The sequence below is a fragment of the Reyranella sp. genome (assembly GCF_044224635.1).
GTDB lineage: Bacteria > Pseudomonadota > Alphaproteobacteria > Reyranellales > Reyranellaceae > Reyranella.
This window is the reverse complement of record NZ_JBGAKA010000033.1, coordinates 1-57,671: the sequence shown is the minus strand read 5'-3', so window position 1 is coordinate 57,671 and position 57,671 is coordinate 1. Positions and strand designations below refer to the sequence as shown.

Here is a 57,671-nt window from a genome sequence, read left to right as displayed (position 1 = left end):
CAGCCGCGTCGCCGCGCGTGGGCTTCCATGCCGCGCCATGCCTCGATCCAGCCCTGCCAAAGCTCTCGCATTGCCGTCCTCGCCGACGATCTCGGCGGCAGCGGCGACAATGGCGGCGCGAGTCTTCTACCGGTCACTCCGGCTTGATGTTGCCTTCGCGGATCACCTTGCCCCAGCGCTCGCGATCGCCGGCGACGAGCGTCGCGACGTCCTGCGGCGGGCCGATCAGGGGCTCGGCACCGAGCGTTGCAAGCTTCTCCGCCGTGGCGGGTGCCGCCAGCACCTTGTTGATCGCGCCGTTCAACCGCTGCACGACGGCATCGGGCACGCCCGCGGGACCGAGCACGATGAACCAGCCTTCGATCTCGGCGGCGGCGAGGTCGAGCTCGCGCAAGGTGGGAAGGTCGGGCACCAGGGCGCTGCGCTTGGGGCTGGTGACGGCAAGCCCGCGCAGCTCGCCACGCTGCACGTAGGGCAGCATGACGGCGACGTTGTCGAACATCATCTGGATGCGGCCGGCCAGCAGGTCAGCGCGCACCGCGCCGCTGCCCTTGTAGGGAACGTGAAGGATGTCGGTGTTGGAGGTGCGTCGCAGCACCTCTCCCGCCAGGTGCTGCGCGGTGCCCATGCCGGTCGAGGCATAGGCCACGGAGCCGGCCTTGGCGCGCGCCATGGCCAGCAAGTCCGCCACGGTCTTCACTGCGAGGCCGGGATGCACCACCAGGATGTAGGGCGTGCGCGCCACCGTGGCGACCGGCGTGAAGTCGCGCAACGGGTCGAACGGCATGGCAGGATAGAGCTCCTTCAGCGTGGCGTGCGAGCTCGGCGCGAACAGGAGCGTATAGCCGTCGGGCGGCGACTTCACGACCATCTCCGAGCCGATCATGCCGCTCGCGCCGCCCTTGTTCTCGACCAGCACGGTCTGACCGAGCTCGCTCGTCAGGCCCTGCGCCAGCACGCGCGCGATGACGTCGGTCGCGCCGCCTGGCGGGAAGGCCACGACGAGACGGATCGACCGGTCGGGGAACGAGGGCGTCTGCGCCATGCCAGGCACGGCCAGGGCCACGAGGCTGCAGGCAAGCAGCCACGCGAATTTCAGCACATTCATCTCGTCTCTTCCCTGCACTGATTGTTCTTGAGTTCGAGCGCGTCCGCTCAGGAAACCGCGGCGACGGCCTGCAGCATGGACTGGCGGTCGCTGCCGGCGGTATCCACGGCCAGGTGCCCGGTCTCGACCTCGCCTTCCAGGGAGCAGCGGAACATCACGCGCGGCCTGGTCTGGTCGAAGTCGCCCAGCGCCACGTGGCAGCTGCAACGATTGTCCCACATGACGACGTCGCCCAGGCTCCAGCGATGCCGGTACACGAACTCCGGCGAGGTCGCGTGCGTGTTCAGCATCGCAAGCAGGCTCTGGCTCTCCTCGTCGGACATGCCGATGAAGCGGCGGATGCGCTCGTTGACGAACAGCGACTTGCGGCCGGTCTCGGGATGCGTGCGCACCACCGGATGGATGACCGGCGGATTGCGCGTCTTCATCTCGGCGATGACGGTGGCGTCGCGCTGCTCGATGCCGCGGATCAGCGTGACGTCATGCAGTGCCTCCAGGTCGTCGATCAGCCGGCGGATGCCGGGCGAGAGGGTCTCGAGCGCGAGGTAGAGATTGGCCCACATCGTGTCGCCACCGACCGGCGGCTTCTCCTTGCAATGCAGGATGGCGCCCTTGGCCGGCCGCGACGTGTAGCTGAGGTCGGTGTGCCAGTTGCGGCCCGAATTGTGGGTGCCGGACTTCTTGCCGCCGATCACCTTGTTGGAGAGCACGAGGATCTCGCGATGGTCGGGATGCAAGGTCGAGGGTGCTTGCGACCCGTGCTGGTCGAGGACGCCGAAGCGGCGGGAGAAGGCGATCTGCTGCTCGGGCGTCAAGTCCTGGCCGGGGAAGACGAGCACGATGTGCTTCAGCCACGCATCGTAGATCTGCTGGTGCTGGGCGTTGCTGAGCGGCTCACGCAGGTCGATCCCCGCGATCTGGGCGCCGGCGGCGAAACCCAGGGGCGTGACGGTGATGGTGTTCATGTCTTTGGTTTTCCAACAAACGGGTTTGCCTGTCTGACATGCCCAATAATATATTGTCTTTTGTCAGACAAGATAGAGTGCCTCATGGACGCCGCTTCGTCGACGGAAACTCCCCTCGGCAGGCTCGTGAAGCCGCTTTCCGAGCGCTTGGCGGAGCGGATCCTGGAAGACGTCATGTCGGGTCGCCTGATGCCGGGGGAGCGCCTGAAGGAGGAGCTGCTCGCCCGGACCCACGCTGTCAGTCGCGCGACGGTCCGCGAGGCCCTGATCGCGCTGGCGCGGCAGGGCTACGTCGTGCGGATCCCGCGCTTCGGCGCGCGCATCGCCGAGCTGTCGCGGCACGACCTCGACGATCTGTTCGAGCTGCGGGCGGCGCTGCTCGCGGTGGCCGCCGGCCGGTTCGCCAGGGTCTCCGGCGACGCAGACCGCCGGATGCTCGAAGCCCTGGTCGCCGAGCTGGAGGAAGCGGCCGCCGACGAGGCGGTGTCACCGCCGGCGTTCGCCACGCTGTCGATCCGCCTCCAGACGCTGCTGACCGAGCGCTGCGGCAACGATCATCTCCCCGACATCTACAAGCGCCTGGCCAGCATGGGAACGTGGCAGCTGATCCGCGGCCAGGCGAGCAGCTTCCTCACCCTGCGCGGTCGCCAGGAGTCGGCAGCCGACTGGCGGCACGTCGCCCGTTGCATTGCGGCGCAGGATATCGAGGGCGCGGAGCGCGCTGGCCGTCGCCTGCTCGAGCATTCGGCCGCGCGCGTGCGGCAGCACTATGATGACGCGGGGGCTGAGCCGGCCTGATACAGCGGGGCCGTGCCCTGCCTCCCCTAGGCCTAGGGGACGGGTCGCGCAGCAGAGAGGCCGCAACTAGAGCATGATCGGTTGGCTTGGAACCAATCGGACGTCTCTTCTGTCATCCTGAGCGAAGCGAAGGATCTCATCGCCAGAAGTCTCAAAGTGCGCTCGTGGCAGGCGGCGATTAGGTCCTTCGCTGCGCTCAGGACGACTGGAAAGCTCGCCGACCTGATCGCCTTCTTTGGTGCTTTAACAGCTCTAGCAGAATCGATTTCTTGCGGGGACGCGACGAAGGCGGGCGCCTGGGTGTGATCTACCGCTGAACCATTGGCGCCCTCGGCTACGGCTTCAGGTTCGCGCGTCGCTCACGGCTTGAGCAACACGCGTGGCCTGGGAAATGCTGCCGATGCGGGCTCGCGAGATGACGGTGCGCTTGCGCAGGCTTGGCAGGGGCCGTGCCCCTTCGTAGGCAGTGTAGCCCGCGTCGGGTCGCGGCGGGAACTGGGCCGCTCGGCGCATCTCCAGGGCGCGCGTCGCAGCGTCCATATGAGCTGCGCGCCTTTCCAGATGCATACGACGCGTCACTTCCTTGTTCACGCGCTTTACCGCCGCGCCGAAAATCTGCTTCCGCTGAAACGAACGCTCGGCGGTGCCAGGAAAGCTTGCGCCGCGTGGCTCTCCTTTCCCGCGCTGCTCGCGCCGCTTGGTCCTCGCCAGAGTGCTCTCTTTGCCTTGCAGATCGCGCAATCGTTGACGAAGCGCCTTCAGGTCGTCGAATGACACATCGTAGATTGCCGGGTGGTGACTGGCGAATACGGGCTGCTGCTCATCGTACGTGAGAAGACTTTTCTCGAACTTGCAGGGCACGGACATGGATATCCCCTCACTTCATCTGGCCGATTCGCATCGCGTGGCCGCAGGAATTGTAGGCCTGTCCGCGGATCGGTCAATTTCCAACCGTCTCATCAGAAACCGGCCTTGGTCGCAGCGACAAACTGGGGACGAAAGCCCTCCCCTTCCGGCTCGACCGACGCCACGTGCGGCGCGGCGAAGTGCGTGGGGAACAGCAGGGCATGGGTCTCGCAACAGTGCTCGAGCACCTTGCGCCGCGTCGCCCGGGCCTGATCGGGCAGTTCGCAGAACCGGGTATTCCAGCCCGGTTCCCAGACCTGCACCGGATGATGCAGGACGTCGCCGCAGAAGAGGCCGCGCTCACCGCCATCATCCAGCTTGAGAATGACATGACCGGGCGTGTGTCCTGGAGAGGGTTCGACCAGTAGCCGGTCATCGATGGCGTGCCGGTCGTCCAGCAGCACGGCTTGGCCCGACTGGATCACCGGCAGGACGCTGTCGTCGTAGACGCCGGCGCGGGCGGGTGCCTTGGCCCGGCGGTCGCCGACATTGGGATCCCAGTAATCGTGCTCGACGCGCGAAAACAGATAACGGGCCCTGGGAAAGGTGGGCACCCATCGGCCATTGTCGAGGCGGGTGTTCCAGCCGACGTGATCGGCGTGCAGATGGGTGCACAGCACGATGTCGATTTCCTCCGGCGCGACCCCCGCGGCCCGCAATCGGTCGAGGAACGGCACGTTCAACTGGTGAAAGCGCGGCAGCCAGGGTCGCTCCTTGTGATTGCCTGCGCAGCTGTCGAGAAGGATCGTGTGACGATCGGTCCGGATCAGCCATGAATGATTGCTGGTGATCAGCTTGTCGGCGGCCGCATCGAAATGGACGGGCACCATCCAGGGCAGATGGCGGTCGAAGCGCTCACGAACCACATCGGCGAGGAACGTCTCGACCGTCGAATCGTTGGGACCGACCTGCTCCTCGATGCGGGTGACCGTCGTGCTGCCGATTGTCCAGGTCTGCACTCGCCTCCTCCTTCCGGCATCCAGCCACGGCCTCCCTGGCCCGGCTCAGGCACGGTGGCGAAGCACCGTGCCTGCGCGGGCGCCGGTCAGCTCGCCGTCGAGGACATTGACCACGCCATTGACCAACGTCGCCTTGTAGCCAAGGGAGCGCTGGATGAAGCGCGCCGCGCCGCCCGGGAAATCATTGACCAGCTCGGGGTGCAGCTCGGCCACCCGCTCGACGTCGAGCACGTTGACGTCGGCACGCTTGCCGACGGCGAGCGTGCCGCGGTCCTCCAGCCCCATGATGCGCGCCGGCACGGCGGCGATGCGGCGCACCGCCTCCTCGAGGGTGAAGAAGCTCGTCTGGCGTACCCAATGGGACAGCACGAAGGTCGCCCAGCCCGCGTCCATGACCTGCGTGACATGCGCGCCGGCGTCGCCCAGGCTGGGATAGCAACAGTCGCTCTTGAACATGTGGGCGAGCGCGTCGAGGTCGGCGTTGAACATGCGCAGCGTGAACAGCGCCTTGCCCCCGGTCTCGCGGCCGAGCCGCAGGAACGTCTCGGCCCAGTGCTCGCCGCTTCTCTGCGCGATGGCCACGAGGTTCATCTCCTCGCCGGCCGTATAGGCCGGGGTCGGACCATCGCCGAGATAGAAGACCTTCTCGACCGGCGTGCCGAGATTCTGCTTGAACCCGTTGGCCCTCGCCTCGGCCATCAGCTGGCCATGGAACTCGACGTCCCCCAGGGCCGCAACCCGCTCGGCCAGAGTGGGCAGGCGGCGCAGCCGTGACCACGCCGCACCGCGCACGGGCAGGCCGGCCTGCAGGCCGTAGATCATGCCTGACGCCCTCACCTGGGTGATCGCCGTCATGTCGCGGCCGGCGCACAGCGCCTCGAGCGACGCGCGACGCTGCCGCGCCAAGGCGAGATCGCCGCCGCCCGAGCCGTAGCTGAACAGGACACGTCCGTTGGCGGCGTCGGCAATGGTCCGCAAGACCTCGTTGTCGGCGCCGACCGCCTGCATCAGCGCGCCGCGCGACGCCACCACCTTGGCGATGTCCGTGAGCTCGACGGGATCGGCAAAGGTGCCGGGGATCGAGCGGCCGTCGGGCAGCTTGTGCGGCGCGAAACGGTTGGTCGAGAAGCCGGCGGCGCCGCGCTCGATCGAACGCGCGACGACATCGGCCATCTGCCGCCGCTCGGCGGCGGTCGCCTGCTCCTCCACCGCACGCTCGCCCATGACGTAGAAGCGAACGGCACTGTGGCCGACGAGCCCGGCAATATTGATGCCGGGCTGCAGCCGCTCGAGGGCGTCGAGGTAGCCGCCATAGTCCTCCCATGACCACGGCAGGCCGCTCAAGATGGCCTGACGCGGAATGTCCTCGACCGTCTCCATCATGCCGGCGAGCAGCTCCTTGTCCTGCGGGCGGCACGGCGCGAAGGTCACGCCGCAATTGCCCAGCAGCGCGGTGGTGACGCCATGCCAGCTCACGGGCGTGCAATCGGGATCCCAGCCGATCTGGGCATCGAGATGCGTGTGGATGTCGACGAAGCCGGGGGTCACGGCGAGACCGTCGGCGTCGATCTCACGCGCGCCACGCTCGGCGATCTTGCCGATAGCGGCAATCGCACCGTCCTTGATCGCAAGGTCGCCGGAATAGGCGGCAACGCCGGTGCCGTCGACGATGCGGCCACCGCGGATCACGACCTCGTAGCCCATGCGCTTCTCTCCCACCTCGATGCTCCGATCATAAGGGACGATGCGCGCGTTTCGAGCCTCTCCGGCTCACGTTGTTTCGGTCATCGATATCAGCTCGACGCCGAGTGCCGCGTGCCGACATCGCTGCAGTCCTCGCGAGCCACGGCGGGGCCTTGGAGCCCGTCACGAAGTGAGTGCTCCAGAGCTGCTGTCATCCCGAGCGCAACGAGGGGACCTTTGAGGCCGCAAACAAAGTCCCTCGCTGCGCTCGGGATGACAGCAGTATCGTCACAACTGAAGCCACTTATCTCGCTGCAGGCGCTCTAGGGATACTGAGCCGAGTATTGAGCCCAATTGCACGAGGTTGGCCGATGGAGGATATTTCGGGGAGCGCCGGGAACAGCACGGGCGACGATACTGGTGGTAGGGGTGGTGACATGCTGACAGACCGCTACGGCTTGGCCGTATCCACCACCGTCGCCACCGCGTGCGATGCCTACGTCGACGGCGTCGATCTCCTGCTGACCGTCTACCCCGGTGCCGGCTCGTCTTTCGACCGCTCCATCGCCGCCGATCCAGGCTTCGCCTTGGCCCATGTCGGCAAGGCCCGTGCCTTTCAGCTGGCGGGCAATCCTGCGGCCATGCGCGAGTCCCTCGCCACCGCATTGTCCCTCGGTGACGCAGCCTCGGCGCGCGAGCGCAGCCACATCGACGTCTTTCGTCACCTGTTTGCCGGCCAGGCTGTCGCAGCGCTGGCCGCGATCCGCGTCCATGTAAATACGTGGCCGCGCGACGCCTTCGTGCTGAGCCTCGCCGCCAATCAGGGTGGCTTGATCGGGATGTCTGGCCTGCCTGGTCGCGAACAGGGCCTTGTCGATTTTCTCGACCAGCTCGCCCCGCACTACGGCGAGGATTGGTGGTTCGAGGCCCATCACGGCATGGCCCTATCGGAAATCGGTCTGCACGGCGCGGCGCGCCCCAAGATAGAGCGGTCCCTGGCCCGGATGCGGCGCAACGCCTATGGCGCGCACGCCTTCGCCCATCTCTGTTATGAATCCGGAGAGCGGGACAGCGGCATCGCTTTCATGCGCGACTGGCTGCCGTCCTACGATCGCAATGGCGGGCTGTTCGGCCACCTGAACTGGCACCTCGGCTTGTTCGAATTGCACGCCGGCAATCTGGAAGCGGGGCTTCGGCTCTATAGCGACGCCTTCTCGGCGGACGATCATCGCGGCGCCGTGCATCAGAAGCTCTCGGATTCGTCCTCGTTTCTGTGGCGCGCGGAACTGGCGGGCCATCCCCGCGATCACGCGCGCTGGGCGAAGCTGCGGGAGTACGCACGAGAGAAGATTCCACGGCCGGGTTTTTCCCTCGCCGATTGGCATGCCGCGCTCGCCTATGCCGTCGACAGTGATGGCGCGGCGCTGGAAGCCTGGATCCAGGCCATCGAGGAGCTGGTGAAAGCCGGCCGGTATCCTTCTGGTTCGACCATTCCCGCCGTGGCTCGGGCCTTCGCGGCCTTCCAGCGCGGTGATCATGCAGCGGCCATCGACCTGATCGTGCCCATGCTGCCCGAACGGGAACGCATGGGCGGCAGCCGGGCGCAGGTCGATCTGGTGGAAGCAACGTTGTTGCGGGCCTATCTGAATTCCGGACGCGACGCGGAGGCCAGGCGTCTGGTCGCGGCGCGGCGACCGGGCCCGGCGAGGCTTCCGGTCGCGGGACCAGAACAGGCTATGGGTGGCATCACAGCCACTCCCTCGGTCAGGCATGAGGCGCAAGAGGCAAATGCAGTTCGATGACGTCATTCTCGGTCGCCGGAGCATCCGCGGCTACAAGCCCGATCCAGTCCCCAGGGCGCTGATCGAGGAGATCATCGGGCTGGCGATGCGCTCTCCGTCGTCCATGAACACCCAGCCGTGGAATTTCTACGTCATCACCGGCGAACCGCTGGATCGGATCCGGGCCGGCAACACGGAGCGGATGGTGGCGGGCATCGCGCAGTCGCGCGAGTTCCGCACCGGCCAGCCCTTTGCAGGCCAGCATCGAGACAGGCAGGTTGGTGTCGCCAAGCAATTGTTCTCCGCCATGGGGATTGCGCGCGATGACAAGGATGGACGCCAGGACTGGGTCTTGCGCGGCTTCCGCCAATTCGACGCGCCCGTGTGCGTGATCGTGACCTACGACCGCGTGCTGGACGGCAGCGACGATACGCCGTTCGATTGCGGCGCCGTGACCACGGCCCTGGTCAATGCCGCCTGGTCGCGCGGGCTGGGCGCCGTGATCAACAGCCAGGGCATCATGCAATCGCCCGTGGTGCGCGAGCACGCCGGGATAGCAGACGACCAGGTCATCATGAAAAGCATTGCGCTGGGCTGGCCGGACGACAGCTTTCCGGCAAATGCGGTCGTGTCCCAACGGAAGTCCGTCGCCGAAGCCACGGTGTTCGTCGGTTTCGACGGTTAGGGATTGCGATGACGGCTGGCCTCGGACATCCCGGGATCATCCTCCTCCCCAGCTTCGCTGGGGAGGTGTCCGCGTCTTCGCGGACGGAGGAGTCAAGAGTCACGGGAGACGGCGGGGCCCATGACTCATGACCCCTCCGTCGCCGTAAGACGGCGACACCTCCCCAGCGAAGCTGGGGAGGAGAATGAAGAACCCTCGGAGGACAGGGTCCTCGGGGCCGTGGTCGTCGGCGCCGGGTTCGGCGGACTCTATGCCCTGCACCGGCTGCGTGCGCTCGGCCTGTCGGTGGTTGGCATCGAAGCGGCGCCCGATGTCGGCGGGACCTGGTACTGGAACCGCTATCCGGGCGTGCGGTGCGACGTGCCGAGCCTGCTCTACTCCTACACCTGGTCACCCGAGCTGCGCGCCGAGTGGCGCTGGTCGGAACGCTATGCCGCCCAGGCCGAGATCCTGCGCTACATCGGCCATGCCGCCGACCGCTTCGGCTTGCGGCAGCTCATCCGCTTCGAGACGCGCGTCATCAGCGCCCTCTACGACGACGACGCCGGCGTCTGGACGGTGCGCACGAACCGCGGCGATTGCTTCCGCGCCCGCTTCTGCATCATGGCGACCGGCTGCCTGTCGGTGCCCAACACGCCCGACATTCCCGGCCTCGCCGACTTCGCCGGCGCCATCCATCACACCGCCCAGTGGCCGCACGAGCCTGTCGACTTCAGCGGCAAGCGGGTCGGAGTGGTGGGGACCGGCTCCTCCGGCATCCAGGCCATTCCGGTGATCGCCGAGACCGCCCGGCACCTCACCGTGTTCCAGCGCACGCCGAACTTCTCCCTTCCGTCGCGCAATCGCCCGCTGACCGAGCAGGATCATGAACAGTTCGAGGCCGGGTTCGAGGCCTATCTGGAAAGCCTGCAGCACTCCGACTTCGGCCGCGTGCCGCCCACCGCCGCGACCGCCCCCATCCCCGCGCGCGATGTCCAATGGACGCGCTACGAGGCGCTCTGGCAGGAGGGCGGCGGCGCCATCCTCTATGCGTTCCCCAACATCCTGACGCACCACGGCGTGAACGACGTCGCCTGCGACTTCGTGCGCGCCAAGATCCGCGAGGCCGTGCACGATCCGCAGACCGCCGATGATCTCTGCCCGACCAACCATCCGCTGGGCGTGAAGCGCATCTGCGTCGACAGCGGCTACTTCGAGACCTTCAACCGACCCAACGTCACGCTGGTCAACCTGCGCCGCGAACCAATCGAGCGCTTCACGCCGGCCGGCGTGCAGACGTCCGAACGCACGTTCGAGCTCGACATGCTGGTGCTCGCCACCGGCTTCGACGCCATCACCGGCGCGCTGCTGGCGATGGACATCCGAGGCCGCGACGGCAGGACACTGAAGGAGGCGTGGGCAGACGGGCCGCGGACCTATCTCGGCCTCGGCGTGGCGGGCTTCCCGAACCTGTTCACCATCACCGGTCCGGGCAGCCCCTCGGTCATCGGCAACGTGATCGCCAATTGCGAGCATCATGTCGACTGGCTGGTCGACTGCATCGAGCACATGCGCCGAGGCAAGCTGCAGACGGTCGAGCCCGAGGAGACGGCGCAGCACCAATGGATGGACCACGTGGCGGACGTGGCGTCGCGCACGCTCTATCCGGAAGCCAACTCCTGGTATCTCGGCGTGAACATCCCGGGCAAGCCGAAAGTCTTCATGCCTTATGTCGGCGCCGGCTACCGTCATACCTGCAGCCAGATCGCGGCGGACAGCTACAGAGGGTTCCGGTTCGAAGGCGGGACTGCGGAGCGTCATCGGCCTGGCCTGCACCGCGACGGGAGCCAGACGTGCGAGCCCGACCTCGAGGGAAACTGAGATGGCCAGTCGCGTCGAAGGAAAGATCGCCGTCGTCGTCGGCGCCGGACAGACCGAAGGAGAGACCATCGGCAACGGCCGGGCCACCGCGCTGCTGCTGGCACGTGAAGGCGCGACCGTGCTCTGCGTCGACCGGATCGGCGAGCGGGCACGCGAGACGGCCGACATGATTGCCGGCGAGCGGGGCGCTGCGGCCGCCGCCTCCTCGATGGCCAGCGACGTCACGGTCGCGGCCGACTGCGCCCGCATCATCGCCGAGGCGCAACGGCGTTACGGCCGGCTCGACATCCTGGTCAACAATGTCGGCATCGGCGGCGGCGGCGATGCGCCGGCGCACCGGCTGGAGGAGCATGTCTTCGACCGCATCATGGCGGTCAACCTGAAGGGCATGTGGCTGACGATCAAGGCGGCCATCCCGGCGATGCGCGAGCAGAAGGGCGGTGCGATCGTCAACATCTCCTCGCTTGCGGCGCTGACCGGGGCGACGCAGATGGCGTACGAGGTGTCCAAGGCAGCCGTCAATCGCCTGACGACGAGCGTCGCCCAGTCGAACGCGCGGTACGGCATCCGCGCCAATGCCATCATGATGGGCTTCATGGACACGCCCATGGCGGTCGCGGGCATCGCCCGCGCGACCGGCCGTCCGGCCGCCGACGTTCGTGCCGAGCGAGATGCCCAGGTCCCCCTGCGGAGCAAGATGGGCACGGGTTGGGACACCGCCTACGCGGCCCTGTTCCTGGCCTCCGACGAGGCCCGTTTCATCACCGGCGAGACTCTGCGCGTCGATGGCGGCATGGGCAACGGCCTGCGGTGACGCGGAGGGTCGGATCGCTCGCGGGGAAACGAATTCGAACTGTCGCTGAGGCTATGCGGCCCTCTCCGCGAGCAACCTCCGCATGACCTCTGGATCGCGCTCGATAGCCAACAGCAAGGCGCGAGCCGGCGCGTCTGGCGAGCTCCGATGCTGTTCCCAATCACGCAAGGTCGTGATGGGCAAGTGGAACGCCTCGGCGAACTCCGCTTGCGTCATCTCGAGACGCTGCCGCAGCACTTTGACCCGCGACACCCGGCGCATCTTCGCCAGCTGCTCAGGCGTGAGGGGCCGCGCATCGGGATCCGACAACGCCGCTGCCATGACTTCCTCGTCGGTCATGACATTGATGCGAGCCCAGTTGGACCTGTCAGGGGGAAGCTTGTCAAAGGGAAGCCTATTGCCAGACCTGCCACCACTGCTTCGGCGGTTTCGCCGGACCAGGCGGCGGGATCGCCGGCTGCGGCGTCTGGTCGATGCCGCCGATCGGTGTCGGCGCCGGCAAGTCGGAGTCGCGCCAGCCGCCGCCCAGCGCCTTCACCAGGTTGGCGCTGGCGGTCAGCCGGTTGAGGCGCACGGTGAGCAGCGTCTGCTCGGCGGCGAGCGCGGCGGTCTGGGTCTGCACCACCGTCGTGTAGGGCACGGTGCCGATGCGGTACTGGTTGAGCGACAGCCGCTCGGCCTCGCGCGCGGCGGCGACGGCGGCGCGCTGGACCTGCTCCTGCTGCACCAGGATGCGCTGCTGGACCAGCGCGTCCTCGACCTGCTGGAAGGCGACCAGGATGGTCTGGCGATAGGCCGCGACCTGGCCGTCGTAGGCGGCGCGGGCGCCTTCGACCTGGGCCTTCAGCGCGCCGCCGTCGAGCAGGGTGCCGGCGAGCTGCGGGCCGACCGACCACACCGCGCTGCCGATCTGCAGCAGGTTGGCGAGGCCGGCATTGAGGAAGCTGACGGCGGCGTTGAGCGAGATCGTCGGATAGAAGGCGGCCCGGGCGACGCCGATCTGGGCGTTGGCCGACGCCATGCGGCGCTCGGCGCCGGCGATGTCGGGCCGCCGCTCGAGCAGCGCCGACGGCACGCCGGCATCGACGGTCGGCACCTGCTGGGGCAACGGCGCCGGCGCCAGGCTGAGCTCGGCCGGGGCGCGCCCCATCAGCACGGCGATGGCGTGCTCGAACTGGGCGCGCGTGATGCCCTCGGCGACCAGCTGCGAGCGCGTCTGCTCGAGCTGGGTCTGCGCCTGCACCAGATCGACCTTGCTGACGATGCCGGCATCGACCTGGTTCTGCACGATCTCGACGGCGCGCGTGTAGGCCGCCACCGTCGCCTGGAAGATCCTGATGCGCTCGTCGGAGATGCGCAGCGAATAGTAATTGATCACCAGGTCGGCCTGGGCCGACAGCCGCGCCGAGGCGAGGTCGGAGTAGCTCGCCTGGGCGGCCGCCGAATCGCTCTCGATCTGGCGGCGGATGCGGCCCCACACGTCGATCTCCCAGCTCAGCGAGGCACCGGTCGAGAACTGGCCGACGCTCGAGGTGAACTGGCCGGTGTTGGTGTTGACCAGCACGGTGCCGCCGCCGCTGCGCTGGTTGCCGGTGCCGGTCTGCTGGGCGCTGCCCGTGCCGGTGAGCGTGGGATAGAGTCCGGAGATGTCCTGCCGCACCAGGGCGCGCGCCTGGCGATAGGCCGCCTCCGACTGCTTCAGCGTCTGGTTGGAGATGTCGATCTGCGCGGTCAGGCGATCGAGCTCGCGATCGCCGTACATCGTCCACCACGCGCCGCGGTCGACGTCGTCGCGCGGCATGGCCGGGCGGAACGGGATGTCGGTGCCGGGCGCCATCTCGGCGACGGCCTCCTTGAACTGCGCCGGCGGCGGGCTGGCCGGCGGCGGCCGCTGGTAGTCCGGCCCGACCACCGTGCATCCCGACACCAGCGCGAGGCAGAGAACCGGCGCCAGCTGCCTCATGCCGGCAACCCGGCGCTGCCCATGGCGCGCGCCACGCGGCTTGGCCGGTCGCGATCACGCCGGCGGAAGCGGTCGAGATAGAGGTAGATCACCGGGGTCGTGTAGAGCGTCAGGATCTGGCTGACGGCGAGCCCGCCGATGATCGAGATGCCGAGCGGCCGGCGCATCTCGGCGCCGTCGCCAAAGCCCAGCGCCAGCGGCAGAGCGCCCAGGATGGCCGCCATGGTGGTCATCAGGATCGGCCGGAAGCGCAGCACCGCCGCCTGGTGGATCGCCTCGCGCGGGTCGAGCCCCTCGTTGCGCTCGCGCTCGAGCGCCACGTCGATCATCATGATGGCGTTCTTCTTGACGATGCCGATCAGCAGCAGCACGCCGATCATGGCGATCAGGCTGAACTCGACATTGGAATATTTCAGCGCCAGCAGCGCGCCGACGCCGGCCGACGGCAGGGTCGACAGGATGGTGATCGGATGGATGTAGCTCTCGTACAGCACGCCCAGCACGATATACACCGCGGCCAGCGCCGCCAGCACCAGCAGAAGCTGGTTGCCGAGGCTCTGCTGGAAAGCCCGCGCGGTGCCCTGGAAGGAGCCATGGATGGTCGACGGCAGGCCGATCTCGCGCATCGTGTCGTTCACGTAGGTGACGGCATCGCTCAAGGTCTTGCCGGGCACCAGGTTGAACGAGACGGTGCTGGCGACGAACAGGCTCTGGTGGTTGACGGAGAGCGGCGTGGTGCCGAACTCGTAGCGCGTCAGCTGCGAGAGCGGGATCATGGTCTCGGCCGTCGTGCTGACAGCCGCGCCGGTCGATGCCGAGCCGCGGCCGCTGACGGCGATCTGGTTGGTGCGTTGGTTGCGCACCGCCGCCGCGGGATCGACGGCGCCGGCCTTCACCGGCGCGGTCGAGACGATCGCCCCGGTCGCCTGGGCGCCGCTGATCGCGCCGCCCGAGGTGCTGACATAGATGTCCTTCAGCGCCTCGGGATTCTGCCAGTGCTCGGGCGCCACCTCCATGACGACGCGGTACTGGTTCAACGCGTTGTAGATGGTCGAGACCTGGCGCTGGCCGAACGCATCGTAGAGCGTCGCCGAGATGCTGCGCGTCGACACGCCCAGCCTGGCCGCCGCATCGCGGTCGATCGTCAGGTTGACCTGCAGGCCGCGCTGCTGCTGGTCGGAATCGACATCGGTGATCACCGACTGGTCGGCGCGCAGCGCCTCGACCAGCTTGGGTCCCCAGACATAGAGGTCGGGCAGCGAATCGGCCTGAAGCGTGAACTGGTATTGCGCGTTGCCCTGGCGGCCGCCGACCCGGATGTCCTGCACCGCCGCCAGGAACAGGTTGGCGCCCGGCACCTGGGCAAGCTTGGGACGCAGGCGGGCGATCACCTGGTCGGCCGAGATCTTGCGCTCGCCGAGCGGCTTCAGGGTGGCGAACATGAAGCCTGAGTTGGTCGAATAGCCGCCGGTGAAGCCGGCGACGCTCTCGATGTCGGGATCGGCGCGCACGATCTCCATGAACTGGCGGAACTTCCGCCGCATCGCCTGGAAGGAGATGCTCTGGTCGGCGCGGATGCCGCCGACCAGGCGGCCGGTGTCCTGCTGCGGGAAGAAGCCCTTGGGGATGGTGACATAGAGGTCGATGTTGAGGATCACCGTCGCCAGGAAGATCATCATGGTGATCAGCGGATGGCGCAGCACCAGGCCGAGGCTGCGGCCATAGAGCCACTGCAGGCAGCCGAAGCCGCGCTCGCTCAGGCGGAAGAACAAGCCCGGCCGCCGCGCCTCGCCCTGCTGCGCGGCGCCCTGATGCGCGCGCAGCACGTAGGCGCACATCATCGGCGTCGTGGTGAGCGACACCACCATCGAGATCAGGATGGCGATGGTCAGCGTGACAGCGAACTCGCGGAACAGGCGGCCGACGATGCCGGGCATGAACAGGATGGGAATGAACACCGCGATCAGCGACAGGCTCATCGAGACCACGGTGAAGCCGACCTCGCGCGCGCCGAGCAGCGCCGCGGAGAGGCGCGACATGCCCTCCTCGATGTGGCGCGAGACGTTCTCCAGCACGATGATGGCGTCGTCGACCACGAAGCCGGCGGCGATCGCCATCGCCATCAGCGACAGGTTGTTGAGGCTGTAGCCCAGCAGGTACATGCCGCCGAACGTGCCGATCAGCGACACCGGCACGGCGACCGCGGCGACGAAGCCGGCGCGCGCCGAGCGCAGGAAGGCAAAGGTCACCAGCACGACCAGGATGATGCTGGCGATCAGCGCGGTCTCGACCTCCTTGAGCGAGGCGCGGATGGTGGTGGTGCGGTCGCTGACGACCTGCAGGTCGACGTCGTTGGGCAGCGACGCCTGCAGCTCGGGCAGCAACGAGCGCACCTCGTCGACCGTCTCGATGACGTTGGCGTTGGGCTGCAGGTAGACGATCACCAGCACCGAGCGCTTGCCGTTGGCCTGGCCCTCGTTGCGGATGTTCTCGGTCGAGTCGATCACCTCGGCGACGTCGCTCAGGCGGACCGGCGAGCCGTTGCGCCAGGCGATGATCAGGGGCCGGTACTCCTCGGCCGTGCGCGCCTGGTCGTTGGAGTAGATCTGGTAGCGCTGCTCGCCGACCTCGAGCGCGCCCTTGGGCGCGTTGGCGTTGGCCGCCGCCAGCGCCGCCCGCACGCTTTCGAGGCCGATGCGGTATTTCGACAGGCTGGTCGGGTTGATCTCGGCCCGCACCGCCGGCAGCGAGGCACCGCCCAGCACGACCTGGCCGACTCCGTTCACCTGGCTCAGCCGCTGCTGCAGGATGTTGGAGGCGGCGTCGAACAGGCGCCCCTGGCCGATGATGTCCGAGGTCAGGGCCAGCACCACGACCGGCGCGTCGGCCGGGTTGACCTTGCGGTATTGCGGATTGGAGGGCAGGTCGCCCGGCATCTCCATGCGGGCGGCATTGATCGCCGCCTGCACGTCGCGCGCCGCGCCGTCGATGCTGCGCGACAGGTCGAACTGCAGGACGATGCGGGCATTGCCGACCGTGCTCACCGACGTGATCTCGGTGACGCCGGCGATGGCGCCGAGCGCCCGCTCGAGCGGCGTGGTCAGGCTGGTGGCGACGGTCTCGGGCGAGGCGCCGGGCAGGCTCGCCGTCACCTGGATGGTCGGATAGTCGACCCTGGGCAAGGGCGCGACCGGCAGCTTGAAGAATGCCACCAGGCCGGCCAGCGCCAGCCCGATCGTCAGCAGGGTCGTGGCGACCGGCCGGGCGATGAAGGGCGCCGAGATGTTCACGGCGCCGGCCTCATGGCCTCGACCTCACCCTGAGGAGCGGCCCAGAGGGCCGCGTCTCGAAGGGTGGGCAACGCAAAGAACGATGCAAACCGGCTTGCTCCGCGATCTTCTGTGCGGCCCATCCTTCGAGACGGCCGCTACGCGGCCTCCTCAGGATGAGGACTTTGTTGGTCCGGCCCAAGTCAACGCCCATGGTCGGGAGCCCCCGCGACATCCGTACGCCCCTCCACCTGTAGCGGATGGCGCGGCGTATCGAGCGGCACGCCGCGCAGGCGGCGGCCGAGCCGGTCGAAGGCGAGGTAGATCACCGGCGTGGTGAACAGGGTCAGCACCTGGCTGACGATCAGGCCGCCGACGATGGTGAGGCCGAGCGGATGGCGCAGCTCCGAGCCGGTGCCGCTGCCCAGCATCAGCGGCAGCGCGCCGACCAGGGCGGCGACGGTGGTCATCAGGATCGGCCGGAAGCGCAGCAGGCAGGCCTGGTGGATTGCCTCCCGCGGCGTCTTGCCGTCGTTGCGCTCGGCGTCGAGGGCGAAGTCGATCATCATGATCGCGTTCTTCTTGACGATGCCGATCAGCAGCACGATGCCGATGATGGCGACGACGCTGAGATCGTCACCCGACAGCATCAGCGCCAGCAGCGCGCCGATGCCGGCCGACGGCAGGGTCGACAGGATGGTGATTGGATGGATGTAGCTCTCGTAGAGCACGCCCAGCACGATGTAGACAGTGACGATGGCGGCCAGGATCAGCAGCAGCTGGCTGTCGAGCGACTTCTGGAAGGCAAGCGCGGCGCCCTGGAAATGCGTCGTGAGCGACGCCGGCATGCCGATCTCGCGCTGGGCGGCGACGATGGCTTCGACCGCCTGGCCGAGCGAGGCGCCGGGCGCCAGGTTGAACGAGATGGCGGTGGCCGGGAACTGGCCGAGCCGGTCGAGGCGCAAGGGAGCCGAGCGCTCCTCGATGGTGGCGATGGCCGACAGCGGCACCTGCTTGCCGCCCGAGCCGGGCAGATAGAGGTCCGACAGGGACGCCAGCGAGCGGCCGAACGCCGGGTCGACCTCGTAGATCACGCGATACTGGTTCGACTGGGTGTAGACGGTCGACACGATGCGCTGGCCGAAGGCGTCGTACAGCACGTTGTCAACCGAGGCGGCGGTGATGCCGAAGCGGGCGGCAGCATCGCGGTCGATCCTGATGAACAACGACAGACCCTTGGCCTGCAGGTCGCTGGTGACGTCGACGATCTCGGGCACGCGCTGCAGGCGGTCGAGCAGGCGCGGCACCCAGGTGTCGAAATCCCCCGGCTTCACGCTCTGCAGCACGAATTGGTACTGGGTGCGGCTCACCGTCGAATCGACGGTCAGATCCTGGGACGGCTGCATGTAGAGCGAGATGCCCGGCACGCTTGCGGCCTCGTGCTGGATGCGGCGGATGATCTGGCTCGCCGTGGCGGTGCGCCCCTCGCGCGGCTTGAGGTTGATCAGCATGCGGCCGGAATTGAGCGTCGGATTGCTGCCGTCGACGCCGATGAAGGACGTCAGGCTCTCGACATCGGGATCATTGAGGATGGCCTCGGCCATGGCACGCTGGCGTTCGGCCATGGCCGGGAAGGAGATGCTCTGCGGCGCCTCGGTGACCGCCTGGATCAGGCCGGTATCCTGGACCGGGAAGAAGCCCTTGGGGATCACGACGTACATCCAGACCGTCAGCACGACGGTGGCGACCGCGATCAGCAGGGTGAACGGCTGATGGCGGAACACCACGACCAGGCAGCGCTCGTAGGCATCGATCAGCCAGCCGAACCAGCCGGCGCCCAGGGCCTCCGCCTCGGCATGCCGCCGCACCGTCTCGCCGTGCCCGCCGGCGACGTGACTGGCGCGCTGGCGCAGCAGCAGGGCGCACATCATCGGCACCAGGGTGAGCGACACCACCGCCGAGATCAGGATGGTGACGGCAAGCGTGACGGCGAACTCGCTGAACAGCCGGCCGACGACGTCGCTCATGAACAGCAGCGGGATCAGCACGGCGATCAGCGACACCGTGAGCGACACCACCGTGAAGGCGATCTGCTGCGAGCCTTCGAGCGCCGCCTGCCTGGGCGGATCGCCGCGCTCGATGTAGCGGGCGATGTTCTCGATCATGACGATGGCGTCGTCGACCACGAAGCCCGTGGCGATGGTGAGCGCCATGATCGACAGGTTGTTGAGGCTGTAGCCCGCCAGGTACATGACCGCGAGCGTGCCGACGAGCGACAGCGGCACCGACAGGCTGGGGATCAGGGTCGCCCGGGCATCGCCCAGGAACAGGAAGATCACGACGACCACCAGGACGACCGCGAAGGCCAGCTCGATCTGCACGTCACGCACCGAGGCGCGGATGGTGATGGTGCGATCGGTCAGGATCTGCAGGTCGACCGAGCCCGGCAGGGTCTCGCGCAGCTGCGGCAGCTGCGCCTTGATGCTGTCGACGACGGCGATGACGTTGGCGCCGGGCTGGCGGCGGACATTGATGATCACCGCCTGCGTCGAGTTCATCCACGCCGCGAGGCGGTCGTTCTCCTGGCCCTCGAGCACGGTCGCCACGTCGGAGATGCGCACCGGCGCGCCGTTGCGATAGGCCACGACGATGTCGCGGAAGACCTTCGGATCGGTCACCTGGTCGTTGGCGTTGATCGTGTAGGCGCGCGACGGACCGTCGAAATTGCCCTTGGGCGTATTGACGTTGGCGTTGGTGATGGTGGTGCGCAGATCGTCGATGTTGAGGCCGTAGGCGGCGAGCGCGGTCGGGTTGGCGCGGATGCGCACGCCGGGCTTCTGGCCGCCTTCCAGGCTGACCAGGCCGACGCCGGGCAGCTGGGCGATCTTCTGCGCCACCCGCGTGTCGACCAGGTCGTAGACCTTGGTCAGAGGCTCCGACTTGGAGGTGACGCCGAGCGTCAGCACCGGCGCGTCGGCCGGGTTGATCTTGGCGTAGACCGGCGGCGAGGGCAGATCGGACGGCAAGAGGTTGCCGGCGGCGTTGATAGCCGCCTGAACCTGCTGCTCGGCGACGTCGAGGCCGAGCTTCAGATCGAACTGCAGCACGATCGACGAGGCGCCGGCCGAGCTGGTCGACGTCATCTGATTGAGGCCCGGCATCTGGCCGAACTGGCGTTCCAGCGGCGCCGTGATGGCCGAGGTCATGACCTCGGGGCTGGCGCCCGGGTACAGCGTCTGCACGCGGATGGTCGGGTAGTCGACCTGCGGCAGCGCCGACAGCGGCAGGAACCGATAGGCGATCATGCCGACCAGCATGACCGCGACCATCAGCAGCGAGGTTCCGACCGGGCGCTCGATGAAGATCCGCGACGGGTTCATGTCGCGGCCCTCATCGCCGACGCAATCATCACTGGCTCGGCCGGACGGGCTGCTCGGCGCGCGCGCCGCCTCCGCCGCCCTCGCCGTTGGCCGCCCGCCGTCTCGGCCGCTCGCCACCCGGCTGTTGCGACGCAGGCGCCGGGCCGGCCGGCGCGGCCTGGCCATCGGCCGGCGCGGCGGCGACCGGCGGACCGGAGGTCGCGCGCGGCGCGCTGCCCGGCCGGCGGATCTTGGCACCGTCGCGCAGGCGGTCGGTGCCGTCGATCACCACCTGGTCGCCGAGCTGCAGGCCGCTGGTGATCTGCACCTTCTCGCCGTCGGTCGCACCGAGCTCGACGACGCGGATCTCGACCGTGTCGTCGGCCTTGGCGAGATAGACGAAGATGCCGGCCGGGCCGCGCTGGATGGCGGCGACCGGCACGACGACGGCGTCCTTCACCGTGTCGACCAGCATGCGCACGTTCACGAACTGGTTGGGGAACAGGGCCTCGTCCTTGTTGTCGAAGATCGCGCGCAGCTTGACCATGCCGGTCGTGATGTCGATCAGGTTGTCGTGGCTGTCGAGCGTGCCGACGCCCAGCTCGTTCTTCTGCGCCCGGTCGAGCACCCGCACCTCGAGCTTGGCACCGTCCTTCACGCGCTTGCGCACCTGCGGCAGCGAATCTTCCGGGATGGTGAAGATCACCGTGATCGGCTGGATCTGGATGATGACGCAGATGCTGGTGGCGTCGCCCATGGTCACGTAGTTGCCCTGGTCGACGTTGCGCAAGCCGATGCGGCCGGTCAGCGGCGCCACGATCTTGGTGTAGGTGACGTTGAGCTTGGCGGCGTCGACCTGCGCCTGGTCGATCACCAGGGCCGCCTCGTACTGCCGCACCAGCGCGACCTGGGTGTCGTATTGCTGGCGGGCGATCGAATCCTGGGCGACCAGCTTCTTGTAGCGCTCGAGGTCGGTCTGGGCGTTCTTGAGCAGCGCCTCGTCCTTCTGCATCTGGCCGATCGCCTGCTGCAGCGCAACATCGTACGGCCTGGGATCGACCACCGCGAGAAGGTCGCCCGCCCTGACCATCTGGCCTTCCTTGAACTCGACCTTGACGAGCTGGCCTGTGATCTGGGTCTTCACGTTGACGGTATTGAGCGGCGTGACGGTGCCGAGCCCGCGGATGACGATCGGGATGTCGCCCCTGGCCGCCGTGGCGAGACCGACGGGCGCAGCCAGGTTCGCCCCGAAACGGCCGCCCTGGCGCGTCGGGGCCTGGGTGGTTTGATACTTGGTGATGTACCAGCCGGCGCCGGCCACAATGGCCAACCCGACGGCGATCCCAAATAGGGTTCGCAGCCTTTTCATAACGCGTCCTGCCCCCGCATCCCCGGTTCAGGTACCAGTACGGACCAATTCGCCGAAATCTCCCCTGCTGACACCGGCTCTGCAAGGATCGCAAGGCAGATTTCAGGCACAATACCAGAAAGGGCCCGATGGTTCCGGAGCGAGCCCGTGGCAGTGATGTAGTCACGTCGGACCCGAATGACACCAAGAGGAAGGGCCAGGGCGGATGGCATGGGCAAAATCTCCACGCTAAAGAGCGCAATATTGCGGCGCCTCCCGCCGGTAGCGGCAGCCGCGGCCCTCTACGCCATGTCCCAGCCTGCCGCCGCCCAGGCCCCTGCCTCGTCGGCCGGGCCTGTCGCGCCTGTCGCGCAAGAACCGGACGGCACGTCGCCGGAATACGGCTTGCGCCGCGAATTGAAACGCTTCCTCTACGACGAGACCCGGGCAACGGTGCGTTTCCGCAGCTACTTCTTCGACCGGATCGGGCCGCGCCCGCCATTCAGCGTGGCGCTCGCCGGCGGCGGTTGGGTGGGGCTGGAGAGCGGCTGGCTCTACGACACGTTTCAGATCGGCGCCGTGGGTTACACCACGCAGCCGATCTGGGCACCCAACAATGCCTATGAGACCTCGAACGGGACCCGGCTGCTGAAGCCCAACGGCTACGGGTTCTTCACCCTTGGCCAGGCTTTCGCGTCGGTCCGCTGGATGGGCCAGACCTTCACCGGCTTCCGCCAGATCGTCGACGAGCTCGAAGTCAATCCACGCGACAACCGAATGATCCCGCAGACCTTCGAAGCCTATGCGCTGCGCGGGTGGCTGGGGGCCGTCAACTACTTCGCGGGCTATGTCGCGGCCATCAAGACGCGCGACGATTCGGAGTTCATCAACATGGCGGAGCGCGCCGGCGCGCCCAACGTCAACGCCGGCATGGGGCTGGTCAGCCTGCGATACGGCGACCCCGGCGATTTTGCCTTCCGCACCTCCAGCTACTACGTGCCCGACATCCTGTGGTCGAGCTATACCGACGCCATCAAGGTGATCCCTCTCACCGATGACCTGACGGTGCGGCTGTTCGGCCAGTTCATGGTCCAAGGCAGCAATGGCCGCGATCTTCTGACCGGCAAGCCGTTCGGGACGTTCGTTGCCGGCGGCAGGGTCGATACCACCTGGGGGCCGTTCGGCCTCTACGGCACCTTCATGCAGGTCGGCAGCGCCGCCGAGTACCGCACCCCCTACGGCGTCTTCATCGGCGTCAACAAGCAGCAGGTGCGCGATTTCGACCGGGCCGGAGAGAGGTCCTATCAGCTCGGCGCGCGCTACGATTTCGGCACGATCGGCCTGCCCGGCACGTTCTTCCTGGCCAACGTCACCTATGGCGGCAATGCCATCAATGCAAACACCGGCGCCTCTCTGCCCGACGTCTACGAATACGATCTCGAGCTCAATTTTCGCGCCGAGAGGCTCGAGGTCCCCGAGTGGCTGAAACCGCTCCAGCTCCGCGCCCGCCTCGCCTTCATCGACCAGTACGCGCCCAGCACCCTTGTCCAGTCGACCACGGAATACCGCGTCATCCTGAATTACGAGGTGAGCTGGCAGGGCCCGCGGCGGCGCTAACCATTGTCGTCCTGAGCAAGGCGCTTGGCGTCGCAAGCGCCGTAAGCGAACGACCTCATCGCCGCTTGCCAAGAGTGTGCCCTGACACCCCTGGCGATGAGAGTTGCCTCGCGGCGTGGGCCCGTCGAAGGGGAGGCGCGCCACTCCAGTGGCGCTCATGGGGTGTGCGATCAGCAGGAAGAGCGCCGCTGGAGCGGCGCGGTCCCAGCGAAGAACGGGCGTCTCGCCGGCTCCTGCTCATGCTCATGGTGATGAGCAGACGGGACGCCCGCGGTCCAAGAAGATCTCCCGGCCCGACGATGGACTACTTGGCCGGTTCCGACCCCGGCACGTAGAGGGCATTGCCGCCGGCTTTGAACCGGGCGCTCATCTCGTCCATGCCCTTGCGGGCATAGTCGCGGATGTCCTGGGTGATGCGCATGGAGCAGAATTTCGGGCCGCACATCGAGCAGAAATGCGCCGTCTTGTGCGCCTCCTTGGGCATCGTCTCGTCGTGGAACTTCTCGGCCGTCGCCGGATCGAGCGACAGGTTGAACTGGTCGCGCCAGCGGAACTCGAAGCGGGCGCGCGACAGCGCATCGTCGCGCAACCGGGCCGCCGGATGGCCCTTGGCGAGATCGGCGGCATGGGCGGCGATCTTGTAGGTGATGACGCCCACCTTGACGTCGTCGCGGTCGGGCAGGCCGAGATGCTCCTTGGGCGTCACGTAGCAGAGCATCGCCGTGCCGAACCAGCCGATCAGGGCGGCACCGATGCCCGAGGTGATGTGGTCGTAGCCCGGCGCGATGTCGGTGACGAGCGGCCCCAGCGTGTAGAACGGCGCCTCGCCGCATTCGCGCAGCTGCTTGTCCATGTTGGCCTTGATCTTGTGCATGGGCACGTGGCCCGGCCCTTCGATCATGACCTGGCAGCCCTTGTCCCAGGCGACCTTGGTGAGCTCGCCAAGGGTCTCGAGCTCGGCGAACTGGGCGGCGTCGTTGGCGTCGGCGTTGCAGCCTGGCCGCAGCCCGTCGCCCAGCGAGAACGACACGTCGTACTTGCGCATGATGTCGCAGATGTCGCCGAAATGCTCGTACAGGAAGCTCTCGCGATGCTCGGTCAGGCACCATTGCGCCATCATCGAGCCGCCGCGGCTGACGATGCCGGTGATCCGGCTCGCGGTCAGCGGCACGTGCGCCAGCCGCACGCCGGCATGGATGGTGAAGTAGTCGACGCCCTGCTCGCACTGCTCGATCAGCGTGTCGCGATAGACTTCCCAACCGAGCTTCGTCGGGTCGCCGCCGACCTTCTCCAGCGCCTGGTAGATCGGCACCGTGCCGATCGGCACCGGTGCGTTGCGCACGATCCATTCGCGCGTGTCGTGGATGTTGCGGCCGGTCGACAGGTCCATGACGGTGTCGGCGCCCCAGCGGATCGCCCATACCATCTTGTCGACCTCCTCCTCCATCGACGACGACACCGCCGAGTTGCCGATGTTGGCGTTGATCTTCACCAGGAAGCTCCGGCCGATGATCATCGGCTCGACCTCGCCATGGTTGACGTTGGCCGGGATGATGGCGCGGCCGGCCGCCACCTCGCTACGCACGAACTCGGGCGTGATGAACTCGGGCAGCGCGGCGCCGAAGCTCTCGCCGTCGGCCAGCCGTTCGCGTGCGACGTCGAGCACCCGCTTGCGGCCGAGATTCTCGCGTGCCGCGACGTAGACCATCTCCTTGGTGATGATGCCGGCGCGCGCCCATTCGAATTGGGTGATCGGCTTGCCGGCGAGCCCGCGCAGCGGACGGGGCGTGTTCGGGAACGGCCGCAGGGCCGAGGCCTTGGCGTTGCCGTTGTCGATCGCCTGGATCGGCCGGCCGTCATATTCCTCGACGCCGCCGCGCTGCAGCACCCAGGCGCGCCGTGCGCGGGCGAGGCCCTGGCGAACGTCGATCCTCGCATCAGGGTCTGAATAGGGTCCGGTCGTGTCGTAAACCCGCACCGGCGGTTCGGTCGGTGCTGACAGCGCGATCTCGCGCAGGGGCACGCTGAGATCGGGCGCCCCATCGGGAGTGACGTAGATCTTGCGCGACGCCGGCAAGGGGCCGGTCGTCACCTGCGGTGTCGAAGTGGAGACGATGGTGTCCATGACGAGGATCTTCCGAAGCAAGAGGCAGACGGAGATCCGGTTTTGTCGTGCAAAGGAGGCATCCAGTCCCTTCGCCGGCATGACCCGGATCAGGTTCAAAGGGTCACCGCGCTGCCTCCGGTCTATGAACCAGACTGGCCGTCGGTATCTCAGCCCCCTGCGGGACCCCCCTTGGACGAGGCGGACTCTAGACCGTCCGCCCTCTTGCGCAAGCAGGAACGGTTTCACTGCCTGTGCGAAGCTTCGCGAAGGATCATGTTCAAACTCTTCCGGACCGCGAGAGTCCCTCTCGCTCAGAGTCATGAGCGAGCGGGACGCTCGCGGTCTGGAAGAGCCTGATCGAGACGAGGAAGTACCACTCTAGCGTGAGCACACCGGGGTCGGCTGATGCATGAGGCACAATGCCTCAGATCAAGGCCTGGCGATCTCGACGTTCCAGAACGCCGTCGTCGACGGCGGCCGGATCCAACCCTTGGTGCGATTGCTGACAGCCGATGCGGCGTACCATTCGCCGAGCGGATAGTGGGTGCCGAGTTCCATGGCGCGCGCCTGGATCTGCTCGGCGATCGCCTTGCGCTTGGCGGCGTCAGGCTCGAGGGCAAAGGCGTCGCGCAGCTTCTCGACCTCGGCATCGCAAGGCCAGCCGGCCGTCGCCTTGTCGCAGGCCGAGTTGAGGAACAGCGACGTCACCGGATTGACCACGTCGAGCACACCAGTGCTGGAGAGGGTGACATTCCAGCCACGATCCTCCGGCGGCTCCTTGCGCAGCACGCGCGCCAGATGCGTCTGCCAATCGGCCGGCCGCATGTCGACCTTGAAGCCGACGCGCTCCAGCTGAGCCTTGGCGACCGGCGCCAGGTTGGCCAGCGATGCGATGTCGCTCACCTGCAGCAGCACGATCGGCCGGCCGTCATAGCCTGCCTCCTTGAGCAGGACGCGCGCCTTGTCGGCATCGCCCTCGAGCAGGCCCGCAGTGCCCGAGTCGCCGGCGAGCGGCGTGCCGCAGCCGTAGTAGGTCTTGCACAGGCGCCAGAACTTCGGATCGCCGACGGTCGCCTCGAGATAGGCCTTCTGGTCGATGGCGTAGCCCAGGGCGCGGCGCATCCGCGGATCGTTGAACGGCGGATGCAGCCAGTTTGGCCGCAGCGTGTACTGGTTGGCGTAGCTGCCGCGCTCGACGGTGATGCCGCGGCGCTTCTCGATCAGCGGCAGCAGGTCGTGCGCCACCGTCTCGAGCGCATCGACCTCGCCGTTCTCGAGGGCATTCACCGCCGTCTGCGGATCGGCAATGGTGATCCATTCGACCCTGCCGACCTTCACCCCCTTGGCCCCGGCGAAGTTGGCAGGCGGCTCGCGGCGCGCCACGTAGTTTGGGTTCCTGACATAGACGATCTTCTCGCCGGCCCGCCATTCGTCGGCCTTGAAGATGAAGGGGCCGGAACCCACCGGATCCTTGATCTGCTGCGTGGCCGGAGTCTCGGCGATGCGCTTGGGCATCATGAACGGAACGATGCCGGCCGGCTTGGCAAGCGATTCCAGCACCAGCCCGTAGGGCTTGGAAAGCTCCAGGCGGATGGTCCTGGCATCGGGCGCCGTCAGCTCCTTCACATACGCCATCAGCTTGATGCCCATGACGTCGCGGCTGCCCCAGCGCTTCAGCGAAGCCACGCAGTCCTCGCCGGTGACCGGCGCACCATCGTGCCAGGCCAGCCCGTCGCGCAGCACGAAGGTGTAGACCAGGCCGGCGGGATCGACGGTCCACGTCTCCACCATCTGCGGCTGCGGCTTCAGCTCGCCATCGAGGCCGAACAGCGTGTCATAAACCAGATAGCCATGCGTGCGGCTGATCTGTGCCGACGCCCAGATCGGATCGAGGATCTTAAGATCCGAGTGCATGACGATCCGCAGCGTGCCCTGGGCGACGCAGGGCGTCGCCAGCACGAGGCTGCCGAGAACGGCGAGGAGGGTGCGAAGGTTCATCGGGCTTCTCCGGAGTCGAGAGCTCCTCCCCAGCTTCGCTGGGGAGGGAAAAGGAAGGCGTCGTCGCATCACACGCACTCGCCCGCCAACCCCTTGATCGTCTGCAACGCGAAGGCGCGGAACTGGCCCAGCACCATGCCCTTCCAGTCGTCGGCATCGACGTAGAAGGCGTCACGCACCGCGCGACGGATTTCGGCGGCGAGTTCCGGCAGCGCGTCGGGATGACCGGCCAGCCAAGCCTCGCCGCGCAGCGCGCGGCGCACCTCGGATGAGGGCAGCGTGCCGTACTCGAGCGTGCTCGGCGTGATCGCCGCCTCAGGACATTCCTGCGGTGCCAGGCTTGTGATGTGGCCGGTGGTGCGCGGCGAGATCGTGTCGGCTGCCGTGCTGGCAATCAGGTCGCGGCCCCACCACGACAGGGCCCGCCGCAATGTCGCCTCGGGATGACGGCCGAAGATCTTCTCGCCGTGGCCATAGGGGCCGAGCCCGGTATGGATGTCGATCCAGGCGATGTGGCGGCGTCCGGCGCCATGATGGCGGACGATCTCGCGCACCGTGCGGTTGCTCCAGGCCGGCGCCGCACCACTGTAGAACAGTCCGTCGGGATGACGCGCCTGCCCGCTCGACACGCCGGGCGCGCGCTGGCCGGCGAGGCGGACCATGGCGGCCGCGAGCCTCTCCTCGTTGGCCGCAGAGGGCGGCCACGCGGCCGGCACGAGCAGAGCATGGACCTCCTCGTAGACCGGATTGTCCGGGTAAGACGCCGCGAAATCGTTGAAGTTGCGGTTGAGGTCGACGTTGTCCTCGTTGGTCCGCCGGAGGTGGGAGAACCCGAACGGATTGACGGCATGGATCAGCAGCAGCGCGATGCCGCGGTCGGCCGCACGGCGTGCAAGCGCGTCTCCCAGCAGCCCCAGCTGACAGGCCGATCCGGCGAACCCTTCGGGGCCGTGCGTGCCGGAGCTCACGATGAAGAGCTTCGCCGCATCCGCCGCGCCGAGCAGCGCCACATCGGTGGCGATCTCCTCGTCCGCCATCCCTTCGAGCGAATGAACATGGGACGAGACGCCGGCACCGATCGCCGCGGCCGCTTGGAGGAAGCGGGCGCGGGCCTCGTCATAGGTCACGCTGAACAGGCGCGCGCTCATCTGATCCTCTCGTCGATGAAATCGAGCGTGCGGAAGGCGCCACCGATCAACGGCAGAAACCAGGGCTTGCCCGAATAGAACGGAATGGCCGGCAGCGCCGCATCGGCAAACGGCAGCCGGCCGTGCAGGCGGCCGGCGATCGAACGGCCCAACGCGTCGCCGAGATGGGGCATCATCGACACGCCCGATCCGTTGCAACCCAGAACGAAATGCAGGCCGTCGATCTCGCCGGCATGCGGCAGGGCATCCTGCGTGAAGGCGACATTGCCCTGCCAGGCGTGCGTGACCTTCACACCCGCGAGCTGCGGGAAACGCTGGACCAGGGCGCGATGCAGGAGCTCGGCGCGCCGCTGCGCGGCAATCTCGGTGAAGCGGGCCCGCCCACCGAAGATCACGCGCCGTCCATCGGGCGAGATCCGGTAGTAGTGCAGCACGCGCCGCGTCTCCGAGAAGGTGCGGCCTTTCGGGCACAGCTCGCGCACCAGCGAATCGGGCAGCTCCTCGGTGGCGATGATGTGACTGGCAATCGGCACCAGGCGACGCTGCAGGCTTGGCGTGAGGTCGCCGGTGTAGCCGTTTGTGGCGACGACGACATGGCGAGCGACGATCTCGCCCATGCTGGTCGTCACGCGCCAGCCATCGCCATTGCGCGCGAGCTGTCGCGCCCGGCACTGGCCCGCGAGCACGATCGAATTGCGCCGCCGCGCCGCCGCCAGCAGGCCAGCGTAGAACAGCGCCGGATGCAGCTTGCCCGCGGTCTCGAACACCATGCCGCCGTGATAGAAGTCGCTGCCGATCTCCTCGCGTTGCTCGGCCCGGCTGATCAGCCGGCAATCGGTTGCCCCGCCATCGCGCAACTTGTCGAAGCGGTCGCGCAAGCCGTCGAAGTGCGAGGCTGCACAGGCGCCGAGAAACCGGCCGCGCTGTTCGAGATGACAGTCGATGCTCTCCTGCCCGACCAGATCCGCCAGGGCACGGTAGGCATCGATGGCGCGACCGACGGCCTCGCGCACCAGCGCCGGCGAATAGTCGAGCGTGCGTCCCGTAAAGCTCTTGCCGATCGACAGGCCGGCACTCAGCGCGCCGCCGCTGCGCGTCGAGGCGCCGCAGCCGAACGCGCCGGCCTCCAGCACGACGCTCGCCACGCCGCCGTCGGCCAGCGCACGCGCGGTCGCCAGGCCGGCATAGCCGCCGCCGATGACGACGACGTCGGTCCGCCGCGGCAGGGACGGCGCAATCAGCTGAAGCGGCCGAAACGCTTCCCACCAGTACGGCTCGTCCTTGAAGTTGCTGGCGAGGATCGAATGGCTATCTGCGGGCATGATCTGAAAACAAGCGAAACATCGGCCGGCCGCAGTCTTGGCTTGAGCCCCGGTGCGGTCAAAGTCATTGTCCGCACCAGATCATTCCCTGGAGTTATGATGATCACGTCGCGCCAGCTCGAAGCGTTCCGCGCGGTCATGGAGCACGGCACGGTCACGGCAGCGGCCGACCGGCTGGGGGTCTCGCAGCCTGCGGTCTCCAAGATTCTGGCCGGCCTCGAGCACGATATCGGCTACCCGCTCTTCACCCGCCTCAAGCGCCGGCTGGCGCCCACCAGCGAGGCCCGCCTGCTGGCGGCGGAAGTGGCGCGGCTCTATCACAGCCTCGACCAGGTAAGCGCCGTGGCGCGCGAGATCGGCGAGCGCCAGATCGGCGATCTTCATGTCTATGCCACGCCGGCGCTTGGTCGCAGCGTGCTGCCCGACGTGCTGGCAGCGTTCGTCGAGCGCCACGCCAAGGCGCACATCGTCTTTCACGCGCGCAGCTCGGCCTTCATCAACCGCAAGATGGTCGACCAGCAGATCGACCTCGGATTCTCGATGGTGCCGTTCGAGCATCCGTCGGTCGTGGTCGAGGAGGTGAGCCGCGCCGCGGCGGTCTGCGTGCTGCCGGAAGGTCATCGGCTGACGCGACGCAAGGTGGTCCGGCCCGCCGATCTTGCCGGGGAGCGCTTCCTGTCGTTCCAGCCTGACGGCCGGATGCGCCATCTGATCGACGCCGCGTTCGAGCACGAGCGCATCGAGCGACGCCTGCAGTTCGAAATCTACTCCTCAGCCGAGGCTTGCGCCCTGGTGGCGCGCGGCCTCGGCGTTTCCATCGTCGAGCCCTTCACGGCGCGCGACTACGTCGGCGCCGGCGTCGTCATGGTGCCGTTCGAGCCGCGCATCCGCTACCTGTTCCGCGCACTGCGGCCACGCTACCGCAAGCCGTCACTGCTGGCCGACGCCTTCCTCGACGCGGTCAAGGTCCACTTGCGCGGTATTGCGCACGAGCTCCCGGGGCCGGCGGAACGGCCGATGGGTTGAGAGACTCTCTTTCCTCCTATGAAAATCGGGCCTCCTATGAAAATCGGGGCGGGCACCGCCCCGATTTTCTCAGCATCGTGGTGCGCGCCGGCGTGCTGGGGGTCTCCCCAGCAAAGCTGGGGAGGAAAACAATCGCTAGCCTCGGCTCTTCCCGCCGGTGCTAAGCGGGATCGCCGCCTGCTCGGTCAGGACCAGGAAGGTGAAGCTCTCCTCGATGTAGAGCTGCACGCTTTCGCGGTCGTGATCGAGATAGCCGATCGAGAAATCCTGGCCGACCGTCAGCTCGAAATCGCCGCCGCGCTGGGAGATCACCAGCCCGCCGTCGAGGCCTGGCGCCCACACGATCTCGCCGTCGATCAGGCGCTGAACATGGCTCAAGATCGGATAGCCGCCGTCGGTGCGCGAGGCGAGGTCCTTGTAGAGCTGCTCGTTCAGCACGACCGCAAACTTGCCGTCGATGCCGTCGTCGCGCAGCTTGGTCAAGGCGGCCGAGACGGCACCCGGATAATCGGCATGGCTCGTGCCGAGCGGCACTGCCGCGCCGGCGCGCGCCTGGCAAATGCCGGTGATCTGGGCTTCCTTGTAACCGTGGAAGACCGCCCGGTCCTCGGCGATGGCGATATCCCGTGCCGCCGCCGTGACCGCATCGAGATCAGGATCGCGCGCGCCGCGATCGATGGCGTCGAGCTCGGCGCGGCTCATCGTGAAGGGAATACGCAGCTCGACGAGCGGCTGGATGCGGCGCAACCGCGCCTGCACTTTGCTGCCCTGCGGCGGCGAGGCGATCGGATCGGCGCGACCGAGCTCGACGTCGGAAGCGCCCCAGCCCAACGGCCCCTGGAAGTCGACGACGCGGCGCGCCGCCAGCAGCGCCCGCAAGGTGCGCTTGGCCTCCTTCTCGATTTCTTCCCAGCCGGCCTCGGTGATCGGCGCCCGCTCGCGGAACAGATGGTTCTTCATCATCGGCCGGCTCCCTGCAGGGGACGCAGGCTGCCAATCCCGAGGCTGCCATCGTCGCTCACGCTTTCGGATCCGCCTGCCTCGCCCTTGCCGGCGACCATCCCTGCTTCGATCTCGGTGACCGGCCCGTCCTTGAACAGGAAGGTCTTGAGATGCTGCGACAGGGTCGTGTCGTTGCGTCGCAGCCATTCGAGCGCCATCGCCGCGTGCTCCTTCTCCTCGTCGCGATTGTGCTCGAGGATGGCACGCAGCTCCGGATTGCTCGTCGCCTTGGCGCGCTGGTTGTACCAGTCGACCGCCTCCAGCTCCTCCATCAGCGATACGATTGCGCGATGCTGATCGATCACATCAGGTCCAAGCTTGCTCGCGTCTTCGTGCAGGGACTCGCTCGACATTGGTACGAACCTCCAGTGTTCGGACGAACACTAGTCCGACCGCTCGCACGGGTAAACGCCTGTGCCCGATGGCGGTTCCGCCCTGACCGCTAGCCGGGCCCGAACCCGGGGGGAAAATCCAGCGACGCGGCGGTCTCGGCATCGAAGGCTTCGGCCAGGCGGATCAACTGCGCCTCTTCGTACCAAGGCGCCACGAAATGCAGCCCGATCGGCAGGCCGGCGCGCGAGCGGCCGAACGGGATCGATATCGCCGGGTGTCCGGTCATGTTGAATGGAATGGTGTAGGCGTACCAGGCGGCGCGCAGGTCGCCGATCGGCTTGCCGTCGACCACCAGCGGCGCGAACTGATCCTGGGTCGCAAGGGGCGCCGGCGTGGCGACGGTCGGCGTCAGCAGCAAATCGGCCTCGACGAACAGCTTCTGCACCGACTTGTAGGCGCTGGTGCGATCGGCCAGGGCACGACGCAGGGTGACAGCGTCGACGGCATCGCCCTCCTCCAGCGTTCGCACGAACGACGGATCGAGCTCTTCGCGGCGGTTCCTCAGCAGGTCGCCGAAGCGCTCGATCTGGTTGGCACGCAGGATGATGCGCGCAACATCGAGCTTCCAGTCGATCGTTCGGCCGTCGAGCTCGCTGATGCGCGCACCGTGCCGATCGAGCCAGGCGATCGCCGCGTCGAGGCGCGCCTCGGTGTCGGGATCGAGATAGCCGCCCGTCATGCGGCGGATCACGGTAATGCGCCGTCCGGCGACGGGTGCCGCCGCCTCCGGCGCAGGCCAGGCGAAAGGCGTGCGTCCGATCGCCGCCGTCCACGGATCGTCGCGATGGCCGCGCGACATCGCCGCCAGGCCGGCGCCGAGATCGGCCGGATGACGCGCCATCACCCCGAGATAGGTGAGCTGGCCGAACTGGTCGATCGGAACCTCGTGCGGCACCCGGCCGAGCGTCGCCTTGAGGCCGTAGACGCCGCAGCAGGCGGCCGGGATGCGGCCCGAGCCGGCGCCGTCGGTCGACATGGCGATCGGCCCGAGGCCGAGGGCGATCGCCACCGCCGCGCCGCCGCTCGAGCCGCCCGACGTGTGCGCGCGGTTCCACGGGTTGCGGGTGACGCCGTGCAAGGGGCTGTCGGTCAGGACCTTGTGGCCGAACTCCGGCGTGGTCGTCTTGGCGAACAGGATGGCGTCGGCGGCGCGCCACTGGGCGATGGCGTCGGCATCGACCGACGGGACGTTGTCTTTCATCACGCGCGAGGCGAAAGCCGTCTGCAGGCCCTTGGTGAGGATCAGGTCCTTGGCCGATACTGGCACGCCGGCCAGCCTGCCGAACGCCGTCCCCTGGCGTCGCCGGGCATCGAGCGCATCGGCCGCGGCCCGCGCACCTTCGGCATCGAGGGTCGCGATCGGATTGAAGGGGGCGGCGCGCGCGACGCGGTCCAGCACCCCCTCGACGATATCGCGGGCGGCGACCTCCGCGTTCGTGAAAGCGCGCACGTGCGCGTCGACGGTTCGACCGGCAAAATCCCTGGCAGGCATGATCGTCCCTTGCGCGTGAATTCCCGCTTCGACCTTAAGCGAGCGCCATCCCGACCAGGAAATTCATTTCGCCCCGGAGGCCATTCCACGGAGTTATGGGCCGCCTGGCTTCACAGCTTGCGGGACTGCTCCTCGGCGCGCCGATCGTTGCTGCGCGCGAACAGGTAGAGCAACGGCGAGATGCCGAGCAGGATACCCATTGCCGTGCCCATCACCTGGCCGATGATGCGCGGCGCATCGGGATTGCTGCTGCCACCGCTCGTCGCGGCGCTGCTCAGCCAGATCCAGCCGAGGCCGAGCAGCACCTCAAGCACGATGACCGCGATGATGACCCGCTTGCGCCTCGACATCCCGTCCTCACGTGTCCGCTTGTATTTCCCGGCTTCACGCGTCTTGGCGGATGCAGGGATCATGCTTTTCTGGACCGCGGGCGTCCCGCCCGCTCATGCTCATGAACCATGAGCGGGTGGGACGCCCGCGGTCCAGAAGAGATGAGAGCCTATACCACCTTGTCGGCGCGCAGCGCGGCGATCTCTGCCGGCGTGTAACCCGCCTCGCCCAGGATCTCGTCGGTGTGCTGGCCGAGCGTCGCCGGCGGACGGTCGACCGAGCCGCCGCCATGCTCGAGGCGGAAGCCCGAGCCGACGACGCGGATCGGTCCGTGCGGCGTGTCGACCGTCTGCAAAATCGTGCGGCGCTCGAAATGGTCGAGCTGGACGGTCTCGGGGATGCTGAGCACGCGGCCAGCCGGCACGTCGGCCCTGGCGAACCGCGCCGCCCAGGTGGCCGAGGTCTCCTTCACCAGCTCGGCCTCGATGATCTCGTGCAGCGCCTTGTTGTTCTCGATGCGCGTCGGCCAGTCGGGGAAGCGCGGGTCGGCGAGCGCGTCGGCGCGGCCGATATCCTTCATCAGGCGCTGGAACTGCGGCTCGGTCATGACGGCGAGCACCATCCAGCCGTCCTTGGTCTTGTAGAGATCGCCGGTCGGCTTGCGGGTGACCGACAGGTTGGCAGCCTGCTCGTGAACGCGACCGGTCATCATGTGCTCGGTGAATTGCTGGGCGAGATAGCCCATGACCGCGTCGATCATGGCAACGTCGACCAGCTGGCCCTTGCCGGTATGGGTGCGCTGGAAGAGCGCCGAGGCGACGCCCAGCGCCGCCGTCGCGCCCGACATCACGTCGGCGCCAGCGAAGCCGACCCGGGTCGGCCCGTTGACCGGAAAGCCGGTGATCGACATCAGGCCCGACATCGCCTGGATCATGCCGTCGAACGCCGCGGTCTCGCGATCCGGCCCGACCTGGCCGAAGCCCGAGACGGCGCAGTAGATCAGCCGCGGGTTGAGGATCTTCAGGACGTCGTAGCCGATGCCCAGCTTGTCCATCACGCCGGGGCGGAAATTCTCCATCACCACGTCGACCCGGGTGACCAGGCGCTTGACCGCCTCGATCGCCGCCGGCTTCTTGAGGTCGAGGGTGATCGAGCGCTTGCCGGCATTGACCGAGACCCAGGGCGCGGCGAGCCCGCGCTTCTCCCAGTCGTTGGCGCGGTTGCCGAAGCGCATGTCGTCGCCTTCGCGCGATTCGACCTTGATGACGTCGGCCCCCAGCAGGGCGAGCTGATAGGAGCCGTAAGGCCCCGCCAGCACGCGCGTGAAGTCGAGGACCTTTACTCCGGTAAACGGCTTGCTCATGTCGCTCCTACGCCACGCCCGTCCAGGCGGCGCTCCTCTCCCTGCCCCGCCGGCCCAGGCTGCGCCGGCTTATGCCACACCGGCCTTTTGACGCTGACCGAGCGCCACCTGCTTCACCTTGTCGAATTCGGCGCGCCGCTTGGCGACCTCTTCCGGGCTCATGCGCTCGAGGTTGTTGTAGTCGAGCTTCCAGTCGCCGTCGTCGTTCCAGCGCAGCGGCGACTGCACCGTGGTGCGCGGACCGACCGCGCTCTCCAGCACCTTGAGCGCGAGATCGAGCGTGAAGGCCTGCGTATCCGGCTCGTGCGGCTTGCCGCACGAATTGCCGAGCGGGAAATCGCTGAACAGGAAGCGCGGCACGCCGGCATGCTCGACGATGTCCTTGGCGGCTCCCATGACTACCGTGGGAATGCCGTTCCTCTCCAGATAGCGGGCGACCAGACTCACGGTCTGGTGACAGACGGGTCAAGTCGGGACAAGCAGGGCGGCATCGACCTGGTCCTGCCGGCAGCGCGCCAGGATCTCCGGCGCATCGGTCTCCAGGGTCACGCGCTGGCTGCGGTTGGTCGGCGCGCCGTGGAAGCGCCCGGCGAGCTTGAAGCGGCCCTGGGCTGCGAACTGGCGCATCAGCGGCAGCGGGAACCAGGTGTTGCTGTCGGCGGCGGTTGTGTGCTTGCGGTCGTAGCCGATGTGGGAGATGCGGGTGTCGTGGTCGACCGCCGCGTCGCCCGAATAGACGGTGTAGAACTTGGCCGCGGCGTTGTAGGCCGCGCCCGGACCCTGGTCGCCCTTGTCCGGCTGATAAGGCGCCGCCGTGCTGATCAGCGCCAGCGTGCTGTCGCTGAGCTTCTTGGTCAGCGGCTGGAACGGCGCGTCGACGTAGTGCGCCCAACGGTACGGATTGTCGTAACCCAGCGCGAGATAGTACTCGCGCGTGCGCCGCATGTACTCGAGCGGCGCATCGTAGTCGGGAGCGAAGTTGATGGTATCGGCCATGCGCCAACCTTATGCCGACGCAGCTTCGAGTCAAATTTGGCAGTGCGAAATCTTCTCGGGGACCCATGAAGACGCCATGCATTGGCCATCTGCATCTGCTATCGCCTGATGAAAGGCTCATCAGTGTGAGCAGAGTCCGCAGGGAGGACCGATCTTGAGACGACTGACCCGCCGCGCCACGCTGGGCGCGGGCTTGTTCCTTGCCGCGGCGCCGCAAGCTTCGGCGCAAACCTATCCGGCCAAGCCCATCCGCTTCCTGGTGCCCTACCCGGTAGGCGGCATCGTCGATATCGTGACCCGGGCGCTGGCCGATCCGATGCAGGCCGATCTCGGTCAGCCGGTCGTCGTCGAGCCCAAGCCGGGGGGCAATTCGACGCTCGCCACCGCGATGATCCCGCAGGCGCCGGCCGACGGCTACAGCTGGATCATGGCGACCATCTCGCACGTCGTGGCGCCGCACTTGCAGGCGGTCTCGTACGATCCCCTCGGCGACTTCCAGCCGGTCGCGCTGGTCGCCGTGGCGACCTCGGTCGCGACCGTCAACCCCGCGGTTCCCGTGAAGACGCTGACGGAGCTGGTCGAGTACGGCCGGGCCAATCCGGGCAAGCTCAATTATCTCAACCCCGGCAACGGCTCGTCGATCCATCTGTCGGCTGAGCTGCTCAAGAACCAGTACAAGTTCGACATGACCTCGGTGCCCTATCGCGGCATCCCGCCGGGAATGACCGACCTCCTGGAGGGCCGCCTGCAGGTTGGCTTGCTGCCCGGCCCGCTCGCCATCCAGCACGTCCAGGCCGGCAAGTTGCGGGCGCTCGCCGTCCTGGCCGACAAGCGCCTCGCCACCCTGCCCGACGTCCCGACCTTTGCCGAAGCAGGGTTCGCCGACGCGCAGGTCATGAGCTGGTACACGATCGCCGTGCGCGCCGGCACGCCGGCGCCGATCGTCGAGCGCCTGCACGCCTCGGCGACGAAGGCCCTCCAGAGCCGCGAAACCCGCGACCGCCTGGCCAAGGCCGGCTGCGATGTGCCGCCGCCGCGCACGCCTACCGCCGTGATGACGATGTGGCAGGCCGACTTCGCGCGCTACGGCAGGCTGGTGAAGGAAGCGGGGATCAAGGCGGAGAGCTGAGGACGCCCATGGCTGGGACCGCGCCACTCCCGTGGCGCATTCTTTGCTCGCAACTGGGCCAAGAGGCGCCACGGGAGTGGCGCGGTCCCAGCCAAGAGTTCACTCCACCATGATCAGCCGCCGCGCGTGGGCGACGGGCACGACCAAAGCCGACAGCGAAGTAACCCCTCGGCCATAGTGCCGCCCCAGTCGGGCACGTTATATAGGGCGGTCGCGTTATACGGACTGCAACGGCCGATCGGGGAGCGTATCTCATGGCCATCAAACGGCGTAACGTACTGGCGGGCGGCGCAGCTTTGTGGCTCGCCGCTCCGACGATCCTGCGGGCCCAGACCTCGGCGGGGACGACCACGTCGGCGGGTACCGTCGTCAGTCACGGCTTTGCCACGCACGGCGACCTGAAATATCCGGCCGACGCCAAGGCTCTCGAGTACGCCAATCCCGCCGCGCTGAAGGGCGGCGAGATCCGCTTGGCCGGCCGCGGCACGTTCGATTCGCTCAATCCCTTCATCCTGAAGGGCACGCCGGCGGCCGCCGTGGGCCAGATCTACGAAAGCCTGATGAGCTCGCCTTACGACGAGGCGGCGACCTCCTACGGCCTGATCGCCGAGACCATCGAGTATCCCAAGGACCGCGCATGGGCGGTCTTCACCCTGCGGCCGCAGGCGCGCTGGCACGACGGCAAGCCGATCACCGCCGACGACGTGGTGTTCTCGTTCGACATGCTGAAGTCGAAGGGCGCACCGCAATATGCCGCCTATTGGCAGAACGTCGCCAAGGCCGAGCGGATCGACGAGCGGGTGGTCAAATTCACCTTCAGCGGCGGGGAGAATGTCGAGCTGCCGCAGATCATCGGTCAGCTCACGGTGCTGCCCAAGCATTGGTGGGCAACCCGCGATTTCGAGAAGACGTCGCTCGAGATCCCGCTGGGCAGTGGCCCCTACCGCGTCGATTCGTTCGAAGCCGGCCGCTACATCACCATCAAGCGCGTGCCCGATGCCTGGGCGAAGGATGTATGGCTGAACCAGGGTCGCCACAATTTCGATACCATGCGTTACGACTATTATCGAGACGAGACGGTGGCGTTCGAGGCGTTCAAGGCCGGCGAGGTCGACTATCGCGAGGAGTACACGTCGCGCAACTGGGCCGTCGCCTACGACATTCCCGCCGTCAAGTCGGGCCTGATCCAGCGCGCCACCCTGAAGCACGAGAGCACGCTGCCGATGCAGTGCCTGGGCTTCAACCTGCGGCGCGAGCTGTTCAAGGACCGCCGCGTGCGCGAGGCGTTCGTCAATCTCGTCGACTTCGAATGGTTCAACAAGACCCTGTCCTATGGCCTGCTGACCCGCGTCAACAGCTACTTCTTCAACTCCGAACTCGCCGCCACCGGCCTGCCGTCGAAGGAGGAGCTGGAAGTGCTCGAGCCGCTGCGCGGCCAGGTCCCCGACGAGGTCTTCGCCAAGGAATTCAAGCTGCCGGTGACCGACGGCAGCGGCAACAACCGTGACGGCGCGCGGCGCGCCATCGCCCTGTTCAAGGAGGCCGGCTGGGAGATCCGCAACGGCAAGATGACCAACAAGGCCGGCCAGCCGTTCAGCTTCGAGATGCTGCTGGGCGAGCCGCGCATGGAGCGCTTCGCCCTGCCGTTCAAGCAGTGGGCGGAGAAGGTCGGCGTCGACGTGCGCGTGCGCACCGTCGACCCGGCGCAGTACCAGAAGCGCATGGACGATTTCGACTACGACATGACGATCGAGCTGTTCATGCAGTCGCTGTCGCCGGGCAACGAGCAGCGCGAGTTCTGGGGCTCGCAGGCGGCCGGCATCAAGGGCAGCCGCAACACCATCGGCATCGCCGATCCGGCGGTCGACAAGCTGATCGAGCTGGTGATCTCCGCCCCCGACCGCAAGAGCCTGATCATGCGCACGCGCGCCCTCGACCGCGTGCTGCTGTGGCACCACTACGTCGTGCCGCAGTACTACTCGACCGAGTTCTGGATCGCCTACTGGAACAAGTTCGGCCGTCCCGAGAAGCTCGCCAAGTACCAGCCGCGCGGGCTGGCGACGTGGTGGATCGACCCAGACAAGGAGAAGGCGCTGCGCAGCGCGACCGGCAAGTCGTGACGTGACGGCGACGATGCGGCAGGCCGCCATCGCAGGCTGACCATGCGCGCCTATATCCTGCGCCGCCTGCTGTTCATGATCCCGACCCTGCTCGGCATCATGGTGATCAACTTCTTCGTCATCCAGGCCGCTCCTGGCGGCCCGGTCGAGCAGGCGATCTCGCAGCTGCAGGGCCGCGGCGACGTCACCAGCCGCTTCACCGGCAGCGGCGGCGAGGCCGGCGCGCCCACCCCGCAAGCCACGCCCGGCACCGACCAGTCCAACATGTCGCGCGGCGGCCGCGGCCTGCCGCCCGAGCTGATCGAGCGCATCCGCAAGCAGTACGGCTTCGACAAGCCGATCGGCGAGCGCTTCCTGCAGATGATGCGCGGCTACCTGATGTTCGATCTCGGCGAGAGCTTCTTCCGCAACGCCCGCGTCACCGACCTGATCCTCTCCAAGATGCCGGTGTCGATCTCACTCGGCTTGTGGACCACCTTGCTGGTCTACCTGATCTCGATCCCGCTGGGCATCGCCAAGGCGGTGCGCGACGGCTCGCGTTTCGATGTCGCCTCCTCGTCGATCGTCATCATCGGCAACGCCATCCCGGGCTTCCTGTTCGCGCTCCTGCTGGTGGTGCTGTTCGCCGGCGGCAGCTTCTGGAAGATCTTCCCGCTACGCGGCATCGTCTCCGACGACTGGCGCACGCTGTCGTGGGGTGCCCTGATCGCCGATTACGCCTGGCACATGGTGCTGCCGATCACCGCCATGGTGATCGGCGGCTTCGCCACCCTGACCATGCTGACCAAGAATTCCTTCCTCGAGGAGATCGGCAAGCAGTACGTGCTGACGGCGCGGGCCAAGGGGCTGGTCGAATGGCGGGTGCTGTACGGCCACGTCTTCCGCAACGCCATGCTGATCGTCATCGCCGGTTTCCCCGCAGCCTTCATCGGCGTGCTGTTCAGCGGCTCGCTGCTGATCGAGGTGATCTTCTCGCTCGACGGCATGGGCCTGCTGGGCTTCGAGGCGGCGCTGGGCCGAGACTACCCGGTGATGTTCGGCACCTTGTGGACGCTCGGCCTGCTCGGCCTGCTGGTCGGGCTGATCGGCGACCTGATGTACACGCTGGTCGACCCGCGGATCGACTTCGAGGCGCGAGGCGGCTGATGCGCCTGTCGCCCCTCACGCGTCGCCGCTTCCAGAAGTTCTTCGCCAACCAGCGCGGGACCTGGTCGCTGGTGATCTTCACCGCCCTATTCGTCGTCAGCCTGTTCGCCGAGCTGATCGCCAACGACAAGCCGATCCTGGTGCGCTACGACGGCGCCTTCTATTACCCGGTCTTCGCGTCCTATCCCGAGACGACATTCGGCGGTGAATTCGCCACCGAGGCCGATTACAAGGACCCCGAGGTGACGAAGCTGATCGACGCCAAGGGCTGGATGCTGTGGCCCGCGGTGCCCTACAGCTACGATACCGCGGTCAAGGATCTCGGGCAGCCGGCCCCCTCGCCGCCGACCTGGCGCAACCCGCTCGGCACCGACGACCAGGCGCGCGACGTACTGGCCCGCCTGATCTACAGTTTCCGCATCTCGGTGCTGTTCGGCTTCCTGCTCACCGTGCTGGGCTCCCTAGTCGGCATCATCGCCGGCGCCGTCCAGGGCTATTTCGGCGGCCTGACCGACCTCCTGTTCCAGCGTTTCCTCGAGATCTGGTCGAGCATGCCGGTGCTTTACCTGCTGATCATCATGGCGAGCTTCATCGAGCCCGGATTCTGGTCGCTGCTGGGGATCATGCTGCTGTTCGGCTGGATGACCCTGGTCGGCTTGGTGCGCGCCGAGTTCCTGCGCGGGCGCAATTTCGACTATGTGCGGGCAGCCCGCGCCATGGGCGTGCTGGACGTCCGCATCATGTTCCGGCACATCCTCCCCAACGCCATGACCGCGAGCCTCACCTACCTGCCCTTCATCCTGGCCGGTTCGGTCACCACCTTGACGGCCCTCGACTTCCTGGGCTTCGGCCTGCCGCCGGGCTCGCCGTCGCTCGGCGAATTGCTGCTGCAGGGCAAGAACAACCTGACCGCGCCGTGGCTCGCCTTCACCGGCTTTGCCGTGCTGGCGCTCATGATGACCCTGCTGGTGTTCGTCGGCGAGGCGGTGCGCGACGCCTTCGATCCGCGCAAGGTGGTGGCATGAGCGAATCGGCCCTGCTCGAGGTGCGCGACCTGTCGGTGAATTTCGGCCGTGGCGACAAGGCCGTGCACGCGGTGCGCAACGTCTCGTTCGAGATCGCCCGCGGCGAGACGTTGGCGCTGGTCGGCGAATCCGGCTCGGGCAAGTCGGTGACGGCGCTGTCGGTGCTGCAGCTGCTGCCCTACCCGATGGCCAGCCATCCGACCGGCAGCATCCGCTTCCAGGGCCGCGAGCTGGTCGGCGCGCCGGCGCGCGAGCTCCTGGACGTGCGCGGCAATCGCGTATCGATGATCTTCCAGGAGCCGATGACCTCGCTCAACCCGCTGCACACGATCGAGCGGCAGGTCAACGAGGTGCTGATCCTGCACAAGGGCCTCAACCGCCAGGCGGCGCGCCAGCGCACCCTCGAGCTCCTCGAGCAGGTCGGCATTCCGGACGCCGCCAACCGGCTCGACGCCTATCCGCACCAGCTCTCTGGTGGCCAGCGCCAGCGCGTGATGATCGCCATGGCGCTCGCCAACGAGCCCGACCTGCTGATCGCCGACGAGCCGACGACGGCGCTCGACGTCACCATCCAGGCGCAGATCCTGAAGCTGCTGAAGAGCCTGCAGGCGCGCTACGGCATGGCGCTGCTGTTCATCACCCACGACCTGGGAATCGTGCGCAAGATGGCCGACCGGGTGTGCGTGATGACCCAGGGCCGCATCGTCGAGCAGGGTCTGGTCGCCCAGGTGTTCGACGCCCCGCAGCATTCCTACACCCAGCACCTCCTGTCGGCAGAACCCAAGGGGCGGCCGGTGGTGGGCGATCCGGCGGCGCCCGAGCTGCTGCGCCTCGACGACCTGAAGGTCCACTTCCCGATCAAGCGCGGCGTGCTGCGCCGCACGGTCGGCCACGTGAAGGCCGTCGACGGCGTCAGCCTGTCGCTGAAGGAAGGTCACACGATCGGCCTGGTGGGCGAATCGGGCTCGGGCAAGACCACGCTCGGGCTGGCGGCGCTCAGGCTCGAGGGCAGCCAGGGCGGCATCGTGTTCGATGGCAAGAACCTGCAGAGCCTCGCCCAGCGCGAGCTGCGGCCGATGCGCAAGCAGATGCAGATCGTGTTCCAGGACCCGTTCAGCTCGCTCAGCCCGCGCATGTCGGTGGGCGAGATCGTCGGCGAGGGGCTGCAGGTCCATCGCATCGGCAGCGAGGCCGAGCGCACGCGCATGATCGACCAGGCGCTCGACGAGGTCGGCCTCGACCCGGCGACGCGCGAGCGTTATCCGCACGAATTCTCCGGCGGCCAGCGGCAGCGCATCTCGATCGCCCGCGCCCTGGTGCTGAAGCCGCGCTTCATCGTGCTCGACGAGCCGACCTCGGCGCTCGACATGAGCGTGCAGGCGCAGATCGTCGACCTGCTGCGCGATCTGCAGACCCGCCACAAGCTCGCCTACCTGTTCATCAGCCACGATCTCAAGGTGGTGCGCGCGCTCGCCGACGAGGTGATCGTGCTGCGCCACGGCAAGGTGGTGGAGCGCGGCCCGGCGCGGCAGATCTTCGAGACGCCGCAGACGCCCTACACCCAGGCCCTGATTGCCGCCGCCTTCAACCTCGAAGCGATCGGCGCCGACAGGAACGTCGTCGCGACGTGAGGGCTGCGACGACTCTCTGTCGTCCTGAACGAAGTGAAGGACCTCATGCCGTCTGCCACGGCGGGGCCGCAACTTCTGGCGATGAGATCCTTCGCTACGCTCAGGACGACAAGAAGGGGGATGCTCGCAGTAATGTTGCCATCCCGAGCTTCGCGAGGGATCTTCTCCCCCCTTCCCGTACAACCTCACGAATTCCGAGCGGAGTCCCCTTCATGGCCAATGCGATCGCCTATATCAGCCGCGACACCGATGGGCTGCATTGGAAACGGATCCTGTCGGATGCCTTTGGCCCGATCGATTTCCGCACCCTCGACTCCCTGGGCGATACGGCCGCCATCGAGATCGCGCTGGCCTGGAAGCCGCCGCGCGGCCTGCTCGCCTCGTTCAGGAACCTGAAGCTGATCGTATCGCTCGGCATGGGCGTCGACCACCTGCTGGCCGACGACCAGCTGCCCGAGGGCGTGCCGATCGTGCGCATCATGGACGACGGCCTGGTCGGCCAGATGAGCGAGTACGCGATCTACTGGGCGCTGCGCCATCACCGCGACATCGACAAGTACGCCGAGAGTCAGCGCAAGAAGGAATGGAAGCCGCTCGATTTCGTCGACACCCTCCATCGCCGCGTCGGCGTCATGGGCCTGGGCACGATCGGCCAGGACACGGCAAAGAAGTTCGCGATGCTGGGATTCCCGACGGCCGGCTGGAGCCGCACGGCCAGGACGCTCGACGGCATCGAGACCTTCCACGGCGCCGACGGACTGCAGAAGTTCCTGGCCCGCAGCGACATCCTGGTCGCCGTGCTGCCGCTCACTCGCAACACCAGGGGTCTGCTCGACGCCAAGGCCTTCGCCGCGCTGCCCAGGGGCGCCTACTTCATCAACATGGCGCGCGGCCCGCTCGTCGAGGACGATGCCCTGCTCGCGGCCCTCGCCTCGGGCCAGCTAAGCGGCGCCGCGCTCGACGTGTTCAACCAGGAGCCCCTGCCGGCCGACCATCCCTACTGGACGCATCCCAAGGTCCACGTCACCCCGCACATCGCCGGCGCGACCAACCCGCGAACGGCGTCACCCGGCATCATCGAGAACATCAAGCGCCTGCGCAGCGGGCGGGAGCTCATCAATCGGGTGGATCCGAGGACGGGGTACTGAGCCCTTGAAGTGAAAGCTGCACCGTTCCGCGCTGTTCATCAACAACAGGAAAGGTCCCTCGCTGCGCTGGGGATGACATCATGCTTGCCGCGACACCCGCGATGTTATCCCGAGCGCAGCGAGGAACCTTTCCTGTTGTCGTCCTGAGCGCAGCGAAGGACCTCATCGTCGTTTGCCATAGGTGTGCCTTGAGACTCCTGGCGATGAGATCCTTCGCTGCGCTCAGGATGACATGAAAGGGGCCCGGCTCACGCCACCCCAGCCTTGATCTTCCGCAAGGCGTCTTCCCGGCAGAGTCGTTATCCTGCAGGTCTGTCTTCACCGAGGAACCTGTCATGCGCGCGCGAGACGTGATGACAAAGGGGGCGCTGACGATCGCCGCCGACAAGACCATCTTCGAGGCAGCGGAACGGCTGATCGCAGCGCGCGTCAGCGCGCTTCTCGTCGTCGACCAGAACGGTAACCTGGAAGGGATCGTGAGCGAAGCCGATTTGATTGGTCGGATCGACATCGGAGATTCTACGATACCCTTGTTGCGCCGCGCCGCCGAGAACGCCGCCGAGGCGGCCGCCTTCGTCCGCTCGCGATCGCAGCACGTCGCCGACATCATGACGCGCAAGGTCGTCACCGCCGATGTCGATGCCACGCTGGGCGAGGTTGCCGAGCTGATGGTGCACCATCGAATCAAGCGCCTTCCCATCGTCGAGCGGGGAGCGGTCGTGGGAATCGTCAGCCGCATCGACCTGCTTCAGGGACTGCTGTCGCATCCTCAGTCGCCCGCTTCGAATCCCGCCAGCGCTCCTCCCGACGAGGCGCTCGGCCAGCGCGTCGAGGATACATTCCGCCAGCACGGCTGGGCCGCCGCCTGGCAGATCGACGTCGTGGTCCAGCATGGCGTCGCGCATCTCTGGGGCGTGGTGTCCGACGAGCAGCTGCGCCGCGCCTTCCAGGTCGCCGCCGAGCAGGTGGCGGGCATCCGGGCCGTCGACAACCACATTCACGTCGTGCCGCGCGTCGTCCCGGGCCGCACGGCACGGTAGCCTGCAGAGAGGCTACCCGACGATCCGCTTCTCGATCGCCGCGAAGATCGCCCGCGCCACCTGTGCCTCGCCGCCTTCCGGGCGGCCGGGCTTGGCGGTGTTGTTCCACGCCATCATGTCGAAATGCGCCCACGGCACGTCGTCGGGGACGAACTCCTGCAGGTAGAGCGCGGCAGTGATGGCGCCACCGAAGGCGACGCCGGGGGCGTTGTTGATGTCGGCCACCTTGCTGTCGAGCAGGCGGCGATAGCCCTTGAACAGCGGCATGCGCCACATCGGGTCGGCCGCCGCGCGGCCGGCGGCGATCAGATCGTCGGCCAGGGTGTCGTCGTTGCAGAACAGCGCCGGCAGATCGGTGCCCAGCGCCACGCGTGCCGCGCCGGTCAAGGTGGCGCAGTCGACCATCATCACAGGATCAGGCGGCCCTCGGCGTCGGTGTTGCCGATCTCGACCGTGATGCCCTTGCGCGTCGGCACGACGTCGAGCGGCCGGAAGGCGTTGCCCGAGACGCTGTTCTCGACCGCCGGCACCAGCACGCGCAGGCGCACCGGCAGGCCGGTTGCCATCACCATCGCGGCGACGGCCAGCACGGTCGCCGCACCGCCCATGTCCTTCTTCATGTTCAGCATGCCCGACGCCGGCTTGAGGTCGAGGCCGCCGGTGTCGAAGCACACGCCCTTGCCGACCAGGGTCACCTTGGGATCGTCCTCGTTGCCCCAGGTCAGATCGATCAGGCGCGGCGCGCGGCTGCTGGCGCGGCCGACCGCATGCACCATCGGGTAGTTCTGCTTCACGAGATCGTCGCCGACGATCACCTTGAGCGCGGCCTTGTGCGCCTTGGCGAGCTCCTCTGCGGCGCCGGCCAGCTCGGCCGGCCCCATGTCGGAGGACGGTGTGGTGATCAGGTCGCGCGCCATCGTGATCGCCTCGATGATCGCCTTGGCGCGCGCCTTGTCGGCGCCTTCGGGCCATAGGAGCCTGGCGCCGGCCTTGGCCTTCTTCGCGCGGTAGCGCTCGAACCGCCAGGTGCCGAGGCCGATGGCGATGGCGGCGTCGGTCGGCGACACCGGTGCGGTATCGGACGCCAGCCGCCAGGTACCGGGCGGCAATTTCGTTGCCAGCGCGCCGAAATCCCACAGGGTCGGCTGGGCTGGTAGCACAAGGACTGCACCGGCCGCCTTGCCGTCGCGGCCGGGCAGCAGCGCGAGATCACCGGCATTTCCCGCAACGCCGGACGATTCGACCCAACCGCGGCGCGCCGCACTCTGTTCCTTGAGCCAGGTGCGCCAGCGCGGCTGGGCGACAAGCTGCACGGGCAGCGACGAAGAAGAGCGGTCGACGAACGGCAACGACATGGACATGCTCACGAAACTGTAGTGCAACGGGCAACATTGCCGGCCAAAGTATGGCGCTGGCAAGGAGGGCATATGGCCGACTTCACCCTGGTGATCGGCAACAAGAACTATTCTTCGTGGTCGCTGCGCGGCTGGCTGATGGCCAAGATCGCCGGCATCGAGTTCGAGGAAGTGGTGATCCCGCTCGACCTGCCGACCACGCAGGCGGCGATCCGAAAATATTCGCCCTCGGGGCGCGTGCCGGTGCTGATCCATCGTGGCCTCGCCGTCTGGGAGTCGTTGGCGATCGCCGAGTACCTGAACGACCTCAAGCCCGAGTCGCACCTGTGGCCGTCATCGGCCGCGGCACGCGCGCATGCCCGCTCGCTGTCGACCGAGATGCACGCCGGCTTCACCGACCTGCGGGCCAACATGCCGATGAACATCCGCTCGTCCTATCCCGGGCGCGGCATGACGCCCGGCGTGCGCAGCGACATCCAGCGCATCACCTCGGCCTGGCGCGACTGCCGCAAGCGCTTCTCCGGCGGAACCAAGGACGACGGCTTCCTGCTGGGCAGCTTCTCGGCGGTCGACGCCATGTTCGCGCCGGTCGTGACCCGGCTGCGCACCTACGCCGTGCCAGTCGATTCCGACACCGATGCCTACTGCAACGCGGTGCTCGGCCATCCGGCGATGAAGGAGTGGATCGCCGCCGCCAAGAACGAGCCGTGGCTGATCGCAGAGTACGAGTTCCAGTAGGGCCGCGCGGTCTTTCTCCTCCCAGCTTCGCTGGGGAGGTGTCCGCGTAGTCGCGGCCGGAGGGGTCGTAGGCCCCTCACGTGAGTCCTGACCCCTCCGTCGGCGCAAGACGACGACACCTCCCCAGCGAAGCTGGGGAAGTGCATGACTCACTCCTCCGCCTCGCCGCGCAGCCGCGCCTCGAAGCCGGTGGCGGTCTCGAAGGTGAGGTCGACCGTGCGCTCGGTGAAGACGTGGGTCGCCCGGACGACGTCGTCGTTGCCCAGAGTCTGGGTCTCGATGACCAGCGTCTTGCCGTCGTCCTGCCAGGCGCCGCGGCTGGCGCTGGGGCCATGGAGCATGCGCCCGCCGACGCGGTAGTGGCCATCGAAGCCGATCGGGCCGCCGAAACGCGTCGCCGTGACGCCGGGCGGCGGGCGCCGCAGATCGTAGCTGTAGGACGGATCCGGGCCGTCGAGGGTGTAGGTGACCGACTTGATGTTCATCGGGTTGTCGGGAAAGCGCCAGACCTTGCCGGAGATTGTCCTGGCCAGGGCCGGCGGCGGGCTGCCGACTGGCGCCGGCGTCTCGCGCGTAGCGTCGGCGAGGCTCTTGGCCAACGCGGCCATTCCCGCCGGATCGGCCGCGACGGGGCCTTCCGCCTTCACGGCCGCCGCGACGTGGCCGACCAGCGTCTCCAGGCCGTAGCGCGGTCGCGATGGTGTCCCGCCGAGCGGCAGGAAACGCGCCGAGCCGGTCGTCGCCACGACGATGTCGAGCTTGGGCATCACGACGACGAGCTGGCGGTCGTAGCCGACCGACATGAAGGTATCGCGGCCCGGGATGACCCAGAACTGGCTGCCGTAGCGCAGATTCTTCGACCAGCTCTCGCGCATGTCGACCGACGCGCCGCGCACGCCGTCGATCCACGCGGTCGGCACGATCTGCCTGCCCTCCCAGGCGCCATTGCGCAGATAGAGATAGCCGAACTTCGCCATGTCGCGCGGCAGCATGTAGAGGCCGGCGCCGCCAGCCGAGACGCCCTGCGGGTCGTGCCGCCATGAGACGTCGTCGATGCCGAGCGGACCGAACAGCTTCTCCTTGGCGTAGTCGAACGCGCTCTTGCCGGTCAGTTTGGTCAGGATCGCCGACAGGAGTTGGCTGTTGCCGCTGTTGTAGTAGAAGACCGATCCGGGATCCGTCGCCATCGGACGATCGAGGATGTACTGCACCCAGTCCGGGCTGCGCTCCATGGCGAGGAACGAGGCCACTCCGCCGTTCACGCCTTCGTCCCAGCCGAGCCCCGACGTCATGTCGAGCAGATGGCGGATCGTGATCGCTTTTTTGCGGTCGTCGAGATTGGCGATCGTGCGGTCGGGAAAGAACTCGATAACCCGCCGGTCGACGCTGTCGAGCACGCCCTCCTTCAACGCAATCGCGATCAGCGTGCTCGTGACCGCCTTGGTCGACGAGTTGATGCGATGTTTCAGCCCGTCGCGGAACGGCGCGTAGGTCGCCTCCACCACGATCTTGCCGCGGCGGGCGATCAGCAGCGAATCCATGTTGTTGAAGCCGCCGAACTCGACCAGGCGCGTCAGCGTCTCCGAGCCCATGCCCTGCTCCTCGGGCGAGGAGACCTGCCACTCCCTTGTGGGGAACGGCTGCGCCGTCGCCGGCATTGGTCGCAACCAGGCGACCGCCATCAACGACACGATCACGAAAAGGGTCTTCGAGAATCGAGACATGACGCATCCTCCGGGTCTGAGCGGAGCCTATGGGCGCGTGCTGGCCTCTTCAACCCGAGCTTGCTTCACCTCATGTGCTGTCGAAACCCATTGCGGAGGGCCCGCAACCTGCCGCAGCCGCTTCAAGCCGGATCGAGGCCTTTTGCGCGAAAGACCTCCGCGGCTGGGGGCGTACAAAGAAAGTCAATCAATGCCCTCGCCATCGCGGCCTTCGCGCTCGCGGTCTCGACGCCGGCAACGAACGTCGTCACCATGTGCAGCTCGCCGGGGAGCGGCCCCAGGATCTCGATGCCGGGCACCTGCAGCAGCTCGGGCTTCTGCTGGACGGCGAGCTCGGCCTCGCCGCTCACGAGGAATTGGCCCGAAAGTCCGGCGGGCGGCGGAAATTTCGTCTTGGCATTGATCTCGGCGGCGATGCCCAGCCGGTCGAGCAGCTTGGCGAAATAGATCCCGCTGGCGCCGCCGGCAGCCGGATCGGTGTAGGAGATGGCGCGCGCCGCGCGCAGTGTCCGCACGAGGGCGTCAGGCGTCGAAATGTCGGGACGCGGCGCCCCTGCCCTGATGGCGATGGCCGTGGCCGAGCTCGCCAGGGTCACGTCGGTGCCGGGCGCAACGCGGCCGTCGCTGATCATCGTGTCCATGCCGGCGCGATTGAGGATGAGCAGGTCGGCCATCTCGCCGGCCTGCAGGCGCTTCACCAGCGCGGGCGCGGTGTTCCAGGTGACGACGAGACGGCAATCGTGCGCCGTCTCGAACGACGGCGCCAGGGATTCGACGGCAGGCTGAACGGCGATGGTGCTGAAGACGTTGAGCTCGGTGGTCACGGAACCTCGCGGTCGGATGCGGTGCAGGAGAATCGATTGAAGAACCGCACCAGTGTGCCCAAGCCCGGCCCTCGCTGACAAACGCCGAAGCGAAGCGCGCCAGGGCCTAGTCGACACGCCACGGCCGCCGCCGTTTCATCGCCGCATCCGACACCGGCGCCAGAGGCGTAACCGGTGTCGGCGCCTTTCACGGTCAGCGCTTCTTGGCCGCCTGCTGGGCGAACACGAAATTGTCGAAGGTGTTCTCGGCGACCCGGAACCACAGATACTGCTCGTCGCGGAACGGCTTCCACGACTCGTAAATCTTCTTGAACTTGGGATTCTTGGCCGCCATCTCCTCGTAGAGATCGAAGGCGATATCGTAGGCAGCGATCATGATGTCGCGCGGGAAGGGCCGCAGCTCGGCGCCAGCGGCGACCAGGCGGCGCAGCGCCCCCGGGCTGCCCGAATCGTACTTGGCGAGCGACCAGTCCATGGTCTCGCTGGCCACCGCCTTGACGGCGGTACGGTAGGCGGGCGGCAGCTTCTCCCATTCCTTCAGGCTCAGGAAGAAGCCGCTCTGCGTGCAGCCCTCCCACCAGCCCGGATAGTAGTAGTACTTGGCAACCTTGACGAAGCCCAGCTTCTCATCGTCGTAGGGACCAACCCATTCGGCGGCGTCGATGGTGCCTTTCTCCAGCGCCGGATAGATGTCGCCGCCGGCGATCTGCTGAGGCACCACGCCCAGCTTGGCCAGCACCTGGCCGGCAAAGCCGGCGATGCGGAACTTCAGGCCCTTGATGTCGTCGAGCGACTTGATCTCCTTGCGGAACCAGCCACCCATCTGCGCCCCGGTGTGCAGGCCCGGCACATAGATCGTGTTGTAGTCGCGCAGGAAGTCGTTCACCAGCTCGAGCCCGCCGCCGCAGATCATCCAGGCATTGTGCTGGCGCGTGTTCATGCCGAACGGCAGCGTCGTCGCAAACGAGAAGGTCGGATCCTTGCCGACGTAATAGTAGGCGGCGCTGATGCCGGCCTCGACCGTGCCGTTCTGCACCGCGTCGATCACCTGCAGCGCCGGCACGATCTCGCCCGGCGCAAACCACTTGATCTGGAACTTGTTGTTGGTGAGCTCGCCGACGCGCTTCACGAAATCGTCGCTCACCGTCGTGGCGATATCCAGATTCTTGGGAAAGCTGGACGTCATGCGCCAGCGCACCTCCGGCATATCCTGCGCAATGGCCGGCGCTGCGACGGTCTGCGCCGCGACCGCCACCGTGCCGAGGCCGGCGGCCTTCATCAATCCTCGTCTTCTCATCGTCTTCCTACCCTTTGCACGCTCTCGATTGGCGTGGCTGGAGGAAGCCTATCCGGCATTGCACCCGCTGTGATCTTGCGACCGATGCACCAGCGCACGGCTGCCGTGCGACGAACGCGGGCCGTGTTGCACGATGCGCCGTCTCAGGGTTTCGGCTTTCGCTTGGTGGCCACCTTCGACCCTTTGGCGGCTCTCGCTCGCGCAGGCTCCGCAGCAAGCGAGCGCCGCGCATCATCGACCAGCGCTGCGGCAACGCGGCCGAGGTCGATGGTCCTGGGTTCGAACAGCCACTGCGCAATGGCGCCGCGAATCGCACCGAACAGCACCGTAGCCTCGACGACGGGATCGACATCGCGCCGAATTTCGCCACGCGCCTGTCCCTGCCGGATGAGGCTTTCCAGGGCGGAGCGATAAGCGTGTCCGACCGCGGCGACCCGCGGGCGCAGCTCGGGGACCACGGTGAGCGATTCGAAGTAGAGCAGGAACAGCGCACTGGTGGCATCCCAGCTCGCCATCGCGGAGCCGAGATGGGCCTCGATCCGGGCCGTCAGCCCTTCCAGCCCTTCCTTGCCCTGGAGGTCGGCGAAAGCCCATTGGTTGAACCACTGCTCCGTGCGATCGACCAGCGCCACCAGGAACTGCAGCTTGGACCCGAAGCGCTCGAGCGGCAGGCTGCGGCTGAAGCCGGCAGCGACGCCGATGTCGGCCAGCGTCGCCCCGACCGCGCCCTTCTGCGCCACCAGGCGAAGTCCCGCATCGAGCAGGCGCTTGTCGGAGTCTCGCCGGCGATCTTCGTTCTTTCTGCGCTGTTTGCGCGGCGCCTCGCGCGCGGTGGCGATCTTCTTCTGCGCCATGATTCCATTGGGCGGCGATTGGAGCCCTGCTCTAGCCGAAGGTCCCAGGGGCTGCAACCGCGTGCGCGGCTCACCCGTCCATCGCCGGCGACGAGGAATTGGCAGTCATTTCGAGCACCACCTTGCCGATCCCGCGCCGCGCCACGACGCTCGCCATGGCCTCGCGATACTGCTCGAGGGGGAAGCGCAAAGAGGCCGTCGGCTTCAACAGCCCCGCTTCGTACCATTGAAAGAGCTGCGTGAAGGTCGCGGCCACCCGATCGTCCCACGGCAGGCGCGGCACGATTCCGTCCCAGATATAGCGCCCGAAATAGAAGCCGATCACGTCGATATTCTTCACCAGCAGGATGTTGGCCGGCACCATGGGGCGCGTCCCCGACGCGAAGCCGATGACAACGAGGCGAGCGTGCGCGGCCGCCACCCGCATGCCGACCTCGAAGGCGGCGCCGCCAACCGGGTCGAACACCACATCGACGCCGCGTGTCCCGGCGATCTGGCGGATTTCGTCGCGCAACGTCTCGGGAGGCCCGACGAGCGCCTGGTCGGCACCATGCGCACGCGCGACCGCGGCCTTCTCGGCCGATCCGACGCAGGCGATCACCCGCGCACCGAGCGCCTTGCCGACCTCGACTGCCGCCAGGCCCACCGCACCGCCGGCGCCGAAAACGAGCAGGGTCTCTCCGGCCGCGAGATCGGCGCGCCAGGCCAGGGCGCCGTAGGCCGTGCCGTAGGACAGCGGAAACTGGACCGCGCCGGCGAACGGCAGCTCGATTGGGATGGGGAACACGTTGTGCTCGAGGGCGACGACCTCCTCGGCATGGCCGCCCCATTCCGGCGCGGCGCACACCCGGTCGCCCGGCCTCACGCGCGTCACGCCGGGCGCGCATTCCGTCACCACACCCGCGACCTCGGTGCCGGGCGTGAAGGGCAGCGGCGGCTTGGTCTGATGCTGACCTGACGTGATCAGCGTGGTGGCGAAGCTGACGCCGGCGGCGCGGATCGCGATGCGCACGCCGCGCGGCCGCATCGCCGGGCGCGGTACCGCCTCGAGCGGCAGCGACGCGTAGTCGGCCCACGCGCGGCACACGATCGCCCGCATGAGCTGCTTTCCAGGTGGCGTCATGCCGGACCTTCCATGCGCGGGGTCCCGTCTAGATCGGTGCGATGGAGCGGAACTTCGGCGGCAGGTCGAGACGGCGCCGCGGCGGCGTCACCCGCAGGGTCTCGATGATCAGGCGCCGCGTATCGCGCGGATCGATGATGTCGTCGATGCCGAAATGCTCGGCGGCCCGCAATGCGCCCAGCCGATCCTTGAAATCCTCGATCAGCTCGGCCCGCCGCGCTGCGGGATCGGCGGCAGCCTGGATCTCCTTGCGGTAGGCGATGTCGACCGCGCCTTCGACCGACATGGCGCAGATCTGCGCCGTCGGCCAGGCAAAGCAGGCATCGGCGCCGAAACCGCGGCCGCCGCACATCGCGACGTAGGCCAAGCCATAGCCTTTGCGCAGCACCACCGAGAGGCGTGGCACCGATGCGTTTCCGAGCTCGTGGATCAGCTTGGCGCTGCGTCGCGGCATGCGGCTGCGCTCCGCACCGGAGCCGATGGCAAATCCCGGCACGTCGATGAGATAGATCAGCGGGAGGCCGAAGGCGTCGCACACCGCGATAAAGTGCGCAGCCTTGTCGCAGGCATTGCCGTCCATCATGCCGGCGGCGAACAGCGGGTTGTTGGCGATGAACCCGACCGGCCGTCCATCCATCCGCGCGATTGCCGTGACAATGTTGCGTGCATGAGCAGGCTTGATCTCCAGGACCCTGCCGGCGTCGGCCAGCACGCCCACCACCTTGCGCACGTCGTAGGGCTTGCGCAGGTTGGCCGGCACGAGATCGAGCAGCGCTTCGTCGCGCCGGTCGATCGGATCGCCGCACGTCACGACCGGCGGTGCCTGCTGCGCGTTCGACGGCAGGTAGGAGAGATAGCGGCGAAGCGCGGCAAAGCACTCGGCCTCGCTGTCGACCGCGAGGTCGGCGGCGCCGGTCTCGTCGACCTGCAGCGTCGCACCGCCCAGCGCCTCCTTGTCGATCTCCTCGCCGGTGCCGGCCTTCACCAGGGCGGGCCCGGCCATGCCCATAGTGGCGATGCCGCGCACCATCACGACATAGTCGGCGAGAGCTGCGTGATTGGTCGGGCCGGCAAAGCATGGCCCCAGCATCGCGGCCACAATGGGCACCCAGCCCGACGCCCGCGTGAAGGCGTTGAAGATGCCTTTGGCCGAGGCGAAGTGACGGGCGTCGAGGCCTTCCTGGATGCGATGCCCGCCGCCTTCGAGCAGGCGGATCAGGGGCAGGCCGGCATCGATCGCCTTGTCGACGGCGCGCGCCAGCTTGAGGCTTCCGATGACGCTGCTGCTGCCGCCATAGACGGTGAAATCCTGCGAGGTGATCACCACCGGGCGCCCGTCGATGGTCGCGAGCCCGGTGACGATGCCGTCGGCCGGCGCCTCGAGATCGCGCGTCACGTCGGTGTCGGCTGCGGCCGTGACCAAGGCGCCGAACTCGCGCCACGACCCCGGATCGGCGAGCGTCGCGATGCGCTCGCGCGCCGTCATCTTGCCGTCCGCCCGCTGGCGGGCGACGGCACGCGGCCGGGCGTCGTCCATCACCGACGCGCGCCGCGCTTCGACCTCCGCCAGCAGCTGGCGCGTATCGGCAACCTCGTCGGCCCTGTCGGCGCTTGGCCTGTCGGTGCTTGGCCTGTCGGTGCTTGGCCTGTCGGTGCTTGGCCTGTCGGTGCTTGGCTGGTTCGGGGACGGGCTTTTCATCCGGTCGCCTAGCTGAGCTTGATGCCGGCCCGCCGGACCACATCGCCCCAGCGCTGGTACTCGGCGGCGATGAACTCCTGGAACTGCTTCGGCGACGAGCCGATGGGCTCGACGCCTTTGGCATAGAGGTCGTCGCGCAGGGCCTTGTCCTGCAGAGCCCCGGCAACGACCGCATTCACCTTGTCTATGATGGCGGTCGGCGTGCGCGCCGGCGCCAGGAGGCCGTACCAGGCCGTCACGTCGTAGTCGGCGAAGACGCCGCCGAGCTCGGATACCCGCGGGACGTCGGGAACGCTCGGCCAGCGACTCTCGCCGGTGATGGCCAGCGCGCGGATCGACTTGTTGGTGACGTGCTGCAGGGACGTGATGAGATCGTCGAACGCCACTTTCAGATGCCCCCCGATCAGATCGGCCATCATCGGCGCGCTGCCCTTGTAGGCGACGGGGACGATGTCGATGCCCGCCTTCAGCCGAAGCAACTCGCCAGCGAGATGCTTGGTGCCTCCGTTGCTGGTGTGGCCGTAGGTCAGCCCGGGATTCTTGCGCGCGTAGTCGATGAACTCGACCAGCGTGCCAGCCGGGAAGCTCGCATGGACCACCAGAAGGTTGGGCGCCTTGACGATCAGCGAGATGGGGGCGAAGTCCTTGATGCCGTCGTAGCCGGGCTTGTCGTAGAGGTGGGCATTGACCGCGTGCGTGCCCGGCGAACCCATGAACAAGGTGTAGCCGTCCGGCGCCGACTGGGCGGCCAGCGCGGCACCGATATTGCCGCCGGCCCCCGGCTTGTTCTCGACGATGAACTGCTGGCCGAGCGCCTCGGTGAGCTTCTGCCCGACCAGGCGGCCCAGGATGTCGGTCGCGCCGCCGGCCGGAAACGGAACGATGATGCGAACCGGCCGCACCGGGTAGTCGGCCTGGGCGCGGGACGCGCCCATTGGCGCAAGAGCTGTCATTGCGCCACCGCCGGCCGTTGCCAGCAGTCGACGGCGCCTGAGGTTGATCCCGACCATGCACTTCCTCCCTGCGTGCCCGCGCTTTCAGTCGGGCATTGCTGCCGTACCAGCAGGCGAAGGATATTAACTGGCTGGTCGACTAGCTAGTTTCTTGTGAAAGCGGGTTTGCATCGCGGCTATAATCAATCCTGGCTTGGAGAGGCGTCGCCGTCTTATGGCGAAGGGATCATTGCCTTCCGGACCGCGGGCGTCGCGCCCGCTCATGGTCAAGAATCACGAGCGGGCGGGACGCCTGCGGTCCAGGAGAGCTCGAGCGCACTCCAGGCAAAATCTGCTGCGCTTGAAGTGGCGCGGTCCCGGCGATGAGAGTCGACGTTCCTAAGAGTCGATCTTCACGCCGGCGGCGTTGATCACCTTCTCCCACTTCTCGACCTCGGACTGGAGGAACTTCATCGTCTCGGCCGGCGTGGCGCCGACCGGGATCACGGCCTGCTCCGCCAAGCGCTTGCGCAGGGCCTCGTCCTTCATCGCCTTGCCGACCTCGCCGCCCAGGCGGTCGACGATTTCCTTCGGTGTTCCTGCCGGAGCCATGAACATCACCCAGCTCGAGGATTCGATCAGCGGGCCGCCCGATTCGACGATGGTCGGGATGTCCTCGGCACCCGGCACGCGCTCCTTCGACATCATGGCCAGCGCTCGCACCTTGCCGGCCTTGACCTGACTCATGGTGCCGATCGGCACGTCCAGCAGCATCTGGATGTTGCCCGACATGAGGTCGGCCAGCGCCGGCGCCGTGCCCTTGTAGGGGACGTGCACCATCTTCGTGCCGGTCACCTGCATGATCAGCTCGCTGGTGAGATGGGCGGCCGCGCCGACGCCGGACGAGCCGAACGAGATCTTGCCCGGATTCTGCTTGGCGTAGGCGATCAGCTCGCCGACGGTCTTCACCGGCAGGTCGTTGCTCACCAGGATCATGATCGGCGCGATGCCGACCAGGGATACCGGCGCGAAGCTCGTCACCGGATCGAACTTGAGCTTGCCGGCATAGAGCGTCTTGTTGGCGGCGTGGGCCGCGATCACCGTCAGGAAAGTGTAGCCATCGGGCGCGGCGTTGGCGACGATCTCCGCCCCGATCAGCGAATTTGCGCCGGGTTTGTTGTCGACCACGAAGGTCTGCCCGACATTCACCTTTTCCAGCGTGAGCCGGGTCACCGAATCGGTGAGGCCGCCGGCAGTGTAAGGCACCACCCAGCGGATCGGCTTGGCCGGCCACGCCTGGGCGCGCAGCGCCTGCGGCGCCAGCGCGGCGGCGGCGCTCGTCGCCAAGACCGTACGGCGGTTCATCTTGCTCATGGTGGTCTTCCCTTCAATTGACGCGACCCCGAGGATCGCCCTGGTCGTTTGGCCGGACCATAGCGTGTGAATCGGCCCTGTCAGGTGCCCGAGGCGCGACCATTCCGCGCCGCGCGGCGAGCGCCTGGCAGTTCATGCGCTGGGACCGCGCCACCAGCAAGAAACATGAGCAAAGATCCCGCGCTGCGCTCGGGATGACATCAATTCTGTCATCCCGAGC

General features: G+C 67.4%; 44 protein-coding genes, 1 pseudogene and 1 riboswitch (1 of these 46 running past the window's edge). Of the genes and pseudogenes, 15 read left to right on the top strand and 30 right to left on the bottom strand.

The genetic code is table 11. From position 1 onward, the window contains the following. The 3 genes from ACILR9_RS25075 to ACILR9_RS25065 form a co-directional block, all read right to left on the bottom strand. Nucleotides 1–29 carry the 5' end (the start) of an SMI1/KNR4 family protein gene (locus ACILR9_RS25075; RefSeq protein ID WP_395712699.1) on the bottom strand. 442 nt of this gene lie to the left of the window's left edge, so only the first 29 of its 471 coding nucleotides appear in the window; its start codon is at nt 27–29; its stop codon lies beyond the left edge, outside the window. Between the two features lie 104 nt (nt 30–133). Beyond that, on the bottom strand, nt 134–1,102 hold the full coding sequence (locus ACILR9_RS25070) for a tripartite tricarboxylate transporter substrate binding protein (protein WP_395712698.1): 969 nt from the start codon (nt 1,100–1,102) through the stop codon (nt 134–136). Between the two features lie 53 nt (nt 1,103–1,155). Beyond that, nucleotides 1,156–2,073: a TauD/TfdA dioxygenase family protein gene (locus ACILR9_RS25065; protein WP_395712697.1), complete on the bottom strand. Its 918-nt coding sequence runs from the start codon at nt 2,071–2,073 to the stop codon at nt 1,156–1,158. An 84-nt stretch (nt 2,074–2,157) separates the two neighbouring features. Here ACILR9_RS25065 and ACILR9_RS25060 point away from each other — a divergent pair, with 84 nt between their 5' ends. Continuing rightward, nucleotides 2,158–2,871: a GntR family transcriptional regulator gene (locus ACILR9_RS25060; protein WP_395712696.1), complete on the top strand. Its 714-nt coding sequence runs from the start codon at nt 2,158–2,160 to the stop codon at nt 2,869–2,871. A gap of 342 nt (nt 2,872–3,213) precedes the next feature. Here ACILR9_RS25060 and ACILR9_RS25055 read toward each other — a convergent pair whose 3' ends face one another. From ACILR9_RS25055 to ACILR9_RS25045, 3 genes are all read right to left on the bottom strand, one after another. Further along, the gene (locus ACILR9_RS25055; RefSeq protein ID WP_395712695.1) at nt 3,214–3,738 is read right to left on the bottom strand and encodes a hypothetical protein; all 525 of its coding nucleotides are present in this window, start codon (nt 3,736–3,738) and stop codon (nt 3,214–3,216) included. A gap of 92 nt (nt 3,739–3,830) precedes the next feature. Then, nucleotides 3,831–4,736, bottom strand: coding sequence for an MBL fold metallo-hydrolase (locus ACILR9_RS25050; protein ID WP_395712694.1), 906 nt, complete (start codon nt 4,734–4,736; stop codon nt 3,831–3,833). A 45-nt stretch (nt 4,737–4,781) separates the two neighbouring features. Further along, nucleotides 4,782–6,440: an amidohydrolase family protein gene (locus ACILR9_RS25045; protein WP_395712693.1), complete on the bottom strand. Its 1,659-nt coding sequence runs from the start codon at nt 6,438–6,440 to the stop codon at nt 4,782–4,784. Between the two features lie 416 nt (nt 6,441–6,856). Here ACILR9_RS25045 and ACILR9_RS25040 point away from each other — a divergent pair, with 416 nt between their 5' ends. The 4 genes from ACILR9_RS25040 (at nt 6,857) to ACILR9_RS25025 (ending at nt 11,559) form a co-directional block, all read left to right on the top strand. After that, the gene (locus ACILR9_RS25040; protein ID WP_395712692.1) at nt 6,857–8,221 is read left to right on the top strand and encodes a tetratricopeptide repeat protein; all 1,365 of its coding nucleotides are present in this window, start codon (nt 6,857–6,859) and stop codon (nt 8,219–8,221) included. Next, nucleotides 8,208–8,885, top strand: coding sequence for a nitroreductase (locus tag ACILR9_RS25035; RefSeq protein ID WP_395712691.1), 678 nt, complete (start codon nt 8,208–8,210; stop codon nt 8,883–8,885). The genes ACILR9_RS25040 and ACILR9_RS25035 overlap by 14 nt, the downstream gene beginning before the upstream one ends. Nucleotides 8,886–9,104: 219 nt before the next feature. Then, a complete protein-coding gene (locus ACILR9_RS25030) occupies nt 9,105–10,745 on the top strand; it encodes a flavin-containing monooxygenase (RefSeq protein ID WP_395712690.1) in 1,641 nt (546 codons plus the stop codon). 1 nt (nt 10,746) lies between these two features. Then, a complete protein-coding gene (locus ACILR9_RS25025) occupies nt 10,747–11,559 on the top strand; it encodes an SDR family NAD(P)-dependent oxidoreductase (RefSeq protein ID WP_395712689.1) in 813 nt (270 codons plus the stop codon). 51 nt (nt 11,560–11,610) lie between these two features. On the opposite strand, the gene ACILR9_RS25020 is transcribed toward ACILR9_RS25025, so the two are convergent. The 5 genes from ACILR9_RS25020 to ACILR9_RS25000 form a co-directional block, all read right to left on the bottom strand. Then, nucleotides 11,611–11,898 carry a helix-turn-helix domain-containing protein gene (locus ACILR9_RS25020; RefSeq protein ID WP_395712688.1) on the bottom strand — a complete coding sequence of 96 codons (288 nt, stop codon included), beginning with the start codon at nt 11,896–11,898 and terminating at the stop codon, nt 11,611–11,613. Nucleotides 11,899–11,953: 55 nt separating this feature from the next. Then, nucleotides 11,954–13,522: an efflux transporter outer membrane subunit gene (locus tag ACILR9_RS25015; protein ID WP_395712687.1), complete on the bottom strand. Its 1,569-nt coding sequence runs from the start codon at nt 13,520–13,522 to the stop codon at nt 11,954–11,956. Then, nucleotides 13,519–16,812, bottom strand: coding sequence for an efflux RND transporter permease subunit (locus ACILR9_RS25010; protein ID WP_395712686.1), 3,294 nt, complete (start codon nt 16,810–16,812; stop codon nt 13,519–13,521). Before ACILR9_RS25010 ends, ACILR9_RS25015 begins: the two co-directional genes overlap by 4 nt. Nucleotides 16,813–16,994: 182 nt before the next feature. Beyond that, nucleotides 16,995–20,171, bottom strand: a complete 3,177-nt coding sequence (locus tag ACILR9_RS25005; RefSeq protein ID WP_395712685.1) for a multidrug efflux RND transporter permease subunit — start codon at nt 20,169–20,171, stop codon at nt 16,995–16,997. Nucleotides 20,172–20,199: 28 nt separating this feature from the next. Continuing rightward, entirely contained in the window at nt 20,200–21,471 is a 1,272-nt protein-coding gene (locus ACILR9_RS25000) for an MdtA/MuxA family multidrug efflux RND transporter periplasmic adaptor subunit (RefSeq protein ID WP_395712728.1), read from the bottom strand. A 291-nt stretch (nt 21,472–21,762) separates the two neighbouring features. On the opposite strand from ACILR9_RS25000, the gene ACILR9_RS24995 reads away from it, so the two are divergent. Then, the gene (locus tag ACILR9_RS24995; RefSeq protein ID WP_395712684.1) at nt 21,763–23,115 is read left to right on the top strand and encodes an OprD family outer membrane porin; all 1,353 of its coding nucleotides are present in this window, start codon (nt 21,763–21,765) and stop codon (nt 23,113–23,115) included. A 304-nt stretch (nt 23,116–23,419) separates the two neighbouring features. On the opposite strand, the gene thiC is transcribed toward ACILR9_RS24995, so the two are convergent. The 4 genes from thiC to ACILR9_RS24975 form a co-directional block, all read right to left on the bottom strand. Then, nucleotides 23,420–25,240 carry a phosphomethylpyrimidine synthase ThiC gene (thiC, locus tag ACILR9_RS24990; RefSeq protein WP_395712683.1) on the bottom strand — a complete coding sequence of 607 codons (1,821 nt, stop codon included), beginning with the start codon at nt 25,238–25,240 and terminating at the stop codon, nt 23,420–23,422. A gap of 48 nt (nt 25,241–25,288) precedes the next feature. Further along, nucleotides 25,289–25,422: riboswitch (TPP riboswitch) on the bottom strand. Between the two features lie 229 nt (nt 25,423–25,651). After that, nucleotides 25,652–27,220, bottom strand: coding sequence for an ABC transporter substrate-binding protein (locus ACILR9_RS24985; RefSeq protein ID WP_395712682.1), 1,569 nt, complete (start codon nt 27,218–27,220; stop codon nt 25,652–25,654). A gap of 68 nt (nt 27,221–27,288) precedes the next feature. Beyond that, complete coding sequence (locus ACILR9_RS24980; RefSeq protein WP_395712681.1) at nt 27,289–28,368, bottom strand: M14 family metallopeptidase; 1,080 nt, start codon at nt 28,366–28,368, stop codon at nt 27,289–27,291. Beyond that, nucleotides 28,365–29,690: an NAD(P)/FAD-dependent oxidoreductase gene (locus tag ACILR9_RS24975; RefSeq protein ID WP_395712680.1), complete on the bottom strand. Its 1,326-nt coding sequence runs from the start codon at nt 29,688–29,690 to the stop codon at nt 28,365–28,367. Before ACILR9_RS24975 ends, ACILR9_RS24980 begins: the two co-directional genes overlap by 4 nt. A gap of 99 nt (nt 29,691–29,789) precedes the next feature. On the opposite strand from ACILR9_RS24975, the gene ACILR9_RS24970 reads away from it, so the two are divergent. Further along, a complete protein-coding gene (locus tag ACILR9_RS24970; RefSeq protein WP_395712679.1) occupies nt 29,790–30,716 on the top strand; it encodes a LysR family transcriptional regulator in 927 nt (308 codons plus the stop codon). A gap of 135 nt (nt 30,717–30,851) precedes the next feature. Here the strand turns inward: ACILR9_RS24970 and ACILR9_RS24965 are convergent, their stop codons facing one another. The 6 genes from ACILR9_RS24965 to ACILR9_RS24940 form a co-directional block, all read right to left on the bottom strand. Continuing rightward, nucleotides 30,852–31,679 (bottom strand): family 1 encapsulin nanocompartment shell protein, encoded by an 828-nt coding sequence (locus ACILR9_RS24965; protein WP_395712678.1) that lies wholly within the window; start codon nt 31,677–31,679, stop codon nt 30,852–30,854. Further along, nucleotides 31,676–32,071, bottom strand: a complete 396-nt coding sequence (locus ACILR9_RS24960; protein WP_395712677.1) for an encapsulin-associated ferritin-like protein — start codon at nt 32,069–32,071, stop codon at nt 31,676–31,678. Before ACILR9_RS24960 ends, ACILR9_RS24965 begins: the two co-directional genes overlap by 4 nt. Before the next feature lie 89 nt (nt 32,072–32,160). Next, nucleotides 32,161–33,603: an amidase gene (locus ACILR9_RS24955; RefSeq protein WP_395712676.1), complete on the bottom strand. Its 1,443-nt coding sequence runs from the start codon at nt 33,601–33,603 to the stop codon at nt 32,161–32,163. A 110-nt stretch (nt 33,604–33,713) separates the two neighbouring features. Beyond that, the gene (locus ACILR9_RS24950) at nt 33,714–33,953 is read right to left on the bottom strand and encodes a hypothetical protein (protein ID WP_395712675.1); all 240 of its coding nucleotides are present in this window, start codon (nt 33,951–33,953) and stop codon (nt 33,714–33,716) included. 149 nt (nt 33,954–34,102) lie between these two features. After that, the gene (locus tag ACILR9_RS24945) at nt 34,103–35,296 is read right to left on the bottom strand and encodes a CaiB/BaiF CoA transferase family protein (RefSeq protein WP_395712674.1); all 1,194 of its coding nucleotides are present in this window, start codon (nt 35,294–35,296) and stop codon (nt 34,103–34,105) included. Nucleotides 35,297–35,365: 69 nt separating this feature from the next. Next, nucleotides 35,366–36,292, bottom strand: a complete 927-nt coding sequence (locus ACILR9_RS24940; RefSeq protein WP_395712673.1) for a glycine/sarcosine/betaine reductase selenoprotein B family protein — start codon at nt 36,290–36,292, stop codon at nt 35,366–35,368. A gap of 154 nt (nt 36,293–36,446) precedes the next feature. Here ACILR9_RS24940 and ACILR9_RS24935 point away from each other — a divergent pair, with 154 nt between their 5' ends. The 7 genes from ACILR9_RS24935 (at nt 36,447) to ACILR9_RS24905 (ending at nt 45,531) form a co-directional block, all read left to right on the top strand. Further along, nucleotides 36,447–37,421: a Bug family tripartite tricarboxylate transporter substrate binding protein gene (locus tag ACILR9_RS24935; RefSeq protein ID WP_395712672.1), complete on the top strand. Its 975-nt coding sequence runs from the start codon at nt 36,447–36,449 to the stop codon at nt 37,419–37,421. 254 nt (nt 37,422–37,675) lie between these two features. Then, complete coding sequence (locus tag ACILR9_RS24930) at nt 37,676–39,541, top strand: extracellular solute-binding protein (protein WP_395712671.1); 1,866 nt, start codon at nt 37,676–37,678, stop codon at nt 39,539–39,541. Nucleotides 39,542–39,583: 42 nt separating this feature from the next. After that, nucleotides 39,584–40,687 (top strand): microcin C ABC transporter permease YejB, encoded by a 1,104-nt coding sequence (locus tag ACILR9_RS24925; protein ID WP_395712670.1) that lies wholly within the window; start codon nt 39,584–39,586, stop codon nt 40,685–40,687. Then, entirely contained in the window at nt 40,687–41,712 is a 1,026-nt protein-coding gene (locus ACILR9_RS24920; protein ID WP_395712669.1) for an ABC transporter permease, read from the top strand. The genes ACILR9_RS24925 and ACILR9_RS24920 overlap by 1 nt, the downstream gene beginning before the upstream one ends. Then, nucleotides 41,709–43,343 carry an ABC transporter ATP-binding protein gene (locus ACILR9_RS24915; protein WP_395712668.1) on the top strand — a complete coding sequence of 545 codons (1,635 nt, stop codon included), beginning with the start codon at nt 41,709–41,711 and terminating at the stop codon, nt 43,341–43,343. Before ACILR9_RS24920 ends, ACILR9_RS24915 begins: the two co-directional genes overlap by 4 nt. 212 nt (nt 43,344–43,555) lie before the next feature. Then, nucleotides 43,556–44,491: a 2-hydroxyacid dehydrogenase gene (locus tag ACILR9_RS24910; RefSeq protein ID WP_395712667.1), complete on the top strand. Its 936-nt coding sequence runs from the start codon at nt 43,556–43,558 to the stop codon at nt 44,489–44,491. Between the two features lie 335 nt (nt 44,492–44,826). Then, nucleotides 44,827–45,531: a CBS domain-containing protein gene (locus tag ACILR9_RS24905; protein ID WP_395712666.1), complete on the top strand. Its 705-nt coding sequence runs from the start codon at nt 44,827–44,829 to the stop codon at nt 45,529–45,531. Between the two features lie 12 nt (nt 45,532–45,543). Here the strand turns inward: ACILR9_RS24905 and ACILR9_RS24900 are convergent. Beyond that, nucleotides 45,544–46,886: pseudogene (locus ACILR9_RS24900) on the bottom strand (leucyl aminopeptidase family protein). Between the two features lie 72 nt (nt 46,887–46,958). Between ACILR9_RS24900 and ACILR9_RS24895 the strand changes: the two are divergent. After that, entirely contained in the window at nt 46,959–47,624 is a 666-nt protein-coding gene (locus ACILR9_RS24895; RefSeq protein WP_395712665.1) for a glutathione S-transferase family protein, read from the top strand. A gap of 149 nt (nt 47,625–47,773) precedes the next feature. Here ACILR9_RS24895 and ACILR9_RS24890 read toward each other — a convergent pair whose 3' ends face one another. The 8 genes from ACILR9_RS24890 to ACILR9_RS24855 all read right to left on the bottom strand — a co-directional run bounded on the left by ACILR9_RS24890 (nt 47,774) and on the right by ACILR9_RS24855 (nt 57,451). Continuing rightward, a complete protein-coding gene (locus ACILR9_RS24890) occupies nt 47,774–49,348 on the bottom strand; it encodes a serine hydrolase domain-containing protein (protein ID WP_395712664.1) in 1,575 nt (524 codons plus the stop codon). A gap of 122 nt (nt 49,349–49,470) precedes the next feature. Continuing rightward, nucleotides 49,471–50,172, bottom strand: a complete 702-nt coding sequence (locus ACILR9_RS24885) for a substrate-binding domain-containing protein (RefSeq protein WP_395712663.1) — start codon at nt 50,170–50,172, stop codon at nt 49,471–49,473. 193 nt (nt 50,173–50,365) lie between these two features. Then, nucleotides 50,366–51,469 carry a TRAP transporter substrate-binding protein gene (locus tag ACILR9_RS24880; protein ID WP_395712662.1) on the bottom strand — a complete coding sequence of 368 codons (1,104 nt, stop codon included), beginning with the start codon at nt 51,467–51,469 and terminating at the stop codon, nt 50,366–50,368. A gap of 143 nt (nt 51,470–51,612) precedes the next feature. Next, nucleotides 51,613–52,323, bottom strand: a complete 711-nt coding sequence (locus tag ACILR9_RS24875; protein WP_395712661.1) for a TetR/AcrR family transcriptional regulator — start codon at nt 52,321–52,323, stop codon at nt 51,613–51,615. A 70-nt stretch (nt 52,324–52,393) separates the two neighbouring features. Then, nucleotides 52,394–53,446: an NADPH:quinone oxidoreductase family protein gene (locus tag ACILR9_RS24870; RefSeq protein WP_395712660.1), complete on the bottom strand. Its 1,053-nt coding sequence runs from the start codon at nt 53,444–53,446 to the stop codon at nt 52,394–52,396. Between the two features lie 28 nt (nt 53,447–53,474). Continuing rightward, complete coding sequence (locus tag ACILR9_RS24865) at nt 53,475–55,145, bottom strand: acyl-CoA carboxylase subunit beta (protein ID WP_395712659.1); 1,671 nt, start codon at nt 55,143–55,145, stop codon at nt 53,475–53,477. 8 nt (nt 55,146–55,153) lie between these two features. After that, complete coding sequence (locus tag ACILR9_RS24860) at nt 55,154–56,155, bottom strand: Bug family tripartite tricarboxylate transporter substrate binding protein (protein WP_395712658.1); 1,002 nt, start codon at nt 56,153–56,155, stop codon at nt 55,154–55,156. Between the two features lie 321 nt (nt 56,156–56,476). Then, a complete protein-coding gene (locus ACILR9_RS24855) occupies nt 56,477–57,451 on the bottom strand; it encodes a Bug family tripartite tricarboxylate transporter substrate binding protein (RefSeq protein ID WP_395712657.1) in 975 nt (324 codons plus the stop codon). Nucleotides 57,452–57,671 lie beyond the last annotated feature (220 nt).

Bases quoted from the DNA above. Each gene is read 5' to 3' on its own strand.
- ACILR9_RS24950 (WP_395712675.1), bottom strand. From the start codon at position 33,953: ATGTCGAGGCGCAAGCGGGTCATCATCGCGGTCATCGTGCTTGAGGTG.
- ACILR9_RS24985 (WP_395712682.1), bottom strand. From the start codon at position 27,220: ATGAACCTTCGCACCCTCCTCGCCGTTCTCGGCAGCCTCGTGCTGGCG.
- ACILR9_RS24975 (WP_395712680.1), bottom strand. From the start codon at position 29,690: ATGCCCGCAGATAGCCATTCGATCCTCGCCAGCAACTTCAAGGACGAG.
- thiC (WP_395712683.1), bottom strand. From the start codon at position 25,240: ATGGACACCATCGTCTCCACTTCGACACCGCAGGTGACGACCGGCCCC.
- ACILR9_RS25015 (WP_395712687.1), bottom strand. From the start codon at position 13,522: ATGAGGCAGCTGGCGCCGGTTCTCTGCCTCGCGCTGGTGTCGGGATGC.
- ACILR9_RS24890 (WP_395712664.1), bottom strand. From the start codon at position 49,348: ATGTCTCGATTCTCGAAGACCCTTTTCGTGATCGTGTCGTTGATGGCG.
- ACILR9_RS24945 (WP_395712674.1), bottom strand. From the start codon at position 35,296: ATGAGCAAGCCGTTTACCGGAGTAAAGGTCCTCGACTTCACGCGCGTG.
- ACILR9_RS24960 (WP_395712677.1), bottom strand. From the start codon at position 32,071: ATGTCGAGCGAGTCCCTGCACGAAGACGCGAGCAAGCTTGGACCTGAT.
- ACILR9_RS24855 (WP_395712657.1), bottom strand. From the start codon at position 57,451: ATGAGCAAGATGAACCGCCGTACGGTCTTGGCGACGAGCGCCGCCGCC.
- ACILR9_RS25005 (WP_395712685.1), bottom strand. From the start codon at position 20,171: ATGAACCCGTCGCGGATCTTCATCGAGCGCCCGGTCGGAACCTCGCTG.
- ACILR9_RS24915 (WP_395712668.1), top strand. From the start codon at position 41,709: ATGAGCGAATCGGCCCTGCTCGAGGTGCGCGACCTGTCGGTGAATTTC.
- ACILR9_RS25060 (WP_395712696.1), top strand. From the start codon at position 2,158: ATGGACGCCGCTTCGTCGACGGAAACTCCCCTCGGCAGGCTCGTGAAG.
- ACILR9_RS24955 (WP_395712676.1), bottom strand. From the start codon at position 33,603: ATGCCTGCCAGGGATTTTGCCGGTCGAACCGTCGACGCGCACGTGCGC.
- ACILR9_RS24865 (WP_395712659.1), bottom strand. From the start codon at position 55,145: ATGAAAAGCCCGTCCCCGAACCAGCCAAGCACCGACAGGCCAAGCACC.
- ACILR9_RS24970 (WP_395712679.1), top strand. From the start codon at position 29,790: ATGATCACGTCGCGCCAGCTCGAAGCGTTCCGCGCGGTCATGGAGCAC.
- ACILR9_RS25035 (WP_395712691.1), top strand. From the start codon at position 8,208: ATGCAGTTCGATGACGTCATTCTCGGTCGCCGGAGCATCCGCGGCTAC.
- ACILR9_RS25025 (WP_395712689.1), top strand. From the start codon at position 10,747: ATGGCCAGTCGCGTCGAAGGAAAGATCGCCGTCGTCGTCGGCGCCGGA.
- ACILR9_RS24930 (WP_395712671.1), top strand. From the start codon at position 37,676: ATGGCCATCAAACGGCGTAACGTACTGGCGGGCGGCGCAGCTTTGTGG.
- ACILR9_RS24860 (WP_395712658.1), bottom strand. From the start codon at position 56,155: ATGGTCGGGATCAACCTCAGGCGCCGTCGACTGCTGGCAACGGCCGGC.
- ACILR9_RS24980 (WP_395712681.1), bottom strand. From the start codon at position 28,368: ATGAGCGCGCGCCTGTTCAGCGTGACCTATGACGAGGCCCGCGCCCGC.
- ACILR9_RS25065 (WP_395712697.1), bottom strand. From the start codon at position 2,073: ATGAACACCATCACCGTCACGCCCCTGGGTTTCGCCGCCGGCGCCCAG.
- ACILR9_RS24965 (WP_395712678.1), bottom strand. From the start codon at position 31,679: ATGATGAAGAACCATCTGTTCCGCGAGCGGGCGCCGATCACCGAGGCC.
- ACILR9_RS25055 (WP_395712695.1), bottom strand. From the start codon at position 3,738: ATGTCCGTGCCCTGCAAGTTCGAGAAAAGTCTTCTCACGTACGATGAG.
- ACILR9_RS24875 (WP_395712661.1), bottom strand. From the start codon at position 52,323: ATGGCGCAGAAGAAGATCGCCACCGCGCGCGAGGCGCCGCGCAAACAG.
- ACILR9_RS25045 (WP_395712693.1), bottom strand. From the start codon at position 6,440: ATGGGCTACGAGGTCGTGATCCGCGGTGGCCGCATCGTCGACGGCACC.
- ACILR9_RS25040 (WP_395712692.1), top strand. From the start codon at position 6,857: ATGCTGACAGACCGCTACGGCTTGGCCGTATCCACCACCGTCGCCACC.
- ACILR9_RS24920 (WP_395712669.1), top strand. From the start codon at position 40,687: ATGCGCCTGTCGCCCCTCACGCGTCGCCGCTTCCAGAAGTTCTTCGCC.
- ACILR9_RS24910 (WP_395712667.1), top strand. From the start codon at position 43,556: ATGGCCAATGCGATCGCCTATATCAGCCGCGACACCGATGGGCTGCAT.
- ACILR9_RS24880 (WP_395712662.1), bottom strand. From the start codon at position 51,469: ATGAGAAGACGAGGATTGATGAAGGCCGCCGGCCTCGGCACGGTGGCG.
- ACILR9_RS24925 (WP_395712670.1), top strand. From the start codon at position 39,584: ATGCGCGCCTATATCCTGCGCCGCCTGCTGTTCATGATCCCGACCCTG.
- ACILR9_RS24905 (WP_395712666.1), top strand. From the start codon at position 44,827: ATGCGCGCGCGAGACGTGATGACAAAGGGGGCGCTGACGATCGCCGCC.
- ACILR9_RS24870 (WP_395712660.1), bottom strand. From the start codon at position 53,446: ATGACGCCACCTGGAAAGCAGCTCATGCGGGCGATCGTGTGCCGCGCG.
- ACILR9_RS24895 (WP_395712665.1), top strand. From the start codon at position 46,959: ATGGCCGACTTCACCCTGGTGATCGGCAACAAGAACTATTCTTCGTGG.
- ACILR9_RS25020 (WP_395712688.1), bottom strand. From the start codon at position 11,898: ATGACCGACGAGGAAGTCATGGCAGCGGCGTTGTCGGATCCCGATGCG.